The 52,990-nt window shown below is 63.7% G+C and carries 51 protein-coding genes and 1 pseudogene; 30 read left to right on the forward strand and 22 right to left on the reverse strand.

Features of this window, described 5'->3' with window-relative positions; genetic code table 11:
* From L288_RS37630 to L288_RS37650, 5 genes and pseudogenes are all read right to left on the reverse strand, one after another.
* A pseudogene (locus L288_RS37630) lies at nt 1–700 on the reverse strand (LuxR family transcriptional regulator); the annotation flags it as partial.
* An 85-nt stretch (nt 701–785) separates the two neighbouring features.
* Entirely contained in the window at nt 786–3,056 is a 2,271-nt protein-coding gene (locus L288_RS37635) for a TonB-dependent receptor (RefSeq protein WP_021239308.1), read from the reverse strand.
* 130 nt (nt 3,057–3,186) lie between these two features.
* The gene (locus L288_RS37640; RefSeq protein ID WP_021239309.1) at nt 3,187–3,717 is read right to left on the reverse strand and encodes a nuclear transport factor 2 family protein; all 531 of its coding nucleotides are present in this window, start codon (nt 3,715–3,717) and stop codon (nt 3,187–3,189) included.
* Nucleotides 3,718–3,819: 102 nt separating this feature from the next.
* Nucleotides 3,820–4,587 (reverse strand): SDR family NAD(P)-dependent oxidoreductase, encoded by a 768-nt coding sequence (locus L288_RS37645; RefSeq protein WP_021239310.1) that lies wholly within the window; start codon nt 4,585–4,587, stop codon nt 3,820–3,822.
* Between the two features lie 37 nt (nt 4,588–4,624).
* Nucleotides 4,625–5,368 carry a helix-turn-helix domain-containing protein gene (locus L288_RS37650; RefSeq protein ID WP_021239311.1) on the reverse strand — a complete coding sequence of 248 codons (744 nt, stop codon included), beginning with the start codon at nt 5,366–5,368 and terminating at the stop codon, nt 4,625–4,627.
* A 135-nt stretch (nt 5,369–5,503) separates the two neighbouring features.
* Here L288_RS37650 and L288_RS37655 point away from each other — a divergent pair, with 135 nt between their 5' ends.
* The 4 genes from L288_RS37655 to L288_RS37670 all read left to right on the forward strand — a co-directional run bounded on the left by L288_RS37655 (nt 5,504) and on the right by L288_RS37670 (nt 8,851).
* Nucleotides 5,504–6,577 carry a Rieske 2Fe-2S domain-containing protein gene (locus L288_RS37655; protein WP_021239312.1) on the forward strand — a complete coding sequence of 358 codons (1,074 nt, stop codon included), beginning with the start codon at nt 5,504–5,506 and terminating at the stop codon, nt 6,575–6,577.
* Between the two features lie 32 nt (nt 6,578–6,609).
* The gene (locus L288_RS37660; RefSeq protein ID WP_021239313.1) at nt 6,610–7,380 is read left to right on the forward strand and encodes an SDR family NAD(P)-dependent oxidoreductase; all 771 of its coding nucleotides are present in this window, start codon (nt 6,610–6,612) and stop codon (nt 7,378–7,380) included.
* Nucleotides 7,381–7,597: 217 nt separating this feature from the next.
* Nucleotides 7,598–8,284: a hypothetical protein gene (locus L288_RS37665; RefSeq protein WP_021239314.1), complete on the forward strand. Its 687-nt coding sequence runs from the start codon at nt 7,598–7,600 to the stop codon at nt 8,282–8,284.
* Between the two features lie 63 nt (nt 8,285–8,347).
* Nucleotides 8,348–8,851 (forward strand): nuclear transport factor 2 family protein, encoded by a 504-nt coding sequence (locus L288_RS37670; protein WP_021239315.1) that lies wholly within the window; start codon nt 8,348–8,350, stop codon nt 8,849–8,851.
* Nucleotides 8,852–9,043: 192 nt separating this feature from the next.
* Here L288_RS37670 and L288_RS37675 read toward each other — a convergent pair whose 3' ends face one another.
* Together L288_RS37675 and L288_RS42075 are read right to left on the reverse strand one after the other, a co-directional pair.
* The gene (locus L288_RS37675) at nt 9,044–9,889 is read right to left on the reverse strand and encodes a hypothetical protein (protein ID WP_030539865.1); all 846 of its coding nucleotides are present in this window, start codon (nt 9,887–9,889) and stop codon (nt 9,044–9,046) included.
* Between the two features lie 12 nt (nt 9,890–9,901).
* On the reverse strand, nt 9,902–10,765 hold the full coding sequence (locus L288_RS42075; protein WP_021239317.1) for a TauD/TfdA dioxygenase family protein: 864 nt from the start codon (nt 10,763–10,765) through the stop codon (nt 9,902–9,904).
* A 110-nt stretch (nt 10,766–10,875) separates the two neighbouring features.
* On the opposite strand from L288_RS42075, the gene L288_RS42080 reads away from it, so the two are divergent.
* Genes L288_RS42080 through L288_RS37700 form a run of 4 tightly spaced genes read left to right on the forward strand, consistent with a single transcriptional unit; the run spans nt 10,876 to nt 14,925 of the window.
* Nucleotides 10,876–12,159 carry a TetR/AcrR family transcriptional regulator gene (locus L288_RS42080; protein ID WP_021239318.1) on the forward strand — a complete coding sequence of 428 codons (1,284 nt, stop codon included), beginning with the start codon at nt 10,876–10,878 and terminating at the stop codon, nt 12,157–12,159.
* A gap of 51 nt (nt 12,160–12,210) precedes the next feature.
* The gene (locus L288_RS37690) at nt 12,211–12,861 is read left to right on the forward strand and encodes a TetR/AcrR family transcriptional regulator (protein ID WP_031304699.1); all 651 of its coding nucleotides are present in this window, start codon (nt 12,211–12,213) and stop codon (nt 12,859–12,861) included.
* Nucleotides 12,862–12,907: 46 nt separating this feature from the next.
* Nucleotides 12,908–14,026, forward strand: a complete 1,119-nt coding sequence (locus tag L288_RS37695) for a Gfo/Idh/MocA family protein (RefSeq protein ID WP_021239320.1) — start codon at nt 12,908–12,910, stop codon at nt 14,024–14,026.
* Nucleotides 14,023–14,925 (forward strand): hypothetical protein, encoded by a 903-nt coding sequence (locus L288_RS37700; RefSeq protein ID WP_021239321.1) that lies wholly within the window; start codon nt 14,023–14,025, stop codon nt 14,923–14,925. Before L288_RS37695 ends, L288_RS37700 begins: the two co-directional genes overlap by 4 nt.
* 46 nt (nt 14,926–14,971) lie before the next feature.
* Here L288_RS37700 and hsh3 read toward each other — a convergent pair whose 3' ends face one another.
* Nucleotides 14,972–15,691, reverse strand: a complete 720-nt coding sequence (hsh3, locus tag L288_RS37705; protein WP_021239322.1) for a 7-beta-hydroxysteroid dehydratase Hsh3 — start codon at nt 15,689–15,691, stop codon at nt 14,972–14,974.
* Between the two features lie 27 nt (nt 15,692–15,718).
* Complete coding sequence (locus L288_RS37710; protein ID WP_021239323.1) at nt 15,719–16,480, reverse strand: SDR family NAD(P)-dependent oxidoreductase; 762 nt, start codon at nt 16,478–16,480, stop codon at nt 15,719–15,721.
* Between the two features lie 178 nt (nt 16,481–16,658).
* On the opposite strand from L288_RS37710, the gene L288_RS37715 reads away from it, so the two are divergent.
* Nucleotides 16,659–18,347 (forward strand): FAD-binding protein, encoded by a 1,689-nt coding sequence (locus L288_RS37715; RefSeq protein ID WP_021239324.1) that lies wholly within the window; start codon nt 16,659–16,661, stop codon nt 18,345–18,347.
* A 371-nt stretch (nt 18,348–18,718) separates the two neighbouring features.
* Here the strand turns inward: L288_RS37715 and L288_RS37720 are convergent, their stop codons facing one another.
* Nucleotides 18,719–19,522, reverse strand: a complete 804-nt coding sequence (locus L288_RS37720) for an SDR family NAD(P)-dependent oxidoreductase (protein WP_021239325.1) — start codon at nt 19,520–19,522, stop codon at nt 18,719–18,721.
* A gap of 103 nt (nt 19,523–19,625) precedes the next feature.
* Here L288_RS37720 and L288_RS37725 point away from each other — a divergent pair, with 103 nt between their 5' ends.
* Nucleotides 19,626–20,330 carry an aspartate/glutamate racemase family protein gene (locus L288_RS37725; protein ID WP_031304701.1) on the forward strand — a complete coding sequence of 235 codons (705 nt, stop codon included), beginning with the start codon at nt 19,626–19,628 and terminating at the stop codon, nt 20,328–20,330.
* A gap of 73 nt (nt 20,331–20,403) precedes the next feature.
* On the opposite strand, the gene L288_RS37730 is transcribed toward L288_RS37725, so the two are convergent.
* A complete protein-coding gene (locus tag L288_RS37730; RefSeq protein ID WP_021239327.1) occupies nt 20,404–21,579 on the reverse strand; it encodes a sulfotransferase in 1,176 nt (391 codons plus the stop codon).
* 281 nt (nt 21,580–21,860) lie between these two features.
* Here L288_RS37730 and L288_RS37735 point away from each other — a divergent pair, with 281 nt between their 5' ends.
* The 6 genes from L288_RS37735 to L288_RS37760 are packed head-to-tail and all read left to right on the forward strand — an operon-like array spanning nt 21,861 to nt 26,489.
* Nucleotides 21,861–22,328 carry a nuclear transport factor 2 family protein gene (locus L288_RS37735; RefSeq protein ID WP_021239328.1) on the forward strand — a complete coding sequence of 156 codons (468 nt, stop codon included), beginning with the start codon at nt 21,861–21,863 and terminating at the stop codon, nt 22,326–22,328.
* Complete coding sequence (locus tag L288_RS42085) at nt 22,325–22,774, forward strand: VOC family protein (RefSeq protein ID WP_021239329.1); 450 nt, start codon at nt 22,325–22,327, stop codon at nt 22,772–22,774. The genes L288_RS37735 and L288_RS42085 overlap by 4 nt, the downstream gene beginning before the upstream one ends.
* A 35-nt stretch (nt 22,775–22,809) precedes the next feature.
* Nucleotides 22,810–24,069: an MFS transporter gene (locus L288_RS42090; RefSeq protein WP_021239330.1), complete on the forward strand. Its 1,260-nt coding sequence runs from the start codon at nt 22,810–22,812 to the stop codon at nt 24,067–24,069.
* Between the two features lie 19 nt (nt 24,070–24,088).
* Nucleotides 24,089–25,108, forward strand: a complete 1,020-nt coding sequence (locus L288_RS37750) for an alpha/beta hydrolase fold domain-containing protein (RefSeq protein WP_021239331.1) — start codon at nt 24,089–24,091, stop codon at nt 25,106–25,108.
* Complete coding sequence (locus L288_RS37755; protein ID WP_021239332.1) at nt 25,105–25,887, forward strand: SDR family NAD(P)-dependent oxidoreductase; 783 nt, start codon at nt 25,105–25,107, stop codon at nt 25,885–25,887. Before L288_RS37750 ends, L288_RS37755 begins: the two co-directional genes overlap by 4 nt.
* 41 nt (nt 25,888–25,928) lie before the next feature.
* On the forward strand, nt 25,929–26,489 hold the full coding sequence (locus L288_RS37760) for a carboxymuconolactone decarboxylase family protein (RefSeq protein WP_021239333.1): 561 nt from the start codon (nt 25,929–25,931) through the stop codon (nt 26,487–26,489).
* A gap of 11 nt (nt 26,490–26,500) precedes the next feature.
* Here L288_RS37760 and L288_RS37765 read toward each other — a convergent pair whose 3' ends face one another.
* From L288_RS37765 to L288_RS0122025, 4 genes are all read right to left on the reverse strand, one after another.
* On the reverse strand, nt 26,501–26,857 hold the full coding sequence (locus L288_RS37765) for an EthD domain-containing protein (RefSeq protein ID WP_021239334.1): 357 nt from the start codon (nt 26,855–26,857) through the stop codon (nt 26,501–26,503).
* A 66-nt stretch (nt 26,858–26,923) separates the two neighbouring features.
* Nucleotides 26,924–27,712: an SDR family oxidoreductase gene (locus L288_RS37770; protein WP_021239335.1), complete on the reverse strand. Its 789-nt coding sequence runs from the start codon at nt 27,710–27,712 to the stop codon at nt 26,924–26,926.
* A 164-nt stretch (nt 27,713–27,876) separates the two neighbouring features.
* Complete coding sequence (locus tag L288_RS42095) at nt 27,877–28,548, reverse strand: TetR/AcrR family transcriptional regulator (RefSeq protein ID WP_021239336.1); 672 nt, start codon at nt 28,546–28,548, stop codon at nt 27,877–27,879.
* A 121-nt stretch (nt 28,549–28,669) separates the two neighbouring features.
* The gene (locus L288_RS0122025) at nt 28,670–29,107 is read right to left on the reverse strand and encodes a nuclear transport factor 2 family protein (protein WP_223308011.1); all 438 of its coding nucleotides are present in this window, start codon (nt 29,105–29,107) and stop codon (nt 28,670–28,672) included.
* A gap of 162 nt (nt 29,108–29,269) precedes the next feature.
* Here L288_RS0122025 and L288_RS37780 point away from each other — a divergent pair, with 162 nt between their 5' ends.
* From L288_RS37780 to L288_RS37790, 3 genes are all read left to right on the forward strand, one after another.
* Nucleotides 29,270–30,349: a Rieske 2Fe-2S domain-containing protein gene (locus L288_RS37780; protein ID WP_021239338.1), complete on the forward strand. Its 1,080-nt coding sequence runs from the start codon at nt 29,270–29,272 to the stop codon at nt 30,347–30,349.
* Between the two features lie 16 nt (nt 30,350–30,365).
* Nucleotides 30,366–31,229: an SDR family NAD(P)-dependent oxidoreductase gene (locus L288_RS37785; protein ID WP_037470264.1), complete on the forward strand. Its 864-nt coding sequence runs from the start codon at nt 30,366–30,368 to the stop codon at nt 31,227–31,229.
* 177 nt (nt 31,230–31,406) lie between these two features.
* A complete protein-coding gene (locus tag L288_RS37790; RefSeq protein WP_021239340.1) occupies nt 31,407–32,180 on the forward strand; it encodes an SDR family oxidoreductase in 774 nt (257 codons plus the stop codon).
* Between the two features lie 51 nt (nt 32,181–32,231).
* On the opposite strand, the gene L288_RS37795 is transcribed toward L288_RS37790, so the two are convergent.
* Both L288_RS37795 and L288_RS37800 read right to left on the reverse strand, forming a co-directional pair.
* Nucleotides 32,232–33,572 (reverse strand): spinster family MFS transporter, encoded by a 1,341-nt coding sequence (locus L288_RS37795; protein ID WP_021239341.1) that lies wholly within the window; start codon nt 33,570–33,572, stop codon nt 32,232–32,234.
* 25 nt (nt 33,573–33,597) lie between these two features.
* Nucleotides 33,598–35,190 carry a GMC family oxidoreductase gene (locus L288_RS37800; RefSeq protein ID WP_021239342.1) on the reverse strand — a complete coding sequence of 531 codons (1,593 nt, stop codon included), beginning with the start codon at nt 35,188–35,190 and terminating at the stop codon, nt 33,598–33,600.
* 290 nt (nt 35,191–35,480) lie between these two features.
* On the opposite strand from L288_RS37800, the gene L288_RS37805 reads away from it, so the two are divergent.
* Complete coding sequence (locus tag L288_RS37805; RefSeq protein WP_021239343.1) at nt 35,481–35,999, forward strand: SRPBCC domain-containing protein; 519 nt, start codon at nt 35,481–35,483, stop codon at nt 35,997–35,999.
* A 21-nt stretch (nt 36,000–36,020) separates the two neighbouring features.
* On the opposite strand, the gene L288_RS42100 is transcribed toward L288_RS37805, so the two are convergent.
* Nucleotides 36,021–36,902: a helix-turn-helix domain-containing protein gene (locus L288_RS42100; RefSeq protein WP_021239344.1), complete on the reverse strand. Its 882-nt coding sequence runs from the start codon at nt 36,900–36,902 to the stop codon at nt 36,021–36,023.
* Nucleotides 36,903–37,024: 122 nt separating this feature from the next.
* Here L288_RS42100 and L288_RS42630 point away from each other — a divergent pair, with 122 nt between their 5' ends.
* A complete protein-coding gene (locus L288_RS42630; protein ID WP_081856602.1) occupies nt 37,025–37,231 on the forward strand; it encodes a ferredoxin in 207 nt (68 codons plus the stop codon).
* Nucleotides 37,228–38,445, forward strand: coding sequence for a cytochrome P450 (locus tag L288_RS37810; protein ID WP_021239346.1), 1,218 nt, complete (start codon nt 37,228–37,230; stop codon nt 38,443–38,445). Before L288_RS42630 ends, L288_RS37810 begins: the two co-directional genes overlap by 4 nt.
* A gap of 143 nt (nt 38,446–38,588) precedes the next feature.
* Here the strand turns inward: L288_RS37810 and L288_RS37815 are convergent, their stop codons facing one another.
* Nucleotides 38,589–40,175: a class I adenylate-forming enzyme family protein gene (locus L288_RS37815; protein WP_021239347.1), complete on the reverse strand. Its 1,587-nt coding sequence runs from the start codon at nt 40,173–40,175 to the stop codon at nt 38,589–38,591.
* Nucleotides 40,176–40,446: 271 nt separating this feature from the next.
* Between L288_RS37815 and L288_RS37820 the strand changes: the two genes are divergently transcribed.
* From L288_RS37820 to L288_RS37850, 7 genes are all read left to right on the forward strand, one after another.
* Complete coding sequence (locus tag L288_RS37820) at nt 40,447–41,424, forward strand: NAD(P)H-dependent flavin oxidoreductase (RefSeq protein WP_021239349.1); 978 nt, start codon at nt 40,447–40,449, stop codon at nt 41,422–41,424.
* Nucleotide 41,425: 1 nt separating this feature from the next.
* Nucleotides 41,426–42,310: a crotonase/enoyl-CoA hydratase family protein gene (locus L288_RS37825; protein WP_021239350.1), complete on the forward strand. Its 885-nt coding sequence runs from the start codon at nt 41,426–41,428 to the stop codon at nt 42,308–42,310.
* A gap of 19 nt (nt 42,311–42,329) precedes the next feature.
* Nucleotides 42,330–43,652, forward strand: coding sequence for a serine hydrolase domain-containing protein (locus L288_RS37830; protein ID WP_021239351.1), 1,323 nt, complete (start codon nt 42,330–42,332; stop codon nt 43,650–43,652).
* Between the two features lie 26 nt (nt 43,653–43,678).
* Nucleotides 43,679–44,458: an SDR family NAD(P)-dependent oxidoreductase gene (locus L288_RS37835; protein WP_021239352.1), complete on the forward strand. Its 780-nt coding sequence runs from the start codon at nt 43,679–43,681 to the stop codon at nt 44,456–44,458.
* A gap of 334 nt (nt 44,459–44,792) precedes the next feature.
* Nucleotides 44,793–47,198 (forward strand): TonB-dependent receptor, encoded by a 2,406-nt coding sequence (locus L288_RS37840; protein ID WP_030538810.1) that lies wholly within the window; start codon nt 44,793–44,795, stop codon nt 47,196–47,198.
* Nucleotides 47,199–47,454: 256 nt separating this feature from the next.
* The gene (locus tag L288_RS37845) at nt 47,455–47,862 is read left to right on the forward strand and encodes a VOC family protein (RefSeq protein ID WP_021239354.1); all 408 of its coding nucleotides are present in this window, start codon (nt 47,455–47,457) and stop codon (nt 47,860–47,862) included.
* 205 nt (nt 47,863–48,067) lie between these two features.
* Nucleotides 48,068–48,922: an SDR family NAD(P)-dependent oxidoreductase gene (locus L288_RS37850; RefSeq protein WP_021239355.1), complete on the forward strand. Its 855-nt coding sequence runs from the start codon at nt 48,068–48,070 to the stop codon at nt 48,920–48,922.
* Between the two features lie 295 nt (nt 48,923–49,217).
* Here L288_RS37850 and L288_RS37855 read toward each other — a convergent pair whose 3' ends face one another.
* The gene (locus tag L288_RS37855; RefSeq protein ID WP_021239356.1) at nt 49,218–50,654 is read right to left on the reverse strand and encodes an aldehyde dehydrogenase family protein; all 1,437 of its coding nucleotides are present in this window, start codon (nt 50,652–50,654) and stop codon (nt 49,218–49,220) included.
* Nucleotides 50,655–50,873: 219 nt separating this feature from the next.
* Complete coding sequence (locus tag L288_RS37860; RefSeq protein ID WP_236613053.1) at nt 50,874–51,953, reverse strand: hypothetical protein; 1,080 nt, start codon at nt 51,951–51,953, stop codon at nt 50,874–50,876.
* A gap of 145 nt (nt 51,954–52,098) precedes the next feature.
* On the opposite strand from L288_RS37860, the gene L288_RS42105 reads away from it, so the two are divergent.
* Nucleotides 52,099–52,704, forward strand: a complete 606-nt coding sequence (locus L288_RS42105) for a TetR/AcrR family transcriptional regulator (protein ID WP_081856604.1) — start codon at nt 52,099–52,101, stop codon at nt 52,702–52,704.
* A 21-nt stretch (nt 52,705–52,725) separates the two neighbouring features.
* Here L288_RS42105 and L288_RS0122040 read toward each other — a convergent pair.
* The coding region (locus L288_RS0122040; RefSeq protein WP_031304707.1) for a helix-turn-helix domain-containing protein at nt 52,726–52,990 on the reverse strand (265 nt) is incomplete at its 5' end.

Genomic DNA, 52,990 nt, shown 5'->3' on the forward strand with positions numbered 1-52,990 from the left:
GCCGGGCAAGGCTGGCGCTCGCCGCGCCCATGGTGGGGACCAGCCGCCCATGCTCCTCCCGGATGAAGCGGCCATCCTCCAGCAGGCGCTGCGCCACCGCATTGCGGCGCAGGATGCGGCCGTCCCGCGCCAGGATCAGCGTCGCGACCGCCAGCCCTTCCATCGCGCTGCTGAACACCTGCCGCTCCGCCTGGGTGGATGTCAGCCGTGCATGCAGGTCCAGCGCGATCCGCAGGTGCGGGATCAGGCTGGCGATCAGGCTGGTCTGCGCATCGTCAAAGTCGGGGCGGCTCTGGTCGCGCGTGACCCGCAACCGCACCGAAGCGCCCGATGGAGCTTGCAGGTCGACGCCCAGAATCTGCCCGCCGCCCGACTTGTCCAGCCATTCGCGGAAACGGGGCGGCACATGGCGGACGAAATCCTGGAAAGCGACCACCTGTCCTTCCGGCAGGCCGACGAAGGGATCGGCATCGGACAGGCGCTGATATTCCCCCGCCTTGTCGGGATGGACATCGGGGGTCACATGCGCCTCGATCCCCGCAGGGCCTGTCGCGACCAGCAGCGTGGCGAAGGTCGCCTCCGCCGCCTCCGCCAGCGCGCGCAGGAAGCCTTCCCACGGCGGCTCTTGCGTCAGCCCGCCATAGAGCGCCTCCAGCAGCGCGACGGGGGGCAGGGGAGCGGCCGGATCATGCATGTTCATGTCATAGAGGCTTTCAGCGGACGGCGGCAAAGGGATTTGCGTCCCTTCCGCCGATCCCGGCAGCCCGCTCCCCAGGCGTCCCGCGTCAGTGGCGATAGGCCAGCGTGATGCTGTACCGGCGCGGAGGATTATAATAGGCCTCGGTAAAGCCGAAGCTGGTCGAGGCGTCGTAACCCGCCGTGATGATCCGCTTGTCCGTCAGATTGTCCACCCCGGCCCGGATCGAAAAGCCGCTGCCCGTCAGACGGAACTCAGCGCTGGCATTGATGATCGCATGATCGGGCTGGCGCAGAAGCGGCGTGTTTTCGGTATCCACGAACACGGCGCTCTTATAGGCGGCGTCCACGCGGAAAATGCCTTCCAGCCTATCGATCAGCGGCGTCTGATAGATGGCGCTGGCATTGGCGGTGATGTCGGGCGCCTGCTTGAGCTTGCGGGAGCTGACATCGGTCGGCACGCCGTTGATGACCGACACATATTCCTTATACTTGGCGTCGAGCAGGCCCAGCGCGCCGGTGAAGGTGAATTGCGGCGATACCCGGAAGGTGCCTTCCAGTTCGATGCCCTGGATACGCGAGCGGCCCGCATTTTCGTTGCGGACCACGATCAGCCCGCTTGAAGGACTGAGCGTCGAAATCAGAATCTGCTGGTCGCGATATTCATTGCGGAATATGGCGAAGTTGATGGTGGCGATGCGGCCGAATCCCATCTTGAGCCCTGCTTCATAGGACGTCAGATGTTCAGGATCGTAGGAGCCGACTTCCTCCAGCGACGTCGGGCGGCCGTTGAACCCGCCCGACCGGAACCCGCGCGAATAGGAGGCATAGGCCAGGAAATCGGGCCTGAACTTGTAGGACAGCGACGCGCGGGGCGTGAAGGCGTCCCAGCTCTTTTCCTGGGAGTAGGACCGCGTGCCCGCCAGCAGCGGCTGGCGCGAATAGATGCGGATCGCCGCCTGGGAAAAGTTCTTGCGCTCCCATGTGTAGCGCGCGCCCAGTTCCACCGACAGCTTGTCGGTCAGCTCATAATTGCCGTTCGCGAACAAGGCGAGATTGCGGGTCTTCTGCCGGTTGCGGAAGTCGATGTTGAGGTCCAGCGCCACCGCCGGGATCGGATCGACGCCGGGAATGCCAAGGTCCAGCGGGTCCAGCCCGGCGGCGACCAGCGCATCATAGAGGCCGTCCGCCACAACCAGCCGCGTATTGTCGCGCGCGATCTCCTGATAGGCGAAGGCGCCCAGCAACAGCGATCCGCGACCGCCAAGGTCGAGCGCAAGCTGAAACTCCTGGCTGATCTGCTGCGCATTTTCGTCGTGAATGTCGCCCGCATAATTGACCTGCGACGACGCATCGCCATCGCGCCCGAACAGCGCATCGACATAGCGATAGGCGGTGATCGACTTGAGCGTCGCGCCGCCAAGGTCCGCCGTCAGCGTCAGCGCCGCGTTGATCGCGTCGGTATTGTCCTTGCTGAGCGAAGGGGTGGTGTCGGTGCGGTCGATGTCGCCCGGCACTGTGCAGCAAGGCCCGATCAGGGTCGATTGCAGGGTGGACAGCAGCGTCGGCGTAAAGGCGATCATGCTGTGCGGCGCGCTGTGCTGCCGCCGGTGCAGCCCGTCCACCATCAGCAATATGTCAAGCGGCCCCGATTTGTGCAGAGACAGCTTTCCCGCCACCACGTTGCGGTTGCCGAGATTCTCGCCAGAGGGCACCTTCTGCCAGCCTTCGCCGAACTCGCCCAGCGCCGCGACGCCCAGCGACCAGTCGCCCGACAAGGGCATTTCGGCATAGACGCGCCCGCGCACGGTGTTGAAGGAGCCGTATCGCAGGTCGGCTTCGATCCGCTGCTGCTGCCCCGGAATGGCCGACACGATGTTGATCGCGCCGCCCACCGTGTTCTTGCCGAACAGCGTCCCCTGCGGCCCGCGCAGCACTTCGATCCGGTCGATGCCCAGAAGCTCGGTGGTCGCGCCGAAGGTGCGGGCGACATAGACGCCGTCCATATAGACGCCCACGGCGGGGTCGGAGGTGATGATGAAGTCGTTCTCACCCACGCCGCGAATGAAGGGCGCGATGCCGCCGCTATTGCCGCCCTGGCCCGGCGTGAACTGGATATTGGGCGCGATCTGGCCGATCTGCGTCACATTGTCGAGGCCCCGGCTGTCGAGCGCGGCGGAGTCAACGGCCGTCACCGCGATCGGCACATCCTGCAACCGTTCCTCCCGGCGGCGGGCGGTGACGACGATGTCGCTGCCCATCTCTCCTTCGGAAAGGCCAGGATTGCTGACCTGGCCCAGGGCAGCGCCCGGCGCGGCGAGCGCGACGAGCGAAACGATGGAAAGCAGATGATGGCGCATGATCTTCCCCCAACGACATTATATTTCTGGCGGCCATTATAATGCGGGTGGCCTCCCGCTTCATCAGGGCGCAGCGAAAATGCTGCGCCCGTTGCATCCGTGCATCAGTGATGGCCCTGTGGCGGCGCGTTCATGCGGTCCATTGGATCAAATGGCTGATGTCGGCGCGCTCATGCGGCTTGCGGCCCGCTGTGGCGAGGTGATGCGAAGTGACGCGCGCCTCCGGGCTGAGCGGCCTGATCAGTTCGATGACGCGGTCATATTCCGTCCGCGCGATCAGCCATTGGCCGCCCTCACGGCGATAGACGTCGCGGTAAATGGCCGAACCGATCGTGTGAGAACTATGCTCCACGTCGATGAAGATGTCCTCCAGATACCAGATGCCCTCGGCCTCATCCTCGCCGGTCAGGGTGATTTCGGGCATATGGCCATGATGCATGGCGACCGCGCCCGAATGGAAGCTGTTGGCGAGAAACTCCAGCATGTTCTCACGTCCAGACAGGCTGACGCGATAGGTGCCGCCGCGATAATCGACGGTCACGTCATCGGTGAAAAGCGTGCCGAGAAGCGCCATGTCCGCCGTGTCGATGCCGCGAAAATAGCGGTGCTTGAGCGTGCGGATATCCTCGAAATCGGAAAGCTGCTGCAATGTATAGGCCATTGATCCTCATCCCTTGGTTGTACGCAAAACATTCTTATCTGCGGCATTGATAATCATGATGCGTAGAAAGTCACGCATGATTGTTGCCGGATTATGGCATCGTCAGACGCCGAACCCGCCCGAAACGGAAATGCGCTGGCCGGTGACATAGGCGGCTTCGTTCGACGCGAGGAAAAGGCAGGCATGGCCGATCTCCTCCGCCGTGCCCCAGCGTTTCAGGCAGAGCAGCCGGTGCGTGTTCTGGACCCAGCGCTTATCGATCTGGCCAAGACGCGTCAGTTCATGCAATTGCCCCGCGTCGATCACGCCGACCAGCACGGAATTGGCGCGGATGCCATAGCGCCCTTCTTCCTTGGCGATGCCCTTCACCAGTTGCTCGTTCGATGCCTTGACCGCGACGGACATGCCGTCGCGCTGCGGCCACCAGTCATGCCCGGCCGATCCCAGCGTGACGAAACTGCCGCCGCCCTGCTCGCGCATATGGGGGATGACGGCCTGCGCGGCGGCGAAGAAGCCGTGCACTTCGACATCGAAGGCGTGCCGCCACTCCTCCATCGGGGTGGAGGCGAGATAGCGCTGGTTGACCAGCGGCCCCGCCGCCCAGACCACCGTATGCACCCGGCCATGCGCGGCGACCGCGTCGGCCACCACCGCCTGCACCTGCCGCGCGTCGCTCACATCGGCGCGGTGGATGCTTGTCCTGCGCCCCAGGTCACGTCCGGCCTGCGCGACCTGCTCCGCGCGCGCCTGATTGCCGCGATAGACGATGGCGATGTCACTGCCGCCGCCCGCGAACACATTTGAAATGCCGCTGCCGATGCCGCCGCTGCCGCCGAACAGCAGGGCGCATCCTTCCGGGAAACTTGCCACAACCTCTCCTTTTCCAATCTTCTGCGCGGCGCGGGCGTCAGGCCCGCAACTCCGCCGTGGTTTCCTCCATGTCGAACGGGCGCACCATCATCAGCACGCCGCTCCATTCCCGATCGTCCAGCCGGGCCGCCTTTTCCTGCTCCGCGATCATATGGATGTCGTCCCGCAGCGCTTCGAACAGGGCGTGCACACGCGCCTGCCCGGCCTTGCTCATCACCACCATGTCGGAAACATAGAGGGCATCGGCGGACCCGAAGTCCATCGACATGAACAGCGGTTTCACCGTCCGTTCGAAGGCGGCGGACAGCGGCCCTCCGCGCCGCCAGCGCACGGACCGCTTCACCTTGGGCCGCACCCGTCCGCGCGGGGCTAGGTCGATCAGGCCCAGCCGCGCCAGCCGCTCGAAATGCGCGTGGAGGCGGCTGCGCGGCAGGCCCAGCTCCCGTTCGATCTCGGCAGGCTGCGCGCCGTGCAGGATCGCGAAGAAGACGAGCGCCAGACCCCGGTCGGCGGCGAGTATCCGTTCCTGCGCCAGCGTGAAACTCTCCTCCCCCTCTTCGCCGCTACGCGCGGCAAGATCGCGCAGGTCGACGCCCGCTATCGCGCACATCTCGTCCAGCCGGTCCAGCGTCAGCCCGTCGCCGCGCAGCCACCGCCACACCGTGGGTTCCGCCACCTTCAGCTCCTGTGCCAGTTGTCCGGCCCGCACGCCCCGCGCCTTCAATTCGCGCCTCAGTTCGGAAAGGATGGTAGCGGCCCCCGGCCGTCGCGTCGTCGCCATTTTGCACTCTCCTATCTTGGTGCGATAGTTATCTATCATCACAAGATAGCATCAATCACAATCCGGTTGCACGCGCCATGTCTCGCCGCCACCCTGCGCATATGGCGGCACGGCTGCCACGGCGGGAGAGGATATATGGCGACGACGGCTGACTACAGGCTCGGCGAATTCACCTTTCCGCGCGGCTGGTTCATGGTCGCGCGCAGCGGCGAGGTGACGGCTGCTCCAGCGGCATTGCGGATGCTGGGGCGCGAACTGGTGATCTATCGCGGGGCGTCGGGACGCATCGTCCTGCTCGACGCTTATTGCCCGCACATGCAGGCGCATCTGGCGGCGGAACAGACATCGGGCGCGGCGGCGCAGAGGGTGGAAGGGGATTCGATCCGCTGCCCCTATCATAGCTGGCGCTTCGGGCCTGACGGGCGCTGCGACCATATCCCCTATTTTGACGGCCCTATCCCGGCCGCCGCCCGGCTGCGTTCCTACCCGGTGCAGGAGGCGTTCGGTTGCGTCTTCGCCTGGCACGATCCCGAAGAGGGAGAGCCGGACTATGACCTGCCCGCTCTGCCCGAATGGTCGGACCCGCAATGGATAACCGGCGAATATGATGACCTTGGCACCTTGCCGGTCCATCCGCAGGAGATACTCGACAATCTCGTGGACACGCGCCACTTCGGCCCCATCCATGGGCAGAAGCTCGCCTATTTCGACTCCGTGTTCGAAGGGGTGGTGGGACGGCAATTGTCGGGCGGCGGCCATGAAACCATGACCAGCGAGGAAGGCGTGCTGGATGTCGACGCCTTCTATACGGGCCCCGGCATATTGATCGCGCGCTATTCGGGCGAGACGGACGCGGTGCAGATCATCTGCCACACGCCCAAGGAAGATGGCGTGACGCAGGTCTGGCACGGCATATTGACGCGGGCGCGGAACACGCCGCCATCGGCGGAGGATGTGGAACTGCGCAGCCAATATCATGCCGCCGGGTTGGGCGCTTTCTCGCAGGATTTCGCCATCTGGCGCACCAAGGGCCCGGCGATCAGCATATTGCGCCTGCCCACCGATGGCCCCTTTCACCGCAGCCGGGCCTGGTATCGCCAATTCTACAATCCGCGTGACAAGGCGCGGGAAATCCAGTCGCGCGTCGATGGCGTGCACCACACCAGCGGCATGGCGGGCGCGCCCGGCCTCGCCGACGCTGCCGAGTGACGCGCAGGAAATTCGAAGAGAGAAGGATGACTATGGACAGACAATTTCCAGAAGGCGCGGTCGCGGTTTTCGGCGGCAGCGGCGGGATCGGCAAGGGCGTGGCGCTGCAATTCGCCAGGGCGGGGACGGACGTCGCGATCTTCTACCGGTCCAAGGAGCATGTGGCGCAAGCGGCGGCGGAGGAAATCCGCGCCCTGGGCCGCAAGGCAAGCATCCACCAGGCCGATGCGCGCAGCTATGAGGAAATCGAAGCCGCGTTTGGCGGCGCGGTGGAAGCGCATGGCCGCGTGCACAGCATCGTGTGGGGCGCCGGCCCGATCGTGGCGCAGGTGAACATCGCCGACTGGACGCTGGAACAGTTCCGCGCCTCCATGGAGATCGAAGCATTTGGCTTCTATTATGCGGCGCGCATCGCCATTCCCCATTTCCGCGCGAAAGGGGGCGGCTCCTTCGTGCATCTGGGTTCGGCCGGGCATGACTGGTGGCCGCATCTCGACGGCCTGTCCGTCGCGCCCAAGGCGTGCAACGAATCGCTGGTGAAGGGCATTGCCAAAGAGGAAGGCGTCCATGAAATCCGCGCCAACTCCATCCTGGTCGGCGTGATCGACGCAGGCCAGTTCAAGGTCGGCCAGGAAGAAGGCTATTTCGACGAGAATTGGGAGCGCGAGGTCAAGAAGATGCTCCCGATCAAACGCTGGGGCAAGGCGGAGGATATCGGCAAGGCCGCCGTGTTCCTGGCATCGAACGACGCCAATTACGTGACCGGCCAGACTCTGTCGGTCGCGGGCGGCTTCGGCGTCTGACCCGCTGCGGGCGGGCGGCGCGGGCGTGATATTCTTTCTGCCTCCGCCCGCCCGTCATCTTTGCTTTGCGTGAAGCCTGTTGCTACAAGCTACGCGTAACGCTGCGATCAAGATCAAAATGCCAATGCATGGCGTTGGCAAAGGGAAGCAGCTATACGCGCGGTCCGGCCGCGGGCAGAGAACGCAGCATGCGGGAATGGCGAACAGGAGACGGTAAATGGCGACGGCATTGAAATCGGAAGCGCTGACGGGCGCAAGGTCGATGGGTCACATGGCCCTGCACTATAAGAAGCCGGAGGAAGGCCCGCTCGCCGCGCGCCTGCTTAGCATGCTGGGCTATATCCAGACGCAGGACCTGCCGCTGCCCGACGGCACGCACTTCTACCGCTTCGTCGTGGATCAGCAGCATCATCCGCGCGGCGACGGCATCGTCTATCTGTCGTGCGTGCCCGAGGCGCAGCGCGACCTGATGAACGCGATCCACGGCGCCCTCAACGTCGGCACCGATCAGGAACATCCCGCCGTGACCGCGATGCGCGAAAGGATGGACCATGATCCCGAATATGGATTCCACTATGGCACGCTGTTCGAAAGCCTAGAGGATCTGGAAAATGTCTTCATGGCGCTGGAGGAGGCGAACCGCAGCGACCCTGAAATGAAGGGGCGGTTGAAGCTGGTCTACAACCGCGCGCTGCCGGGCAACCCGGATGTGGATGCGCGGCTGGATGCGTCCCCCATCTACAAGGATGCGACCCGCTTCGCCTATGGCAAGAACGGCGTGCAGGCCTTTTTGGAAACCGACATCCTGTCGAGCGGCCTGCTGGGCGAAACCATGATCCTGGAATTCGATTATGTGTTCCCCGGCTATGCCAACCACGTCCTGTCCGTGGTCGAATGGGAATAGAATGAGGATTGCCGGGGCGGCTGCCGCAAGCCGCCCTGTATGACGAGAATTGAAGGAGAGGGCATGGCCCATAGCATCGAAGATCTGGCGGCCCGCTTGCAGGCGCTGGAGGACAAGGAAGAGATAAGGCTGCTGAAATCGCGCTATCTGCGCGCCTGCGACCTGAAACAGCCTGAGGCCGTGCGCGACTGTTTCCTGCCGCGCGGCGTGCGGATCGCCTATCAGGGCTTTCCCGTGTTCACCGGCCGCGACGCCTTTGTCGCGACCTATGAGAGCATGGCCTGCAATGGCGGCGTCTATGATATTCACCACGCCACCAACTGGGACATCAGCCTGACGGGGCCGGACGAAGCGCGGGGCCTGTGGTCGCTCAACTTCCGCACGATCCTGACCGGTCCGCGTCATGTCACGCGGCTGGGCGTCGAATATGACGATATCTATTGCCGCGAGGATGGCCGCTGGTGGATCGCCGAGAGCGTCAGCCGCGTCACATCCATCCTGACCGAGCAGATCAACGAGGACGGGTCGCTCACCGTCCTGGCGTCGGGCGAACCAACGGCTGCCTGAAGGAGGCGAGGGGGAGCTTGGCCGCCCCTTCGCTGTTCGCGCAGAGGCGCAGAGGACGCAGAAAAGAGATCAAGCATCCCGCTGAAGGCGCTTTTCTCCTTTCAAGCGGAAGGAAAGCGTCAATCGCGCCGCCTCCGCCGACAAGCATCCCTCTCCGCGCCCTCTGCGCCTCTGCGCGAACCCATCAACCCGTCACGCAGGCTCCAGAGCAGGCTCCAGCGGCGCACGCCCGGCCCAATAGGCCCCTTCGCGATCGGTATTGACGTCCACCGCGCCGCGCACGCCCAGCGCCGCCCGCGCTTCTTCCAGCGGCAGGTGGAAGGCCGGTTCCAGCTTCTTCATGAACAGGGCGTCGCTTTCCTGCCCCACCCGCATTCCGCGCTGGATCGCATTCACGCAGGTCGGCCACACATGCGGGTAATGCAGCATGGTCCGCACCGTGTAGCGCAGCGATCCGAATAGCTGGATCAGGTTCAGTTCCGCCGCCAGTTCAGGGTTCTTGATGAAGCGCGGCACATTGGTCAGCCGATACCAGTAGGGAACCAGCTCACCCATGAAGTTGAACCCGCCGCCGCACAATATATGTTCGAAATCATGGGTCTGGCCTGACCGCAGATTATAGAATTGCAATTGTGTCTGCGGCTGCGTCCACGGCGTGATCTGGATCTCGTAATTGCCGGACGTCATCTGCGCGTAGAATATGCCGCCCAGCGACCCCGGCGCATAATCCTTGAAATCCTCGATCTTGTAACTGGAAATGAAGCCTTCTTCGAACCATGCGTCCAGTTGCGGATTGACCTTGCGTTCCTGCGTGAACATCTCCTCCACCGCGTCGAAGTCGCGAAGCGAATCCAGTATCGGCAGGAATTCGTACATCTCCGCCTGGGGTGGTATGTCCGCGCCATTCTTGCGCAGGCAGATCATCGCCAGCCATTCGCGCAGGCGCGGATTGTTCAGATATTTGGATGACGACACCAGCACGCTGCTGTCGGTGCCCACCGGCATGACGCCGCGCATCAGATAGGGAAGCTCCGTCATCGCCATCCTCCGTCAGTTGAGTTCCAGCTTCTTGCCTGCCGATCCCCATGCGGCGATGCGCGGATCGTCCAGCTTGAATTGAGGCAGCAGTTCAAAGAAGCTCTTGTTGGCGACGCACACCCGCTGGAGCCGCCGCGGCGTCATGCCGGTCAGGTCGCAACGCGAATGCTGGAGCGCGATATTGTCCCAGATCAGCAAGTCGCCATTGTTCCAATGGTGGCGATAGATGCGGTCCCCGGCATAAAGCTCGTCGAACAATGCGGCCAGCAAGGCGTCGCTGTCCTTGCGCGGCAGGCCGTCGATCCGGGCGGTCTGCATGTCGCTGATGTAGAGCGTGGGTTCGCCGGTGCGCGGATGCGCGATCACCACCGGGCGCGTCTGCTGCGGCACGAAATCGGGCACGTCATATTCGACGGTGCGGTGCGACTGGATGAGCGCCAGCGCCGTCACGGCATCGCGTCCCTCGATCGCTTCGGCCAGGTCTTGCGGCAGGCGCTTCGCTGCCTCCACGCCGTTGGCGAAGGCGGTCCAGCTTTGCCCGTCATTCACCTCCACCGCATGCAGCGACAGAATCTTGAACGGGTCCTCCGTAAAGGCAAGGTCGCTGTGCCAGGTCAGCGGCCCCGACCCCAGATTGCCGTCGCTGGAAATCTGGCGATATTCGCCGGTCGATCCCAGCACCTTGCCGAACAGCGATAGGATGCGGACTTGCTGATCCTCGCCAAGCTGCTGGTCGCGGAACAGCAGCAGCTTATGTTCGTCGAACAGCGTCAGCATGCGCTGTTCAAAGCCATCGGGCAGCGGCGCGTCCAGGCGGATGCCGATCTCCATGCCGAACGGTTCGATCGGCCGTTCTTCCCACGCGTCTCCCGGCATAGCCTCTCCTCTGTCTTTCCCGAACGGTATCGAACCGTTCGGCAGGCGTCAAGGCTGGCATGAAAGGGGGAGGGGGGTGCAAGCCGCGCCCAAGCTGATATAGCGGTCCCATGGGGCAGCATCAGCGCGCGATTACCGAAGAGGCCGGGACGGAGGGAGAGCCCCCGTCCCAACGCGTGCGCCATCTGCTGGCTGTCGCGCGGGCCGAGTTCGTGGCGCGCGGCTTCGATGCGGTCAGCATCGATGCGATTGCGCGCGCGGGCGGGGTCAGCAAGGAAACCATCTACCGCCATTTCGCCGACAAGGAGGCGCTGTTCCGCGCCGCGCTGGAGGCGGCGGGCGCGGAATTCACCGCCCGCGCGCAAGCGGTGCATCAGGCGGCGGCCCACCCGCGCATAGAACTGGCGGGTCTTGCCCGCACCATCATCGACGCGACGGTCGATCAGGGCATGTTCAGCGTACTGTGGGTCGCCACCAGCGTGGCGCAGCGCATGCCGGACTTCGCTTCCCTGCTGCACGACCAGCAATGGACGCGGATGGAGCCGGTGCGGCTGGCGCTGGAGGAATATGCGCGGCAGCAGGGCTTGGGGCGGCATGTGCCGCTGGAGCTGGCGCTGGATTTCGGGTCGCTGGCGGTGGAAGGCCCGGCGATGCTGATGGGCTTCCCGCCACCGGCGGCGGCCGAGCGGGACAGGATGGCGGGACAGGCGGCGCTGCTCTTTTCCCAGGGGATCGGCCCGTGGATCGGCGAGGCTGGGTCTGGGGCTGAAGCTGGGGCTGCGGCAAACGAGGCCGCGCGTCCTGACAGCCTCTCCGGCCCGCCCGATCATATCCGCACCTTGCTGGACGTGGCGGCGCGCCATTTTCTGGAACAGGGCTTTGAAGGCGCGAATCTGGATGTGATCGGGGCCGAGGCGCGGGTGGGCCGGGGAACGCTCTACCGGCATTTCGGCAGCAAGGCCGGGCTGTTCGCGGCCGCCCTGCGCCAGCATGCGCGGCGGATGGCGGCGATCGCGGCGCCTCCTCCTCTGCCGGAAGGGCTGATGGACAGGGGCGCGCTGGAGGCATTTCTGGACAAGGCGATCGCCGCTCTTGCGTCCCTGCCCTCGATCCGGCTGCACAGGGCAGCGATCAGCCAGTCCCGCCGCGATCCCGAAACAGGCCGGGCGGTCTTCACCCTGTTGCGCGCGCCATGGGTGGATGCGCTGCTGCGCTGGCTTGCGCCGGTGAATGCGGGCGGGGACCGGGAATGGCTCGCGCGGCAATTGCTGGTGCTCGCCACGCGCGGCAATCGCCTGCTTGGCGCGGAACGGGTCGTATCGGCCACTGACCGGCGGCGCTATGCGGAACGCGCCGCCTCCATCTTCCTCGACGGCTTCACCAGCCTGCTCTGACCGCATTTTTCCGGGACCGTACGCCATATGCCGCAGCAGGGGAGTGACAGGATGATGCAGCCTCCCGCAGCGCTTGCGCCGGGCCGGGCCGCCTATCTGGAACGCAGGCGCATCGCGACCCGCGCCGCGATCCTGGTGGCGGCGCGGCGGATATTTGCCGACGCTTCCTATGCCGATGCGAAGATAGACGACATCATCCGGGCGGCGGGGGTCAGCCGCGCGACCTTCTACTCCTATTTCGCGTCGAAGCTGGAACTTGCCTGCGCCATCTATGATGAGATCGCGCCCGAAACCGCTGCCCTGTTCGCGCGCCTGCCCGGTCAGTTGCGGCAGGGGAAAGGCGCGGTCCGCCAATGGCTGACGGACTTTGTCGGCATGCATCTGGAACATCGCTACGTGACGCCGCTGATCGCGCAATTGCAACTGTTCGAAAGCGGGTTCCGCGCGCGCATCCTCAAGGACACCGAGGCGCTGATCGATCTGGTGGCCAAGTCCGGCGATCCCGCCTTCGCCCGCGCGGCCGGGGAGGGGGACGACGCGCGGCGGCAAAGGATGCGCGTCCGCCTGCTGTTCAACCAGGCCGCTGGCGTTTGCGCCGGGATTGCGCGGGGCGAAATGCAGGGTGCGGACGCGGACATCTGCCTGGATATCATCTCGTCCGACATGCTGGACCTCTGGAACGAAGGCCGCTCTGGACAGTAAACTAGACTCGCAGTATGGTCTGGGAAACAAGGCTGGAGAGGCAAATATGATCCGCGTGGGGATGGTCGGTGCGAACCCGGACTTTGGCTGGGGATCGGGCGTCCACCGCCGGGTGATCGATCATCTGCCCGGCTTCCGCCTGCATGGCGTGTGCACCACGCGGGAGGAAAGCGCCCGCCGCGCTTCGGAACAGTTTGGCGCGCCGCTCTGGACCATCGATCATGAAGAATTATGCGGACATCAGGACATTGATCTCGTCGCCATCTGTGTGAAGGTGCCGCACCATTATGCCATCGCGCGTGCGGCGCTTTCCGCGGGCAAGCATGTCTATTGCGAATGGCCGCTCGCCCTCACCGTGGATCAGGCGGAGGAGCTGGCGGCGCTGGCCGCCGCGCGCGGGGTGAAGGCGATGATCGGCCTGCACCTGCATGGCTCGCCCGCGTTGCGGCAGGCCGCGCGGCTGATCGCGGACGGCTATGTGGGGCAGCTTTACAGCCTGTCGCTGCATGCGCGCATGTTCGGCCCGGTCATGCGGGCGATGGCGACGCGGGACGGGGGAACGACGCTGCTGTCCATCTATGGCGGCCATCTGCTCGATGCGGTGGATCATTATGGCGGCGGGATCGCGGATGTCGCGATGCGCGGCGCGATCCATCTGCCGCCGGTGGACGAAACCGGCGCGCCGGTCGCCCGCGATGCGTTCGATCATCTGCAATTCCATGGCGCCCTGTCGAACGGGGCGCTGTTCAACCTTGATCTTGCGGGCGTGTCGATGACCGGCATGGGGTGCCTGTGGCGGATCGAGGGGAGCGAGGGCATGCTGACGCTCTCCACCCGCGACCCCGCTGTGCCCGGCATAGAAGCGCTGCTATTGCATGGCGCTAGCAGGGGCGGCCCGCTTGAACCCATCGCCATCGATCCCGCGCTCGACTGCGCCGCCATCCCTCCGGCCCCCGATCGCTATGTCGCCTATCCCGGCTCCTTCGCATCGCGCGAGGCATTGAGTTCAATCGCTAGTTTATACACCGGACTGGGCGAAGCGATCCGCACGGACGGCCCGGTCGCGCCGGATTTTGGCCGTGCCGTGCATATCCAGCGGATGCTCGCCCGCTTCGACGGCGCCACGCCCGCTTCATTCCAACCGGATACCGGAGTTGCAGCATGAAACCACAGCCCGAAAGCCTGGACACCGGCGCGGCGAACGAGGACGTCACCTCAGGCAGCCCCGTCTTCTACCTCAACGGCCGCCGCAAGGTGCGGACGGACAGCAGCGTGCTGGTGAGTTCGTCGCCCTGGCTCAACGATGCGCGGGTGAGGGAATGGGTCTCCACCGAAAGCCTGCGCCGCAACGGCCATGATTATCCGCTGCTCTATGGGCTGCCCACGCTGATGCAGGCGGTGGATGAGGTCAGCGACATCGATCATATCGAACGCTTGGCGGCGGAAGAACGCCGCCGCAACCCCGCCTTCGACCAGTGGCTCAGCGAAGCCTTCGTATCGACCTATGGCAAGGAGGACCTGCGCGGCTATCCCGCAGGATCTGTGGGACGGCAATTGTTCGAATATATGGACGAGTTCGACCTGTCGCCGGAACTTAACTCCCGGCTGCTGAGCGATCCTGACTGGAAGCCCGCCAACACGTTCGATTATTGGAACCTGCGCATGGGGCAGACCCATGACTGCTACCATATATTGGGCGAGATCGGCTTCGGATCAGTCGCCGAATATTTCATCACCGGCGTCGTGACCGGCAATGCCTTCCGTCATCTGGGCCCCGAACTGGCGGGAGCGCTGATGACGACCAATACGCTCATCATGTTTCCGTGGATGACGCGGACCATGCTTCATTATCCGGGAGCATGGCCTACGCTGTGGCGGAATCTGAGCTATGGATATGAAGTCGGCCAGCAGTCGGACATGCTGTTCGCCGCGAAATTCGAAACCATCCTGCACCTGCAACCGGCGGAGGCGCGCGAAGCGCTGGGTTGGCGCGGCTTCAAGGGGCCGATGGACAGCAAGGAAGCATCGCTGATCTTCGGCGAAGGGCGCGAGATCATTCCCTGACGCGACAGGCGGGCGGGGGGTCAGGTCCCCCGCCCGCTGCGGCCCTTCAGGCCTTGTCCAGATGGGCGAAGTCGAACTGGCTGGTCGGAATGATGTCGATCCGCGAGAAGTCGATGAACCCGGCGCAACTGTCGGCCATGTCCTTCGTGTTCTTCGCGAACTTCTCCTCATCCCCCACCGCGTCGAAAAAGGCAGGGGAATCGGTCATCGCCTCCAGCGGGAAGCATTCCTCGACGAAGGCCCCGTAAAGCGGCGCGCCGCTGGTCAGCGGGCGGACGACGATATTCTGGACATATTCGAAGTTGGCCTGGGTATCGATCGCCACGCGCGTGTGATGGCTGTGCCAGTGCGCCACCGCCGCTTCCCGGGTCATGTCGGGGCGGAAGGAAATGAAGCTCGCCTGCGACCAGCCCCAGGTGCGTTCCCCGGCATGGGGCGGATGCTCCTTATTGGGGATGATGGTGGATTCGGCGGTCAGCCATGCTTCGAACCGGCCGCTCACCGCGGCGAGCGCGGCGTCGATCCGTTCCCGGAAGATGGCGTTGGCCGACGGCAGCCAGAATTGCACCACTGCGTCCTGCTGCGGCTGCTGCCATTGCTGGACGAGCGGCGCGGCTGGCTCGACAGTAGCGTCGCGGATGTTAAGGCGGATGCCGCTCGCGCCCGCTGCCTTGAGGGCGTCCGGCAGTTCCGCCAGCAGGTGCGCGCCGAAGTCAGCCCGGCTCTCGCCTTGCGGCGCCCACAGGGCGCAGATCAGCTTTTCCATAAATATTCTCTCCAGCAGATCATCATGTCAGTCAAAATTGGCCTGGCCGCCGTCCAGCGGAATGGTTGCGCCCGTCAGATAGCCGAGGTCCGGCCCGCAAAGCGCGACGATCGCGCGGCCGATATCCTCTTCCAGACGGCCTACCCGCCCCAGCGGAATGGTTCGGAAAAAAGCTTCCGCTTCATCGGGATTATGTTCGATCCACGCCTTTAGCCCCGGCGATTCCGCATGGGGGGCGATGGTGAGGACACGGATATTGTCGCGGCCCCATTCAGCCGCCGCTCCCCGCGTCAATGCCCGCGTCGCCTGCTTGATCGCGCCATAACAGGCATAGTTGCTCATGTCCCAGCGGATGCCCGCCGACGAGGCGAAGTTGAAGATGGTGCCGCCGCCCCGTTTCGCCATGTGCGGATGCACCAGCTTCATCAGGCGGAAGGATGCGAGCGGGCCTGATTCGAAACCGGCGGTAAAGGCTTCGTCGGTGACCTGATCGATCGGCCCCAGCGGCACTTCCTGCGCATTGTTGACCAATATGTCGATGCCGCCAAATTCTGCCACGGCGCTGTCCACCGCCGCGGCAAGATCAGTGGAGGATTTGACATCACATGCGGCAGGAATGGCGCGCACGCCACGGCTGGCGGCAAGCCGTGCGGTCTCCTCCACCTTTTGCAGCGTGCGCCCGGCAAGCAGCAGGTCGACCCCTTCGCTCGCCAGCGCAAGGGCTATTCCCTGCCCGATACCCTGACCCGCGCCAGTGATAAGAGCGGCCTTTCCCCTTAAACCGGGCATATCCTCATTCCTTGAATGTCGTATCTGATAAAACAAATTCCTACGCGTATGTTGACTTTATGGCAAGATGAGGCGACGTCTGCGTGGATTTTGCGGGAGATATAGGGGTTATTCCGGCGTTTGGCCGTGGGCCTGCTCCCGTACTATATAAGAGCTTTTCTATGTGCGGGCGGGCAGCATGAGCGATTGGGACAAGGAAGTCGATATCCTGGTGATCGGGTCCGGGGCGGGGGGCTTGATGGCGGCGCTGGTGGGCGCGGACAATCGCGCCGACGTGCTGGTCGTGGAAAAGGCGGACAAGTGGGGCGGCACCTCGGCGACTTCGGGCGGCGGCATCTGGATACCTGGCAGCGATGTCGCCAAGCAGGCGGGTTTCGAGGACAATCTGGACGACGCCTTTACCTATCTGCGCAAATTGTCGGCGGATAATGTGCCGGACGACAATATCCGTGCTTATGTTGACAATGCCGCGCCCATGCTGCGCTGGCTGATGGCGAACACGCCGGTCCAATATATGGCCTTTCCCTATCCCGACTATCATGCGGAAAATCCGGGTGGATCGGCGAAGGGCTTCCGCACCCATCTTCCATCCCCTCTGGACGGAAAGGCTCTGGGCGCGGACATCCGCACGCTGCGGTTCGCATCGCCCGCCGCCAGCCTGTTCGGCTATCTGAATTGGCATTTCAGCGAAACCTATGAGCTGCTGTACCGGCAAAAGGGCTGGATGAAGAATCTGGTCAGGAACATGGCCAAATACTGGTTGGACCTGCCGTTCCGCCTGACATCGCGCAAGGATCGGCGCTTAACGCTGGGCAACGCCCTGGCTGGCGGTTTGCGGATGGCGCTCAATTGCAAGGGCGTGCCGCTATGGCTGGAAACGCCGCTCAAGGAACTGGTGCGCGAAGGCGACGCAGTAACGGGCGCTGTCGTCGAAAAGGGCGGCAAGCCCTACCGCATCCGGGCGCGCAAGGGCATTGTGCTGGCGGCGGGCGGTTTCGACAAGAACCAAGCCATGCGCGCGGACAACGCGCCGCTCTATCCGGCGGCGCGCTATTCGGGCGGCGTGACCAGCAACACCGGCGACAGCATCGTCGCGGGCGAAGCCATCGGCGCTGGCACGATGAACATGCAGTCGGCCTGGGCCGCGCCAGTCTTCTACGTGCCGGGCGAGGATCGCGGACGGCTATGCACCGTCGAACGCGCCTTGCCGGGCTGCATCATGGTGAACCAGAGCGGGGAGCGTTTCCTCAACGAAGCCGCGTCCTACCATGTCGTCGGCCAGCAAATGGCCCGCCGTCAGGCCGAACATGGCGACGCCGATCCGTGCTGGATGATCTTCGACCATGAATACCGGCACAAGTTCCCGATGGGTCCGCTTTATCCGCTGATGCCCACGGCGATGCATGGCAAGGGCGTGCGTTCCATCCTGAAGAAGGGCCGCTCGATCGAGGAACTGGCGGGCAGGATCGGCGTCGATCCGGCGCGGCTGTCGGCGGCGGTCAGCCGGTTCAACGCGGGGGCGGCCAAGGGCGAGGACCCGGAATTCCACCGGGGCGAGGCCGCTTATGACAAGATGTACGGCGACTTCCGGCACCAGCCCAACCCCTGCCTGCGTCCGCTGGACAAAGGCCCTTTCTACGCAATGCCGATCTATCCGGGGGACATCGGCACCAATGGCGGGCTGATGACCAACGCCAGGGGACAGGTGGTGGACGGCGAAGGAAAGGCGATCCCCGGCCTCTATGCGGTCGGCAACAATGCCGCGTCGGCTATGGGGGAAAGCTATCCGGGCGCGGGTGTCACGCTGGGACCAGCCCTGACCTTCGGCTATGTCGCCGCGCGGCACATGACCGGGGGGAATGCCTGACGAGGGCGGTGCTCTTTCCAGGCGAGGCGTTGGAGTTTGTTCGCGCAGAGACGCAGGGGACGCAGAAAGTTTTGAAGGGGGCTTTTCCGCCTTCTCTGCGCCCCTGCTGAACATCGGCAGATGTCGGCTAACGCTTTACTTCTCTCCGTTGGAAAAAACGGTTCTCGTTTAAGTGTCGATCTGTGAAGGTGTCCCGATGAGGTGACGTTCTCCTGCAAAGGCAGGAGCAGCCTGAAAGCCAGGGGCTCACCATTCCCTCGCCTCGTTTGGGTGGCTTCGCAGAACATGATTCAACTTGAGCAGGAAAGTTCCATCTTCTTCTGCCTCCTCTGCGCCTCTGCCCGAATTAAATGATCGCTTTCACCTGACCTTCACCCCGGAAACCCGGTGAATGCGGTAATGCCCCCATCCACAACCAGCTCCGTGCCGGTGATGTAGCGCGCTTCGTCGGAGGCAAGGAAAAGGGCGGCGTGGGCGACATCCCAGGCATCGCCCATCCGGCCCATCGGCACCTGCGCATTGCGCTTGGCGACCATCCCCTCATAATCGCCCTGATTGTACCGTTCCGCCAGCCGCTGGACGAGCGGCGTCAGCATCAGGCCGGGCACGACGCAGTTCAGTCGCACGCCCTTTTCCGCATAGGATACCGCCGTGACCTTGGTGAACTGGACCAGCCCGGCCTTTGCCGCCGCATAGCCCACCTGGTCCTTGCCCACCCAGCGCATGCCCGCGATGGACGAAACATTGACGATCGCGCCGCCGCCCTGCCGCACCATTATGGGCAGAATGGCCTTCGAGGTCAGGAAAGCGCTGGTGAGATTGAGGTCAAGCTGCGCCTTCCACACATCCTCATCCATCGTTTCCGGGTTGCCGGGCTCCGACCGGCCCACATTGTTGATGAGGATGTCCACCCGCCCGAAGCGCTGCTCGCAATCGGCCACCATCGCATTCACATCGGCGGCGCTGGTGACGTCGCATGCGGCCACATGGATGCTGTTGCCTTCTCCGGCGATGATGTCCCTGGTGGCTTCCGCCGCGTCCAGGCTCAGATCCACGCCATAGACGGTGGCGCCCTGCCGGGCGAGCAGGGCGGCGATGGCCTTGCCATTGCCCCAGCCGGGCGCGAACGAACCGCAGCCCGTCACGATCGCGATACGTCCGTCCAGTCTCAGCATAGGCCACTCCCGATGTTTTCGCATTTCCGCTTGCTGCGGGCTGATCGCACTGACAATGCGTAAAGACAAGCTATCATCGGCATCTATGGAAGAAGGGAAATGCATGGCTGACGCACCGCGTATCATGCTCATCAGCGCGCTGGCCCAATCTCCGGGACCCGCCATCGCCGCCATGCAGGACGAATGGCCCGAAGCGCGCGCCTATAATCTGATCGATGATTCCCTGGCCAGCGACTTTGCGGCAATCGGGGAGATCAGCCCGGCCATTTACGACCGTTTCCTGACGCTGGGCCGCTATGCCGCTTCCGCCAGCGATGGGCGGGTGGCCGCAAGCGGCATATTGTTCACCTGTTCCGCCTTCCGCCCGGCGATCGAGCGGGTGAAGGCGGACCTTTCCATCCCCGTCATCACCCCCAATGAGGGCGCGTTCGATGAAGCGCTGGCGCTGTGCCGGGGGAAGGATGACGGCGGCCGCATCGGTCTGTTGCTGACCTTCGAAGGATCGGTCGCGCCGCTGACTGGAGAAATCCGCGCCATGGCTGACGTGATCGGGCAGGCGCATCCCACGATCGTCCCGGCTGTCGCCACGGGAGCGCTGGAAGCGCTGCAAGCGGGCGATGCGGAGCGGCATGATCTGCTGAGCGCGCGCGCGGCCGAAAGCCTGCCGCCGGTCGATGTCGTGGTCATCGGCCAGTTCTCCATGGCGCGCGCGGCCCCGCTGGTGAGGGAATGCCGTGGCGAGCCAGTGCTGACCACGCCGCACATGGCCGCGCGGAAGATGCGGCGGCTGGTCGAACGGGCAGGGTAGGGAGCGCCGCCGCGACCCCGGCCTTCGGGCTCGCCCATCCAATATGCGGCCCGAAAGGCGGGAAACTTCTGACCTAAACGATGTAACGCTGGCGGTAGGCGGCGAATGCCTGCTTGATTTCCTCTTCGTCCAGGCCGAAGCGCTCCAGCGAATAGTCGTGCATCGGCCGCTGCTCGCGCTTGTTGCCTGCCAGGAATTCCGTGAGCGCTGCTTCCAGACGATCATCGACCGGGATGCCGATGCGTGACAGGACGCGCTGCGCCTGATTCATCGGGTCCTTGCCCACATCCTTGTAGCTTATATCGATGAAGCGATCCTCGCCGATCCGTTCGCGCGCGGCTTCGAACATGCGCATCCATTCGGCCAGGCGCGGAAACCAGAAGCCGCTGACATCCCTGTCGGAGACGGTCGCGCTCAGCTTGTAGAGCGCGGCCTGCATCGAAATGTAGGACGGCACGGTTTCCACGGGATCGCGATGCGTCATGATCAGCAGGGCGTTGGGAAAGGCCTTCGCCGCGACCTCCACATAGGGAAGGTTGGACGGGCTTTTCAAAATCCACTTCGCTCCCCGCCGTGACGGGTCCTGCCATTGAAGATATTGGAGGATGGTCTTCAAATCCTCATGCCCGCGCGATTGATCATAACCGTTCAGCCACCGCGCGAAGCTGGGAACGAAGTTCATCCCTTCGATCATGGTGCTGACGAACATCTGGCCCAGCACCAGTATCTCTTCGTCCGGTGCGTCGGGATCGAGCGGGTGGATGGAGGCGAGTTCGGGCGACAATTGCAGCCAGCCATCGATCATCGCCTGCGCATAGGCGCGCCGCTCGACGGGATTGCCGCGGTCTTCGCCGGGGAAGGGGGCGACATTCTGCGCCTCATACCAGCGAAGGCCGGTCATGCCCGGCGCGCTGGCCAGCAGGCGCTGGAAGATGGTGCTGCCGGTGCGCGGCAGGCCCAGGATGATGCCCGCGACCTCCACCTTCTCATCCAGTATTTCGGGATGGCGCTTGATGTCCTCCACCATGCGCAAGCGGCTGACCAGCCCCTTGACGACCACCTCCGTCATTGATGCGACCCCTGCGGGCGTCAGGCGGCCTTCCCGGTTGGACGCCTCGATATAGCGGTCCATCGGCTCGATGAACCAGAGGTCGCCGAAATCGGACAGCCCCGCACGCTCGCGCGCCTGCTGGAGGAGCTGTTCGCGGTCAAGGAGCGCGCTGTCTGCGATGGGTAGGGAAGAAGGCATTAGGGTCACTCTTGTTGATGATGGGCCGTGAAGGGAGCGCAGGCAGGCATGCGGGGGCACAAGCGCCGATGCTCCTTGTAGAATATCATATTTGCATCCTCATCCCGCAGGCTGCCCCGCCGCCTTTTTCACCGCTTCAGAATCTCTCTCCGTCACGCGTTGTCAATCAATACTTGCGTCGGTGCGCTACGCATATCAATAATGATAGGCGGAAAACCAATGCAAAGCGCGGAACGAATCACGCTATTCGTCCATGCGGTCGTAAAGGAGGAGGATTTTCAATGCTGTCCCTTCAGGAAATATCCGATCGCATGGAGATATCGGATCTTCTGTCCCGCTACAGCCATGCCATCGATTTCCAGGACTGGGACGCGCTGGACGAGGTGTTCACCCCCGACGCGATCATCGACTATAGCGAAACCGGCGGTGCAAAGGGCAGCTATGCCGAAATCAAGGCCTGGCTACCGGGTGCTCTAGGCCGCTTCCCGCGCTACCAGCACATGGTTGCCACCACAAAGCTTGACCTGGACGGCGACACCGCGCGCAGTCGCAGCATCCTGTTCAATCCGATGGTGTATCAGGGGGAAGGCAAGCCCGAACAGGTCTTCTTCATCGGCCTTTGGTATCGCGACCGGCTGGTGCGCACGGATAAGGGCTGGCGCATCGCGGAACGCTATGAGGAAATGGGCTATTCCTACAATACGCCCGACATGCCGCCGGTCGCTTCGCTGGACGGCGCCGCCGCATGATCCGGGCTTTTCCCCATTTCGGCATTCACGTCACCGATCTGGAACGGTCGACCCGCTTCTATGTCGAGGGGTTGGGGTTCGAGGCGCAGGAAGGCGGACGGACGGATACGCCGGGGCCGCTGCTGGAACTGCCGGGCGCGACGGTCTGCACGCAGTTCGTGCGCCATCCCGAAGGATTGCGCATGGAATTATGGTCCATCGAGGGTGGTGCGGCAGCATCGGCCGATCCCCGCCCCGCCAACCTGCCGGGGCGGCCGCATCTCTGCTTCATAGTCGATGATCTGGACGCGGTTGCCGCCCGCGTCGTGGAATATGGCGGGCAGCGGCTGGACCAGAGCCGCTGTGACCTTGGCTATGGCATACTCATGTTCTGCGCCGATCCTGACGGCACGCGGATCGAATTGGTGCAGATGACATCGCAGTGGCAGGGCTACGCGCAGGATTGATGGGCCGTGACCGGCGACGGGGAAGGATTTGGCAGATGCATGCAGGCCAGCAGGCGAATATGAGCGCGGCGGCGGTAGCCGGACAAGGCCGGGCGCGGTGGATGGTCTTCCGCGCCTTCCTGACCCAGAATGTCGCGGTGGGCTGCGCCTTTGGCGGCTATGGCGTCACCGTCCTGCCGTTGCAGGAGCAGTTCGGCGCGAGCAGGGGCACGGCGACGCTGGGCCTTGCGCTGTGCGTGCTGGTGATGGGGCTGGCTGGTCCTCTGATCGGCACGATGATCGCGCGTATCGGCTTGCGCTGGACGATGATGGCGGGCGCGATCCTGTCCGGGACGGGTTATGCACTGCTCGCCGCCGCGCCCGGCATGACCGCGGTGCTGCTGCTCTATGCGTTGCCGATCGGCTTCGGCATGGCGATGCTGGGCTCCTTCCCATCGAGCGTGCTGGCGAGCAACTGGTTTCCGCATAATCCCGGACCTGCGCTGGGCGTCACCAACATGCCGCTGTTCGTGGCGATATTGCCGATGGTGGGGCTGGTGCTGATCTCTGACCATGGGCTTCCGGCATTCTACCTGACGCTGGCGGCGATCCATGTGCTGCTGCTGCCCGTCATCCACGGCGTATCAGACGGCCCGGTGTTGCGCGGTGATCCCAAGCCGGACGCGCATGGGCATATCACGCATGAAATTCCATCGGCGCGCGCGGTGCTTGCCCACCCTGCTTTCTGGGCGATGTGCCTTGGCGCGGGCTATCTCAACGCGGCGGGAATCACCGGAGTATCGCATCTGGTCGCCTTCGCCATGGAAAGGGGCGTGCCGGGCGGTGCGGCCGCGCTGCTGCTGTCGATCATGGGCGGCGCGTCCATCCTGGGGTCGCTGCTGTCGGGCGTGTTGTGCGGGCGGATCGGCCCGGCGCTGACGCTGACGCTGATCGCGTGCGGCATTTGCGTGAGCTGGGTCATCCTTTTGTCGACGATCGCCTATCCGGCGATGATCCCGGCCGCGTTGCTGGTTGGCATGAGCGGGGCGGCCGTGTTCCCTGCGGTCAACATGCTGTCCAGCCGCCTGTTCGGCCAGCATTCGCTGCCACGCGTCATCGGGCTGTTCGGCCTTGCCACCCTGCCGCTGACCTTTTGCCTGCCGCCGCTCGCAGGCGTGCTGCACGATGCGGCGGGCGGCTATGGCCCCGTGGTCTGGGTCATCATCGCGGGTTCGGGCGCCGCCGCCTTCCTCTTCCTGATGATGAGGCGTGAGGCGCTTTCCAGCAGCCGCATTGAAAACACGGCGCGGGCCTGAACCGCAAAGGAGAGAATGGATGAGCTATCAGATCGACGAGGACGGGTCCGTTCTGCTGGGGAAGAACCGCGTTCCCGTGCCCGCAACCGTCAGCGTAGAAGCGCGCACGTTCCTCGCCACCGCTCCCTGGGCGGAGCCGCCGGACCCCGACGCCGAGCGCCTGCCGATGTGGATGCTGCGTAGCTTTGTCGATGAGCAGATGAAGACGCTGAGCGACGCCGCCTTGCAGCATTATCCGGTGGACGTGGAGGAAATCGAGATTGCCGGGGTACGATGCCATCTGGTGAAGCCTAAGGAGATCCCGCCCGAAAATCAGGGTCTGACCCTGATGAACCTGCATGGCGGCGGTTTCGTGCTGGGGTCGGGATCGCTGATTGAGGCGATTCCCGTCGCCTTCCATGCCAAGGTGCCGGTTGTGGCCGTAGATTACCGGCTCGCGCCCGAACATCCTTATCCGGCCGCTGTCGATGACGCCGCCGCCGTATACCGCACGATGCTGGAATATCACCGGCCGGACCAGATCGGCATCTATGGCGGTTCGGCGGGCGGCTTCATTACCGGACAGACGATCATGCGGCTGGAAAAGGAAGGCATGCCCTTGCCCGCCTGCTGCGGCATCTTCACGGCGGGCGGCGATCTGGGGGATTTGGGCGACACCGCCAGTATTTTCACGTTGATGGGCTTCTGGGGCGATTTGGTGCTGCCGGTGGATCATGAGATAAGCGAAATTCGCGCCTATCTGAACGGCGCGGATCCGCGCGATCCTTGCGTCTCGCCCATATATGGCGACCTTGGCCGCTTTCCTCCGGCCCTGCTGGTCAGCGGCACGCGTGACGCGCTGTTGAGCGCGACTGCCTCCTTCCACCGGGCATTGCGCCGTGCGGGCAGGTCCGCCGACCTCTTCGTCTTCGAAGCCATGCCGCATGCCCATTGGTACACCTTCCACCTGCCCGAAGCGCAGGAGGCGATCACGGTCATGACCGAATTTTTCCTGCGCCATCTGGGCGTGAAGACCATGAAGAAAGAAGGTGAATCGTGAACCGATTGCAGGGCAAGACGGCCATCATTACCGGCGGCGCGCGCGGCATGGGCGAGGCGACGAGCCGCCTGTTCGCAGCCGAGGGGGCAAAGGTCGCGATCGCCGACCTGCTGGACGATCAGGGCGCGCAATTGGCTGCCGAACTGGGCGGCGCGGCGCGCTTCTACCATCATGACGTCACGAGCGAGGCGGACTGGGCCAGCCTGACCGCAGCGGTGGAGGCTGACTTCGGTCCGGCCGACATATTGGTCAACAATGCGGGCATCCTGCTGTTCCGTACTTTGTTCCAGACCACGCTCGACGATTATCTGAAAGTGCTGAAGGTTAATCTGGCGGGGGCATTTCTGGGGATCAAGGCGGTCGGCCCCGGCATGGCCGCGCGCGGCAAAGGATCGATCGTCAACATCTCCTCGGTCGATGGGATGAAGGGAGCGAACGGCCTTGGCGCTTATGCCTCCAGCAAATGGGGCCTGCGCGGGCTGACCAAGGTCGCGGCGATGGAGCTTGGCCATAAGGGCGTCCGGGTCAATTCGGTCCATCCCGGCGGCGTGGACACGATGATGGGCAATCTGGACAGCCGCAGCCGCGACGAAGTGAACAAGGATTATGGCAATGTCCCGCTGCAACGGATCGGCGGCCCGGAGGAAATCGCCAAGGCCAGCCTGTTCCTGGCGAGCGACGACGCCTCCTACCTGACCGGGGCTGAGATCGTCGTCGACGGCGGCATGATCGTCGGCCATTATTATGAAGGTTTCCCAGGCGCGCCCGGCGTGGATTGACGCGGAGGCGCTGGCATCGCGCAATATCGAAGGAGGGTTCCATGATACGCATCGACATTCCGGCCGACAGCGCCGCTGATCCCTACAGCTACGCTGCGCGCACCCATGGGCGGGAGATCATGGCTGGCGCGGACGCCTTTTCAAAGGCCGTCTATCAGCACAGCATCCTGTCCCTGCGCGAATTTGAAGGTGCTCGCTCGCGGATCGCGCAGATCAATGGCTGCGTGATCTGCCAGCAGTTCCGCGCGGCGAAGGATGCGCCGTCCATGTTCGCTGCGACCGGGGTGCGGCCGGACCATCTGATTTCGGACAATGGCCCCGCGCCTGACGAGGCGTTTTACGACGCGGTGGAGCAATGGCGCACCTCCCCGCTGTTCAGCCCCCGTGAGCGGCTGGCGATCGAATTTGCCGAACGTTTCGCGCAGGAGCCGAAGGTGATCGCCGCCGACGAGGATTTCTGGGCACGCGCGCATGCGCTGTTCTCCGATGCGGAGATTGTCGATCTCGCGCACAGCGTCGCCGCCTGGGTGGGGCTTGGCCGCGTCGCTCATGTGCTGGGCTTCGACAGCGTCTGCCTGCCTTTCCAGCAGGCGGCGGAGTAGGCTGCGGCGGCTCAGGCCGCCGGAGCGCTCGCCCGTTCCTCCACCACGAACATGCGCGTCGCGGCGCGGTCGAGGAAATTCGCTTCATCTTCGGCAATCTGGCGCGCAATGTCCGGCTCGGCGGCCTTTGACAGGAACAGGTCATAGGCCGCCCGGTCAGCGAAACGGATTTCGGTGACGGAATCAAAATCTATCGGCGCTTGCGGTGAGGTGAACGCGCCCTCCCGCTCCACATAGTTGCGCCGGTAATCCAGGATGCCGGGCAGAAGGCGCAGGATCAGCCTGGCATGCTGTGTCTCATAATAATCGACAAAGGCCTCATGGCTGATGTCCGGCCGACGGCGCAGCAGGGCGATGCACTTGAACATGGCTGTCTTTCTCCCTTTTTTCCTAAGTGCTGGCCGGAGAAGCGCTGTCCCCTGCCAAGCCTGCGATCAGGGCGCCATCCAGTGACCGCCGTTGACGTCCAGCGTCGCGCCGGTGACGACGCGGGAAAAATCGGAAATCATCATCAGCACGGCGCGGGCGCAATCGTCTTCCGGCGGAATGATGCCGATCGGTATGTCGCGAGTGATGCCGGCGATTACATCCTCCCGCTTCAGCCCGGCATCGACCTGTGCCTGGATATGTCCTTCCACCGGCTCGCCGTGAATCCAGCCCATGCGGCAGGTGTTGACGCGAATGCCGAAGCGGCCAAGGTCGGTGGCCATATATTTGCCCAAAGTGTTGAGCGCGCCCTTTGCGACGGCATAGCCCATTTCCATTCCATGTTCGCCGCCGAAGGGACGGACCGTCGCCATGGTCGACACGTTCACCACCGCGCCGCCGTCGCGCAGATAGGGGATGCAGGCGCGCGTCAGGCGCAATGCGCCCAGGCAATTGACGTCGAACGCCTTCGCCATGTCCGCCGCATCGCTATTTTCGATGAAGCTCCAGTCGCCATGATAATAAGCGCTGTTGATCAGGCCGTGGACGCGCCCGCCAAATTCGGCCGCCGCCCGTTCGGCCAGAGCCTTGCACTGCGCTTCGTCGGACACGTCGCAGGGAATGGCGACGGCCTTTCCGCCCTTCGCCACGATGTCGCCGCGCACTTCCTCCAGAAAGGACTGGTTGCGGGCGGCGAGTATGACGGACGCCCCTTCGGCCGCCGCGATGCGCGCCAGCGCCTGGCCCATGCCGGGGCCCACGCCGCTGACGATGACGACCTTGTTTTGAAGCAGCATAGCCTATCTCCTCTCCATTCCATCGCGCCGCAGCCTGCGGGCCGCGCCCCGTTCCTTCGCCGCACGATTTTCATTGCTGGCGGACCCGCCTATCCACGAATCCTCGATATGCACGATAGGGCGCAGGGAAATATTACGCAATATCGAAGGAAAAGCGGATCATATCACGCCATTTGCGCAGACATGCTTTCCAGAAATTCCCTTATCCGCTCGTCCGAAATGCCGATGCCTCGCCCGCAGAAGGAAATGGCGTCGCGGAGCAGCCGGTCATGATCCTCGTCATAAGGGATAGCGCTTTGCTCATGGCAATGCGCCATCATGATCATGGTGCTCACATGCTCAAGGAAGGCCGATGCGTTGGTGACGGACATGGGTTCGCCGGTGATGCTTCCTTCCTCCCGTGCCGCGGCGAGGGCGCGCTCCAGGCCCGCGCGGGACAGGCGCATCGCCCGCCTGTAGACCAGCCGGGCGTAGCCCCCGTCACCCGCCAGGCTGCCGACGACCATGCGCATCCCGTCCGCATTGCCCGCCCCCTGGCCCCGCAGCGCATGTTCGAGCATGCGGCGGATGCTGTCGAGCAGCCCGAAGGTGCTCGGTTCCGGCAGGGGCGCGGTGCGGAATGCCGCATCCTGATCGGCAATGACTTCGCGCAGGACGGCGCGGTAAATTGCCGTCTTGTTACTGAAATGGCGGAATATCAGCGCTTCGGACACGCCAGCGGCTTGCGCGATCTGCTGCGTCCGCGCGCCCTCCAGCCCATAACGGGCGAAAACGGTGCGCGCGGCTGCGATAATGGAGGCTCGGCGGTCGGAACTTGATAGACGGGGGGTGGGCATTGACCGATCGACACTCCTGAAGCCAGCGATGGAAGGTCTTCAAGCCGCCTGCCAAGGTCCTGACCGGCAGAGCTTTACCCATAGCTGGGGGAGGAAACAAGCGGCCGCCCCGTCCGAAGCTTCACTCCGGCGCGGGCTGGATGTCGCCGGGGCCCCAATAGGCCTTGAGGCTGGTGATCCGCCCTTGCGCATCGAAGGTGCAGATATCGAGCGACCGGATGAGCAGGCGCGGCCCTTCCGGCGGCTGAAAGGTGACGTCGAAGACCAGCGCGGCCGCATTGGAATGCGACCCCCGGATCGGCGCGACGGGCGTGATCCGTGTCTGAAAGGCGATCGTGTCGCTGAACCAGGCGGCGATCTCCTCGCCCTGCTTGACGGGGCTTCCCACCGGATCTTCAATGATGGCGTCCGGCGCGAAGAGGCTGAGCAGCCCTTTCAGATCGCCGTCATTGATCCGTTGGACATAGGCCTCCAGCCCGGCGCGCATCACCGATTGCGGCGGGACGCCTTCGCCCTGCGGCTTGCCGCCGGGCAGCTCCCGATCTTGTTCGAATGGCAATTTCACCTCCCGCGCTTCGCCGCATTCGTGCAATCGGCTTGCATTATATACCCTTGTTTGCGTAGATGGGCGGGATTATTTCTGCTCGATCCTGTTGGTCGAGGGGGTGGCGTCTTGCCGCCCTTCATGCTAATTTGCCGCTGATTGCGAGAGGTTTTCTTTATGGCAAAATCGTCAGACTATCGTCTGGGAGAGTTCGATTTCCCCCGTGGCTGGTTCATGGTCGGCGAAAGCGCCGAGGCGACCACCACGCCCACCGCCATGCGGTATTTCGGGCAGGATCTGGTCATGTATCGCGGTGAAAGCGGGCAGGTCTACGTGACGGAGGCCTACTGCCCCCATATGGGCGCCCACCTGGCCAAGAACACGACATCCTACATCGTCCGCGACGGCGAGCAGGTACAGGGCGATTCGATCCGCTGCCCCTTCCATGGCTGGCAGTTCGGGCCGGACGGCAACTGCAAGAACATTCCCTATTCCGATTTCGTGCCCAAGGCCGCCAAGCTCAAGACCTTCCCGGTGATCGAGCGCGCGGGCACCATCTGGATGTGGCATGATCCCGAAGGGCTGGAGCCCAACTTCGACCTGCCCGACTTTGGCGGCCATTGGGATGCGCCGGGCTGGGTCCGCTGGAAGATCGACTTCATGGGCGACCTGGACATTCACCCGATTGAGGTGGTCGACAACATGGCCGACTATGGCCATTTCGTCCCTATCCATGGCGCGAAGGACTTCGTCTACTTCGCGAACGAGTTCAAGGATCACATCGTCCACCAATATTATGCCGCCGGGCACCGCACGCTGGTGCAGAACCCGGAAGACGTGCTGACGCTGGACACCTGGTATACCGGGCCGTCCATCCTCCAGTCGGAAATGGAAGGGACGTTCAACAGCTTCATCCTGATCACCCATACGCCCATCGAAGATGGCAAGATCCGCGTGTGGCACGGCCTGATGGTGCAGGTGAATGACGGATCGGCCCCGATCACTGACGAACTGCGCGCCGCCGCCCTTGAATATCAGGAGGGCAGCCGCCTCGCCTTCGCGCAGGATGTCGAGATCTGGCAGAACAAGAAGGCCTGCATCAACCCGTTGGTGATCCCGAATGACGGGCCCTATGGCAAGGTACGGACCTGGTACAAGCAGTTCTACAGTCCGCGCGACAAGACGCCCGATCTGCACAAGCGGACCAACGGCATGCATGTGACGCTCGACAAGCGTTCGTCCAGCGCTGCGGCCTGATCAACAGGGGATGACTATGGAGAGGAGTGAACGTCCGGTGGCGATCGTCACCGGCGCCAGCCGGGGCGCGGGCCGTGGGATCGCGGCTGCGCTGGGACAACAGGGCTATCGTGTCTATGTGACGGGCCGCACCGTGCGCGAAGGCGACGCGGCGCTGCCCGGCACGATCGGCGCGACCGCTGCCCAGATCGACGCGGCGGGTGGCGAAGGCCGCGCCGTTCAGGTGGATCATGCCGACAGTGGCGCGATCGCGGCCCTGTTCGAACGGGTGGCGGATGAAAGCGGGCGGCTGGACATTCTGGTCAACAACGTCGCCGCGCTGCACGATGATCTGGTGAAGCCGGGTCCATTCTGGGAAAAATCCACGGGTCTCGTCGATATTCTGGATGTGGGATTGCGGTCCCATTATCTCGCCAGCTGGCACGCCGCGCGCATGATGGTGCCAGCGGGCAGCGGGCTGATCGCCTTCACCTCGTCCTTCGGATCGGTCTGCTACATGCACGGAGCGGCCTATGGTGCGCAGAAGGCGGGCGTGGACAAATTCGCGGCGGACATGGGCGTCGATTTCCGGGGCACTGGCGTTACCGCCATATCGCTCTGGATGGGCCCGCTGTTGACCGAGCGTAGCACCCGCACGCTGGCCGAGCATCCCGAACAATATGAAAAGTTCATGGCGGAAGCGGAAACGCCCGAATTCAACGGGCGGGTCATCGCCGCTATCCATAACGATCCCAAGCGCGACGAACTGAACGGGCAGACGCTGATCACTGCCGAGATCGCGCAGCGCTATGGCATCACCGAAGCGGAAGGGCGCGTGCCGCCATCCTATCGCGCGATGCTGGGCGAACCGCGCATCCCGCACCCGGCGATCGTGGCATAAGGGATCAGGCCGCTTAGGGTCGCATGGCGATCCCTCGCGGCCGATTTACAATCGCGCAGGATGAAGCGCATCGGACTGCCTTCGATCCGTCAGGTTCCAGGGGCATGACTCCTGCCTTGCGCCGCGCAGCGGAAAGGGCGATGGCGCGGCGCATTACGGTCAAAGAAAGGACAGCAGGTGAGCGAGACAGGTCGGGGCAAGGTCGCCATAGTCACGGGCGGAACGCGGGGCATTGGCGCTGCGATCGTGCGCCGCTTGCTGGCGGAAGGCTATGCCGTGGCCACCTGCGGCCGGACGCCGCCCGAACAGCCGGTCGGCATTGATGGCAAGCAGGCTGAATTCGACGCCTGCGACATTCGCGATCCCGCCGCCGTCGCCGCCTGGATAGAAGCGCTGGCCGCGCGCCATGGGCGCATCGACCTTGTCGTCAACAATGCCGGCGGCTCTCCGCAGGCGGACGCGGCGACCGCCAGCCCGCGCTTTTCTGAACGCATCCTGCAACTGAACCTGCTCGCGCCGCTGCATGTGTCGCAGGCGGCCTATCCGCACCTGAAAGCGGCGGGCGGCTCCATCGTCAACATCGCCAGCGTGTCGGCGGTGCGCCCTTCGCCCGACACCGCCATTTACGGTGCTGCCAAGGCCGGGCTCGTCAGCCTGACCACCAGCCTGGCGCAGGAATGGGGGCCCGAGGTGCGCGTCAACGCGATCATCGTCGGCCTGATCGAAACCGAGACCGCCGAAATGACCTATGGCAGCGCCGCCGCGCAGGATCGTATCGCCGCATCGTTGCCGCTGGGCCGCATGGGGCGGGGCAGCGACATTGCGGAGGCGGTCAACTTCCTCGCCTCCCCAGCCGCCGCCTATATCAGCGGCGCTAAGCTGGAAGTGCATGGCGGCGGCGAACGCCCGCTGTTCCTGGAAATCGTGAAGCAGGAAAGCGCGAAGGGCTGAGCCTCAGGCGCCGCCACACGAGGCTGGAAAACCTCGTGCGGCGGCGCAAGTTCAAATCGTGTCGCGCGCTCCCAGGTCACGGGGATAGTGGACTGACGCGCGCCAGAACAGCAACCCTCCCGCGACCGTCAGCAGGCTCATGATGAGCAGGCTGACGCGCAGCGATTCCCCGCCGAGCCGGGCGGTGAGCAGGTCGCTGACGAACCCGCTGAGCGAAGGGCCGATCATGCTGCCGATGATGTTGATGATGACGACCAGCATCGCGGTCGCCTGCGCCCGTTGAGAAGGGGCCACCAGGCGGGCGGCAGCGCTGAAGGACGGACCTGCCCAGCAGGCCGCGAGGAACCCGCCCAGCACCGTCATCAAGGCTACGCCGGGGATATGGAGCCCGCCCAGCGCGATCCCCGCTCCCCCCGGCATGGTGAACATGAAGATGTTCTGCGGGAAGGAAAGCAGGAAGGCGATGGCGGGCAGGCGCAGCTGCCAATGTTCGCCGCGCCGCCGCAGCCGGTCGACCATGGCTCCACTCGCGATGCTTCCCGTGATGCCCCCGATCGCCGAGCCAACGCCCAGCCATGCGCCAGCCTCGACCACGCTCATGCCGTGGGAGCGCATGAAATAGGCGGGCATCCACACCGCGCCCGCATAGCCGAATATGTTGAAGGTGCCGACGCCAAGCGCAACCAGGCGCAGTGACTTGATGTTCCAGAACATGCGGACGGAAGTCCAGAATCCGGGGCCGTCGCGCCCAGTGCCCGGCCTCAATTCATGCGGCCTTCGGCGCGGGCCGGTGAACCAGATCAGCAGGGCGAGTGGGAATCCGGGCAGCGCCAATATCAGGAAGGCGGCGCGCCAGCCCCACTGCGCCGCGATCGCCGCGCCGCCCAGCAGGCCCAGGATCAACCCGAAATAGGTGCCCGAAGCCAGCACGCCCATGGCCGCCGACCTGCGATCCTCGCCATAGAGGCTGGCCAGCACGGACTGGGACGGCGGCAGCCCGCCCGCTTCGCCGATGCCGACCACGAAGCGCGCGAGCGCCAGTTGCACGGCATTGCCCGCCGCGCCGCACGCAGCCGTCGCCGCGCTCCACAAGGTTGCCGCCAGCGCCAGCACGCCGCGCCGCGACCAGCGGTCTGCCAGACAGGCGAAGGGCATGGAACAGAGGACATAGCTGACGATGAAGCCCGGCCCGCCGATCAGCCCCAGCAGCGAATCGCTGATCCCGAATTCCGCCTTGATCGCCGGGATCAGGATGGAAAACAGGTGCCGGTCGGCATAGCTCAATGAATTCAGCAGCAACAGCAGCAGCAGGACGTAGAGCCGGTATGGCGGCCGTTCCGCCGGTTTTGCACCCTGCGGCGCGGATGTTTCCGTCATCTCGCTGATACCCATGACTATCCCTCTCACGCGTGCGGGATCATGCCTGGAGGATCATGTCGGCGGCTTTTTCCGCGACCATCATCGTGGGCACGTTGGTATTGCCGCCCGGCACGCGCGGCATGACGGAGGCATCGACCACCCGCAACCCGGACAGGCCGCGCACCCGCAACTGGGGATCGACCACCGCCAGCGGATCATGCCCCATGCGGCACGTGCCCACGGCGTGGATGTCGGAAATGGCGGTGGCGCGCAGATAGGCGTCCAGCTCATCATCCGACCGGATGTTCGCTCCGGGAGCCAGTTCCTCGCCCCGGAACGGGTCGAACGGGCTTTGCGCGAAGATGTCGCGCACCGCTCGGATCGCCGCTCTGCCCATCGCCATGTCATTGGCGGTCGACAGGATGTTGGGATCGATGGACAGCGGCGCGCTGGCATCCGCCCCGGTCAGCTTCACCTCGCCAACGCTTTCCGGCCGCAGCAGGTCGATATGGGCGAAATAGCCATGCTCCATGATCAGCTTGCGGCCCATGGCTTCGTACAGCGCCATGGCGAAATGCACCTTCACATCCGGCGTTTCCGCGCCCGGCATGGTCTTCAGATAAGCACCGATCTCGGCAGGCGGCTGGGCCAGCGGCCCCCGGCGGAACAGCGCGAAATTGGCGACGGCCTTCGCCGCGACGAGCGGGTGGAAGACGTTGAACAGCGACACCGGCTGGGTGCAATATTGCTTCACCGTCACCGCGACATGATCGCGGTAATTCTGGCCGACGCCGGGCAGGTGATGGACGACCGGAACGCCCGTCTGGCGCAGATGGTCGCCGTCGCCGATGCCGGACAGCATCAATATCCAGGGCGAATGGATCGTTCCGGCGGAAATGATGACCTCCCGCGCGGCGCGCGCCTGTTCGGCCTGATCGCCGCGCCGCCACGCAACGCCTGTGGCGCGCCCGTCCTCCACGATCACCCGCTCGACATTCGCGCCGGTGACGATGCGCAGGTTCGGCCGCTTGAGAGCGGGCTTTAGATAGGCGCGGGCCGCGCTGAACCGCCGTCCCGCCGATGCGGTGACGTCGGCCGGGAACACGCCCTCGCGCACCGATCCGCTGGGGTCGTCATTATAGGGAACGCCCGCCGCGACGGCGGCGTCGCGGAACGCCTTGGCCAGCGGGTTGGCGATGCCGGGACGAGTGACCATCACCGGCCCCTCGCGGCCATGATAGCCTTCCTCGCCGCCCGGCTGGAAATTTTCCAGCTTCTTGAAATAGGGGAGCACATCCTCATAGCTCCACCCTTCATTGCCCAGCTGCCGCCAGCCGTCATAGTCGGCGGCCGCGCCACGGTCATAGACCATGCCGTTGATGGACGACGACCCGCCCAGCACCTTGCCGCGCGGCGTATACATCTGCCGCCCGTCGGCATGGGCCTGCGGCACGCTGACATGCATCCACTGGAACATGCCGCGATACATGATGGGCAGCAGGCCGCCGGGCGCGTGGATGAAGATGCTGCGGTCCCGCCCGCCTGCTTCGATCAGGAGGACGCGGTTGCGCGGATCGGCCGACAGCCGTCCGGCCAGCACGCAACCGGCCGATCCCGCGCCCACGATGATGAAGTCATATTGGTCAGCCATAATCTCTCCCGCCCCGCACTGGTTTCGCGGACGACGCACGTGCGCGGTCCATCGCCGGAAGTGCCAGCGCCGATCTTTGCGGAAGGAGTCGGGCAATCGGCTACGCAGGTCAAGCCTTCATATGCGGTCAGGCCGTGCCAAGGCGAAGATGAAAGCCGTTTTGATCATCTTCCCTTGTTGACCGCGGGCCATTCCGTGCTACCCTCCGCCCAACGACAATGAATGTCCGCCGCGGGCGTTTGACGGCTTTTGCCACTGCCGCGCGGGACAGAAGAAAGCAGGAGACGTCGATGCTAGCCGACAGCGTTGCCGAAGCGCGGTACGATCCCTTCGCCATTTATGACCCGGATATTCTGATCGCGTCCGACCCGGTCGAAATCGATGCGCCCGCGATGGTCGTGTGGAACATCCTGACTGACATGCCGCGCTACGGGGAATGGAACCCCTTCTGCGTATGGGCGCAATCGACGTTGGAGATGGGTGCGCCGGTCTATATGCGGCTGGTGAACTACGCCAATCCGGGGTCGCTGTCCCCCAATTGCGAGCATATCTGCGCGTTCGAGCCGGGGCGGCTGCTTTCCTGGGAATTGCTGGACAGCGAAGCCTGGCCCTATCCTGCGCGCCGCGACCAGATGATCGAGGAACTGGGCCCGGAAAAGTGCCGCTACCAGTCGACCGATGCCTTCACCGGGCCGAACGGCATCCATGTGATGCGCTTCTGCGGTCCCTGGGTGACGCGGGCGTTCAACGACTCGGCGCGGGCGCTCAAGGCCAGGGCCGAAGCGATGCACCGGGGCGAGATTACATAATCCCGCGCTGCTGATGCCTCATCAGGGGGAGAGGACATCCTCCTCTTCCTCCGTCACTACGCCGCCCAGCATGCTCTGCCGGTAACGCAGCGGAGTCATGCCGGTGACTCGCCTGAATGCGCGCGCGAAACTGTTGGGATGAGCGAATCCCAGCCGCGCGGCGATTATCTTGATCGGCAAGTCGGGCTGGGAAAGCAGCGTCTGCGCACGGTTCATGCGGAAATTTTCGACATAGTCCGCGACGTTGCTGCCGGTCAGCGCGTGGAACTGGCGATGCAGATGGCGGACACTGATGCCGCACAGTGCTGCCAGTTCGGATATGGAGGGCGACAGATCGCTTTCCATCAACCGCTCGCGGATGCGGCGATATTGCCATGACGCCAGCCTGCCGCCGGTGGAGGCATGGACCTGCCGGTCGAACAGCCGCCGCAACTCCACCGCCACCAGCATATGGAGCGCCTCCATCGCTTCGGGGGACCGCGCTTCGGACGTCGTCAGTTCGCGCGCGGCAAGCCGCATCATCGTACGCAGCGCATCGTTCCTGATGTCAAGCAGCCCTTGCAGCACCTGCACGGGCGGAACGCCGCCGCTGCCCAGGATCGATGCGGCAAGCTGGCCCGAAAAAATGGCGCGCAGCACGCGAATATGCCCGCCCTGGCCGCGTCCATGCACCATCACGCCGGGATAGCGGATGAACAGCGTCCCCATGAAGCAGCGATTGCCGCGATCGATGTCCGGGAATTCGGCTGACGCATCGGTGGCGAGCGGGGGCAGGGACATTTCCAGCATCAGGCTGGGCTCGCTGACCATGAAGTCGATCAGGTCGGGCCATTGCCATTCGACCAGTTCGAACCGCCCGCCGCGCAGGGGCGCCGAATGAATGATGGTGGGCGTGAAGTCCATGATCCTGTCCCGTCCGATAGTGGCCGAAGATGATTATTCTGTCCAGGCGGGTTCATCCGATCGGGTGGGCCGATGGCGGCCGCGCTGGTAAAGCGGTTGCAAGCGAGAGGAGAGAATGTCCGATGAGAGTAGTCGCCAATCTACAGGTCTGCCAAGGCCATGCGCGATGTGAGGACTTGTGTCCTGAAATATTCTCTACAGATGCGGTCGAAGGCAAGGTAGTCATAGAACATCCTGAATTCGGGCCGGAACTGGAAGAAAAGGTGCGCTTGGCCGTTCGCAACTGCCCGGAAGGGGCGTTGCGTATCGCGAAAGGCGGTGCAGCATGACTTTGCAATGGTCTCCCTCTCCGCCTGATCATGTTCCGGCCGAACTGATCGTCGATTTCGACTTCTTTCAGGCGCCCGAAGGGCTGAACGATCCCGTCCAGATCTGGCATGATCTGGTCCGCCGGGGCGTGCCGCCCATCTTCTACACGCCGCGCAATGGTGGCCATTGGGTGTTCCTGAAATATAGCGACATTGTCGAAGGCTATCGCAATCACGAGATATTTTCGACCTATCAGACGCCGATTCCGCCGATCGAACCCTTTCCGGTGATGCAGCCGCAGGGCGTCGATCCGCCGGAACATAATGTCTTCCGAAAGTTGCTGGCGCCGATGTTCACGCCGCTGGCCGTGCGCCGGATGACCGAAGGATTGCAGCACCGCGCCCAGACGATGATCTCGTCCTTCGCGGATAAGGGCGGCTGCGACTTCATCGCGGACTATGCTTCGCGTTTCCCCACCGGCACCTTCCTTGACCTGTTCGGCCTGCCCGAAGAAAGGCTGCCTGAATTTCTGGCGCTGTCGGAAGTCTTCTTCCGCAGCACCGACCCGGATGCGCGGGCGCAGAATCTCAACGACATCTATGCCGTGCTGGAAGAACTGTTCCGCGAAAAGGATCGCAATCCGGGCAGCGACATCGCGTCGGCCATCGTCACCGCGCGCGATGAGAATGGCCAGCAGCATCCCTGGCAGGACATCCTCAATTGCGGTTTCCTGCTGTTCGTCGCCGGGCTGGACACGGTCACCAACACCATGGCCTATGTGTGGCGCTATCTGGCGAGCACGCCGCAGGCGCGGGCGGAGTTTCGCGACCGCCTGGACGATCCAACCGCCTTCCAGCTCGCCATCGAGGAGTTGATGCGGATCAATGCTGTGTCGAACATCTACCGGCGCGTCACCCATGATTGCGAATATAAGGGCATACAGTTCCGCCGGAACGACCGCGTGATCCTGTCCAACACGCTGGCCAACCGGGACCCGTCGGTCTTTGAGGACCCGCAGACGATCAACCTTGACCGTCAGGTAAACAATCATGTGACCTTCGGCGTAGGCCCGCACCGCTGCATGGGGTCGCACCTCGCCAAGCGTGAGATCATGATCTCGCTTCAGGAATGGCTGCGGCAGATCCCCGATTTCGAACTCGCGGAGGATCAGGAGCAAGGCTCCATCTTCGGTGGCTCGGTGATGGGCTTCACCTCCCTGAAGCTGCGCTGGTAGGCGGGCCTCCTGAGCCTGTCGAAGGGCCTCTATTCCCTTAAGGGGAAAAAAGGGAGGCGTCGACAGGCTCAGCCCGAACGGCCGGATGATTTCGGTCGATGGCGAGCGGCTAACAGCGCTTCTGCCCCGCCAGTGCATCTTCATTACGCCAAAGGTGGCAGCCATTGGCGGACGGCGCTTTTCAGCAGCTTGCCGTTCGCATTGCGGGGCAGCGGCCCTTCCACGACATAGATGTGGTCGGGCACCTTATAGTCGGACAGCCGCGCCGCGCAGAAGCTGCGCAGATCCTCGCCCTGAACCTCGCAGCGCGCGACCACGAAGGCTTCCACACGCTCCCCCAGAACGGGGCAGGGCCGCCGGATCACCACTGCCTCGGCCACGTCCTCATGCGCCATCAGCGTATTTTCGATCTCGACCGAATAGATTTTGAAGCCGCCCCGGTTGATCATGTCCTTCTTGCGGTCGAGCAGGCGGATATAGCCCTGCTCGTCCATCGTCGCGATATCGCCTGATTTCCAATAGCCGCCGATCAGCGCCTTCACGCTTTCCTCCGGCTTGTTCCAGTAGCGCGGCACCGTCATCGCGCCGCCGATCCAGATTTCACCCTGTTCGCCGGGTGCGACCTGCCGCCCTTCATCGTCCATGATGACGATGTCGCAATAGGGCAGGGGGCGGCCGACCTTGTCCGGGTGCGCCGCGCATTCGCCCAGCGGCATCATCACCGCCGGAGAGGTCGTCTCGGTCGCGCCATAGATGTTGACGAGGGTCAGGCGCGGAAGCTGCTCCGCCAGCGCCGCGATCGTCGATTCCGCCATGGGCGCTCCGCCGAAAGCGCCGATCCGCCAGCTCGACAGGCCGGCATTGGCGAACCCCGGCTCCATCAGGCACAGCTTGTACATGGCCGGGACCATGATGGCGTAGCTCATCCGCTCCCTCTCGGCCAGGTCCAGGAAGGCGCATGCCTTGAACCCCCGCTGCATCACCAGCTTTCCCGCCACCCTGATGCTGAGCATCAGCAGCAGCAGGATGCCGGTGACATGCGAAGCCGGGACGGACAGGATCATCACTTCGCCATCGCGCAGCGTCAGGTGATCCTGCGACCCGATGCAGGACGTGATGACGCCCAGATGGGTGAGCACCGCGCCCTTGGGCTGGCCGGTGGTGCCGGACGTATAGAGGATGCAGAAGGGATCGTCTTCGCCCACGGCCGAACGGACGGAGGCAGGATCGGGCGCTGCACTGGCCTCCCACAAGGGGCGTTCGGCTTCATAGGTCAGCCAGTGACGCACATGGGCCAGCGCCTCCCGCTGCGGCAGTTCGTCGGTCAGCGATTCTTCGTAGATGATCGCCGCCGCCCCGCTGTCCTCCAGCGCGTAAGCGGTTTCCGGCGGGCGCTGGCGTATGTTCATGGGAACGCCGATGATGCCCAGCCGCGCCATCGCCAGCAGCAAGGTCATGTAATCGGCGCGATTGTCCATCAATATGGCCATCCGGTCGCCGCTGCGCAGCCCCAGCGCCGTCAGCCGCGCCGCGCAGCCGGTGACCCGCGCCGCAAGCTCCCTGTAGCTCCAGCGCTCCTCCCCATCGACCAGCGCAATCGCGTCCGGCGCGCGGGCCAGAGCCTGCGCGAACATATCGGCAATGTCCGCTGGCCTGTCAGTGTGGCAAGCGACGACCCGGCCATGATGCACCTCCCGGCGCAGCGTGCGCCCGGACATGGCTTTGTCCATCCATCCTCTCCCGTATATGCCCGCAAGGGGCCCGAAACCCGCGCATTCTCCATCTGGCGCGCTTTTGATTCAGCTTGCATTGTGGGTTCGGCCTTGGCAAGCGCCATGGCTGGAGGAGGAAGTCGGTGGCCCAAATCCATGACAATCGCTGCGGCGTGATGGCCCAGAGCCTCGCGCTATTCGTAGGAGAAGGCGTGCTTCCCTACGAAAATGGCGGCCGCTACAGCCCTCATGGTCCCCTCATGAACCTCATTCGCCAACAGGAGCATTGATGAAGACCCGGATCACGGACATTACCGGCACCCGCTACCCGATCGTTCAGGGGGGCATGCAGTGGGTCGGCCGCGCCGAACTCGCTTCGGCGGTGTCCAATGCTGGCGCCCTTGGCATTCTGACCGCGCTGACCCAGCCCACGCCCGAAGCGCTGATGGCGGAGATCGAGCGCTGCCGCACGATGACGGACAAGCCGTTCGGCGTGAACCTCACCATCCTGCCCACCACCCAGCCCGTGCCGTATGACGCCTATGTCGAGGTGATCGCCGAATCCGGCGTCAAGCTGGTGGAGACCGCTGGCCGCAGCCCGGCGGAGTTCATCGCCCGCTTCAAGCAGGCCGGGGTCAGGATCATCCACAAATGCACCGCCGTCCGCCACGCCCTTTCGGCGCAGCGCGCGGGGGTGGACGCCGTGTCGATCGACGGGTTCGAAGCGGCGGGCCATCCGGGCGAGGACGATATTCCGGGCATGGTGCTGATCCCGGCGGCCGCCCGTGCGCTCGACATACCTATATTGGCGGCGGGCGGCATGGCGACGGGCCGGTCGATGGCGGCGGCGCTTGCCCTGGGCGCGGAAGGCGTCACCATGGGCACCCGCTTCATGCTGACGCGCGAATCGCCGGTCCATGACGGGATCAAGCAGGCGCTGATCCAGGGAACGGAGCGTGACACGACGCTTATCTTCCGCGCCTTGCGCAACACCGCCCGCGTGTTCCGCAATTCCGTGTCGCAGGAGGTCAACAGCCGCGAAAGCCAGCCCGGCGCCACGTTCGAGGATATCCGCGAACTGGTTTCAGGGGCACGGGGCCGCGTTGCGATGGAAAGCGGGGATGTCGAAGCCGGTCTGGTGTGGGCAGGCATGGGCATCGGCCTGATGGACGACATTCCCACCTGCGCCCAACTGGTCGAACGCATCGTCGCGGAGTGCCGGGAGTCGCTGGCGCGTGCTTCGGCCCTGACGGCGGAGGGCGAATGACATGAGCTACAATACGATCCGCTATGAGGTGGAGGATGATGGTCTGCTGCTGCTGACGCTGGCGCGGCCCGACAAGCTGAACGCCTTCACCGTCGAAATGTGCGAGGAACTGGTCGACGCCTATGGGCGCGCCAGCCGCGACGATGCGGTGCGCGTCATCGTCGTCACGGGAGAGGGACGCGCCTTCTGCGCAGGCATGGACCTGTCGGTCGGCGGCAATGTGTTCGGGCTGGACGAAAGCCTGACTCCGACGATGGAGGATGTGCGCGACCGGGGCGATGATCCCGCGATCCTGAACGGCGTGCGCGACACGGGCGGCCGCGTCGCCATGGCGATGTATGATTGCCTGAAACCCATCGTCGGCGCGGTCAACGGCGCGGCGGTCGGCATCGGGTCCACCATGCTGCTGCCGATGGATTTCCGCTTCGCTTCGGAAAAGGCGCGCTTCGGCTTCGTCTTCGGGCGCCTGGGCATCACGATGGAGGCCTGTTCCTCCTTCTTCCTACCGCGCATCGTCGGCTTGGAACAGGCGCTGGAATGGGCCTATCGCGCCGACATATTCGACGCCGCCGAAGCACATGAGAAGGGGCTGGTCCGAGCAGTCTGCCCGCCCGAAACACTGCTGGACGAGGCAAAGGCGTTCGCGCGGTCGCTGGTGAAGGACCGTTCGCCCGTATCGATCGCCCTTATCCGCCAGATGCTGAACCGCAACAGCGCCGCGCCGACGCCCTTGGACGCGCATCTCACGGAATCCCTCGCCGTCTTCTACACCAGCCAGGCGGACGGGCGGGAAGGCGTGCGCGCGTTCAACGAGAAGCGGCCCGCGCAATTCACTGGCAAGGCGTCGGAGATGCCGCCTTTCTTCCCCTGGTGGGATCAGCGCTGACTTTCCGGGAGGGACGGGCATGAGGATCGACCGCCGCACGATGATCGCCGCGTCCGGCGCTGCCATAATCTTGCCAGCGCCGCTTTTCGCGCGGGCGGGGGGCGAGCGGGCGCGGGGCGGGGCGCAGGCTCTGCCCGAAACCGAAAGCGTGATGCGCGGCTTCGTGGAGCGGGGCACCGTCCCCGGCGCAATCATCGCGTGGCGCGACCGGGACGGCCCGATCCGCTACCGGTCCGCTGGCGCGCTGGGCTTCGCCAATCCTGCTCCCGTCGATGAACGATCGATCTTCCGCATCTTTTCCCAGACGAAGCCTGTCACCGGCATCGCGGCGATGATGCTGGTGGAGCAGGGAGTGATCAGCCTCGACCAGCCGCTCGCCGACATCCTGCCCGCCTTTGCGAATATGCGCGTGATGGAGGGGGGCGATCCTGCGAAAACGCGCCCCGCGGCCCGCCCCATCACCATACGCCATCTGCTGACGCACACGGCCGGGTTCGGCATGGCGGGCATGACGCTCAGTACGCTTTACGCCGAGCATGGCGTCACGCCCAGCCCCTTGCGGAGCGCGTCTGCGCCGGGGACTCCGCCAGCAGCCGCGACGCTTGTGGAAATGGCGGACCGGCTTGCCACCCTGCCGCTCGCAGCCGACCCCGGCACCAGGTTCGACTACAGTGTGGCGCTGGACCTGATGGGCCTCGTCATCCAGCAGGCATCGGGCATGCCGTTCGACACCTTTCTGGAACAGCGGCTGTTCAAGCCGCTCGGCATGGTGGATACCGGCTTTTCGATCGCGCCGGACAAGGTCAGGCGCTTCGCCGATCTGCCCGAGCGTAAGGACGGCAAATGGACGCTGGCCGACGATCCTGCCCGCAGCAGCTATGCCCGCCCCCTCTATCCATTGGGTGGCGGCGGCCTGCTGTCCACGGCGCATGATTATGCCCGCTTCGCCGCCATGCTGCTGAACGAAGGCGAACTGGATGGCGTGCGCCTGCTCAAGCCGGAAACGGTGCGCCTTGCCCGGTCGAACCTGCTGCCCCCGGCCGTGAAGATGGTGCAGCTGCCGCTTGGTCAGACCTTGTCCGGCGCAGGCTTTGGCGCTGGCATGTCCGTGTCCTTGACCGGCGGGCACCGGACGGGTGGCATGTTCGATTGGCCGGGGGAGGTTCCGGCGGGCGTGTTCGGCTGGCCGGGAGCGGCTGGCACCGCCTGCTGGATGGACCCTTCGCGCGGCTTCTTCCTTCTGTATCTCACCCAATATTGGCCGTCCTCGCTGAATGGCGAGATGCGGCCAGACATTATCGCAGCGGCCTATCGCGACCTGAAAAGGAGCGATCTGGGCTAGGAACTGAAAAGGGCAGAGGATCACATATGGCAGCGGATTTCACCCCCCGGCTGGGTTTGCCCGGCACTGGAGTCATCATCACCGGCGGCGCATCGGGCATCGGCCTTGCCACCGCGCATGCGCTTGCCGCTGTCGGGCGGCCGGTCGCGCTGTGGGACATCAATGCGGAAGGAGCCGCCGCCGCCGCGCGTGAAATCGCCGCACGCTATTCCGTCGCCGCGACCGGCCTTTCCGTCGATCTGCGCAATTCGCAGGCAGTTACGCCCGCCGCCATTGCTTCCCGTGAAGCACTCGGCAGCGTGGGCGGCATCGTGCACGGCGCCGGGACGAGCGAGATTACGGGGATTGACGGCGTGACCCCTGACAATTGGGATGCGGGCCTCGCGCTCCACGCCCGCGCGCTGGTGCTGATCACCCAGGCCTTTCGGGAGGACCTGCGCGCCAATCCCGGTAGCGCCATCGTAGCCATCGCTTCCATCAACGCCACCCTGGGCAACGCACTGATCCCGATCTACAGCGCGGCCAAGGGCGCGATCATCTCGCTGGTGCGGTCGATGGCGGACGAGCTTGCCAATGATGGCGTGCGGATCAACAGCATCAGCCCAGGCATGATCGACACCCCGATCATGGCTGAAACCAAGGCGGCGCTGCCCGGCCATTTCGAAAGGCACATCATGCTGGGCCGCTACGGCGCGCCGGAGGAACTGGGCCGCGTCATCCGCTTCCTGCTGTCGGAAGAGGCAAGCTACATTACCGGCGCCGACATATTGGTCGACGGCGGCAACATACATTCCCAAAGGCTGTAAGCGCGGCGCTTTGAAGCGCCACCTCCAGAATATACGTGTCATGCATTGCGCAGCAGGAACTGTCCTGATCTGCGCACTTTGCATTCCCCTACGGCAACGGCGCCTGCGACACGCAAGTAAGTTTATACCCACTTATTCGTAATCAATTCTGCATTTCCATACGCACATCGCGCATGATTCTGTTCAACACAGAACATATTCGGCCCTAAATAGCCGCATCGGCTGCAAAATGGGTTCAGACATGGCCTGAACGCATGTTTTTGCGTGAAGCGTCGGATCATGCGGCTAAAGGCCGGGCGATTGCCAGTTCAGAAGAGCAAGGATTCAAGGGAGGATGACTATGAAATCCATATTATTGGCCAGTGTCGCACCGATGCTGGTGCTGCCCCTCGCCGCCACGGCGCAGGCGCAGGAAACCCCTGCCGCCGGTCAGGTGCAGGATCAGGGAGCGCTTGGCGACATCGTCGTTACCGCGCGCCGCTCCGCCGAAACATTGCAGGACGTGCCGGTTGCCGTCACCGCGCTGAGCGGGGACTTTATCGAACGCCAGAATATCTCCGATCCTACCGACATTCCCCAGTTTGCGCCCAACCTGACGATCGAGCAGCAACCGGCAAGCCTGTCGGCCGCGACTGTCTTTATCCGCGGCATTGGCAATAACGAACCGTCGGCCGTATCCGAACAGGGCGTCGGCATCTATCTGGACGGCGTCTATCTGGCCCGCGCCGCCGGTGCGGTGTTCAACCTCATCGATCTGGAACGGATTGAAGTTCTGCGCGGACCGCAGGGCACGCTGTTCGGCCGCAACACGATCGGCGGCGCGCTTCAACTCGTTTCCAAGAAGCCCAGCGACGACATGGCCGTCACCGCCAAGGCGGGGTACGGCCGTTTCAACGATTGGTATGTAAAAGCGCGTGTCGACACCGGCTATATCATCGGCGACGTGATCAAGGCTTCCATTGCGGGACAGCATCGTGAAAATGACGGTTGGGTCGATAACACCCTGAACCCCAAGTCGCTCGATCCGGGTGCGGTAAAGTCGAATTCTTTCGCGCTCGGTCTTCAGGGCGACTTTGGCGACGTCACCGTCAACTATAATTTCGACTGGGATGAACGAAAGGGTCTTGCTCCCTTCTTCCAGCTTGTCGCCACGACACCGCAGGCACAGGCTTATTATTCCCAATCGCCCAGCTTCGGCGGCGCGCCCTTCCTGGTCAGCCGCGATCGGCTGGGCACTGTGCAGCAGGCTGGCTATACCGAGGCGAATGGCGAAACCCGCTATCGCAACACGACGCGGGTTCAGGGCCATGCGCTGACCATCAGCTATGAAGCCATTCCCGAACTGACGATCAAGTCGATCACCGGCTACCGGAAATTCTACCAGGATTCGATCGTCGATCTGAGCGGCAACGGGTTCCTGCGCGGTCTTGTGCTCGACTTCACCTCGCCCACGCTGGTCTCCAATCAGGTGACGCCGCTCTATAATGCCAACAACGCCCCGCAGAAACAGTGGCAGTTCAGCCAGGAACTGCAAGCTCTGGGTAAGGTCGGCGACATTAATTATCTGCTTGGCATGTATTATTTCTACGAAAAGTCGTCGGAAAATAATCGCCAGTCGATTAACATCCTTTCCACTGTCGGCGGCCTGCCCTTGCTCGATCCCCGTATTACGCAGTCGGTGGTCGACGGCATCCTTGCTCTCAACCCCGGCCTGACCGCCGACAGCACCATCGGCATCCCGGCCACTCCGGTCCAGGCCTTTGGCGGCACGTCGCAGTCGATGGCGATCTTCGGCCAGGCGAGCTGGAAACCGTCCTCGCTCGATGAGAAGCTGGAAATCACCCTGGGCGGCCGCTACACGGGCGATGACAAGAGCATCTATCTCGCTGGCGATGTCAGCCCGGTTCAGCGGGGTCGCAAGAGCTTCGACAATTTCTCGTGGCTGGCGTCCGCATCCTATGACGTGACGGACGATGTGATGGTCTACGCCCGCGTGTCCACCGGTTACCGTTCAGGCGGCCTCAACCCGCGCGCTGGCGTCATCAACAGCTTCGAACCGGAAAAGGCGACCGCCTACGAAGCTGGCATCAAGTCGCAATTCCTGAACAACCGGCTGCGCTTCAACCTGGCGGGCTATATCACCGACTATAAGGACCTTCAGGTGCAGCAGTTCGCCGCGGGCAGCGGTGGCGCGACGTCGCTGATCGTGAACGCGGGCAAGGTGCGGCTGTCCGGTTTCGAAGCGGAACTGACGGCCATGCCGTTCCGGGGCTTCCAGATCGACGGTTCGGTCGGCTATGTGAAGTCGAACTACAAGACGTTCGAGTTCCGCGATCCCACGAGCAACATACTCTTGGACGTGTCGGATGAAGCGAAGCCGGTCTACACGCCCAAATGGACGATCCATGCGGGTGCTGAATATGCCTGGTCTCTTGGTGACGCGACGGTACGCCTGCGCGGCGATTATTCTCGCCGGACCAAGATCTACTTCAACGCGCTCAACAACACCGCGCCGTTCAACGAAGATATCGTCTCGCCGCCGCAGGACAATGTGAAGGCGCGTTTGTCGGTGGAGGAAATCAATGTCGGCGGCGGCAAGCTGGACGTCGGGGTCTGGGGCGACAATCTGCTGAACCAGCAGCGCCTGACCTATGGCATCGACTTCGGCGCGCTCGGCTTTGCCGGGGCCGTCTTCAATCGCCCGATTTCCTACGGTATCGACGCGCGCATCTCCTTCTGATCGTGCGGCCGCCCTCCGGGGCGGCAGTACCGGAGCTTTGACAGGGAGGGCGGGACCGGGCAACCGCGTCCCGCCCTTCTTGAATCTGCGGCCTTATTAAGGCGGAGAGATTAATTTACAGGCGACGTGCCCGGATTTCTGTTCTATCCCCGCTATGCAGGCAAAGGCCCCGCGCCGCGTGCGCATCTGCGCGTGATGCATGGGCTTCCTTGCTTCCGGTTCTTACGCTTTGATCACAACCGATAGGAGAAATGCGATGACGGCCCCTTCCACTTTCACCAAGCTGATCTGCCGCGATGAAGAGGCGATGGCCGAATATTATGGCAATGTATATGGCCTGGGCATTGTGCAGCGGGTTCAGGGCGAAAGCGACGGGGAAGCCTTCCGCGAAATCATCCTGGCGCCCGGTGGAGACTGGACCAAGGGGACGCTGGTCATGTTCAACTATGTCGATCGCCCCGCTCCGCGCGACCAGCAGGTGATATTGGGCTTCACCGTGCCTGATCTCGACGCGCTGGTGGAAAAGATCACTGCCAATGGCGGCAAGCTGAAAGGGCCGATCCGCGAGGAGCGCGAACATGGCGTCCGCGTCGTGTTTTCGACCGATCCCGAAGGCGCGCTGTGCGAAAATGTCCAGATGCTGGCCGGGGCGCACGCTGCTTGACAGGCTGCTCGCCTGATCATAGGCCAAGTGGGTAAATACTGACAAAACCGGGCGTGCTGGCGCGCGTTCCGGGTGGATGAAATAAGGGGGTGGCGGGGCGTCGGCAAGCATGCTTCGCCCGGCCGCCTTCTTCTTTCATCAGGCAGGATCAGCCGGTTTGGTCACGGGTCAGGCCGGGTTTCGACATCATATTGGGAGATCATAGATGGCGCGGGATGCTGAAGTTTTTGGAGGCGGCGTAGCCGTCGTTACCGGCGCGGGTTCGGGCATCGGCGCGGGCATTGCCCGCCGCGCCGGACAGATTGGCATGACGGTGATCGTGGCCGACATCAATGAACAGGCGGCTGCTGGCACGGTGGATGAAATCACATCGGCAGGCGGCAAGGCGGAAGCGTGGAAGCTGGACGTGTCCCGCCCGGAAGAACTGGACCGTTTCGCCGAACAGGTCTTTGCCCGCCATGGTGAAGTGCGCCTGCTCATCAATAATGCTGGCATCGAAACCGTTGGCTATACTTGGGAAGTGCCGACGGCACGCTGGGAAGCGACGCTCAACATCAATGTGCATGGCGTCATCCATGGAGTGCGTGCCTTCGTCCCGCACATCATCGCCAGCGGCAAGGAAGCCTGGATCGGCAATCTGTCGTCGGTCGGCGCGTTCGGGCACATGCCCGCGCAGACGGCTTACACCGTGACCAAGCATGCGGTGCAGGCGTTCAGCGAATGCCTCTATCTGGAAATGGAGCTGAAAAACCTGCCCATCCATGTTTCGTCCATCGTGCCGGGCATGCTGCGCACCAACATCTTCAACGCCGAAGCCGGTGAGGGGGAGCCCGCCAATGCCCAGGCCCATCGCCGCGCCATGTTTGAGATGATGCGCGATTATGGCATGGATCTGGACGAAGGCTGCCGCCTATTCCTGGAGCAGATGGCGGAGAATAAATTCTGGGTTCACAGCCAGCCTGAAATGAGCGAGCAGATCATCGGCGGCCGCATCCGCTTCCTCCAGGATCAGATTCCCCCGATCATGCCCGACCTGGCCCGCCAGATCGCGGCTGACTGAAGCTTTTATTTGGCATGAAAGATGACGTGTTCCTGCCGGTGCAGGAACACGTCTGAGGCCAAGCAAGACAATCTCTAAAAGTGACTACGGTTTCCAACAGGCGCATTGCCCTGCTGGAGCCTCCCGTCACTGAAATTACAATAGGGCGAGCGGTTTCAGAGCATCGTTCCGCAATTCAAGAACACCAGACCAATTTCGGCCCAGCCTGACACGGCAACTCAACCAATCCCGCAAAGCAGCGGGGTCATACGCCTGCTCTCACAAGCGCATGACCCCGCCCGTTACTCAAACGCCGTTAAAGCGCGCCGTGATTGATGTAGCTGGTCTTCGTTTCGGTGAAGAATTCGGCCGTCGATGCACCGGTTTCGCGCGGGCCGTAGCCGGACGGCGAGCGTCCACCCAATGGCACATGATATTCTAGGCCAGCGGTCGGCGCGTTGACCATGACCATGCCTGCCTGCGATGCCTTACGGAAACGTTCGGCATTTTTAAGGCTCGTCGTCGCGATGCCCGACGACAGCTTATAGTCGCAATCATTGGCGGCGTGGATCGCTTCGTCCAGATCCTCGACCTTCACGACCGAAGCGATCGGGCCAAAGGATTCATGCTGATTGCAGCGCCATTCGGTCTTGGTGTTCACCAGCAGGGCAGGCGCCATGAACAGCCCGCGCGTCCTGCCTTCCAGAGCGACGCCGCCAGCGGCCAGCTCCGCGCCTTCGCCCTGCGCATCCTTCACGAATTGCAGATTTTCGTTGAACTGCTGGACGTTAGCGACCGGCCCGATCTGGGTATCGGCATCCAGCGCATGGCCGATCTTGTAGCTGCCCGCCACCTTCGCCATCCGCTCGACAAAGGCGTCATGGATGCCCTTGGTCACGATCAGCCGCTCGGTGCCGGTGCAGCGCTGACCCGTCTGAATCCATGCGCCGTTGCTGGCGATTTCCACCGCCAGGTCGAGATCGGCATCGTCCAGCACGACCAGCGCATTCTTGCCGCCCAGCTCAAGCTGGCACTTGGTCATGGTTTCCGCCGCGCGGTTGAGCACGACCCGCCCCGTCGCGGTGCCGCCGGTGAAGGTCAGCGCGTCGGCCTCATCGATCATGATGTTGCCTGCCGCGCGGCCTTCGCCCATCACCAGGTTGAAGACGCCTGCCGGAACCCCAACCTCTTCCAATATCTGCGCCAGCATCACGGCCGCGCCCGGCACGTAGGAGCTGGGCTTGAGCACAACGCTGTTGCCATAGGCCAATGCAGCGGCGACCTTCCACGAAGGCAGCGCGATGGGGAAGTTCCACGGCGTGATCGCCGCGACCACCCCAACCGGCTCGCGCGTCACCAGCACGTTGAAGCCGTCCCGCATGCTGTTGTACCATTCGCCCTGCGCGCGCACCACGTCGGCGGCGGAATAGTGGAAGCACTGGGCGGCGCGGATCGTTTCGCCGATCGCTTCGGGCAGGGTCTTGCCTTCTTCGCGGGCCAGCAGCGTGCCGATGTCGCGGCTGCGTTCGATCAGCAGGTCGCCAACCTTGCGCAGCATGTCGGCGCGCGCCTGCATGTTGAAAGCGGCCCAGCCCGGCTGCGCGCGGCGGGCGGCGGCCATCGCTTCGCGCACCTGCTCCTCGCCGACCTTGCTATAGGTGCCGACGACCTCATCAAGGTCCGATGGGTTCATCGTTTCGAACGATGCGGCGCCATCGACCCACCGGCCGTCGATATAATTCTGACCCTTCATTCAAGCTTCTCCATGATCCAATCCACCCAAGGCCGGGCTATCCGCCAAACGTCATAGTGAGTCGATGCTCAACATGCAAAATGCAATCGGCTATGCAGTTTCACTGGCCCTTTGCGTAGAAGAACATCCTGCACGCTGCGGCCTCGCATCATCAACGGCAAAGGGCCGTGCTCCTTCTGGAAGCACGGCCCTTCGTCATTATCATGCCGGTGCGTGGCGTCAGGCCGCCAGCAGCTGATCGACGGGCGCTTCCGCCGGATATTCGGCCGGACCGCCGAAATTATAGGCGGCATTGAGCGCGCGGATGAAGACCGGATCGTTCAGCGGGTCGGTCGGCGTTTCGATCTGGATGCCGCGCGAACGAACGTCCTTGATCAGCATGTCGATCGCCTGCTCGTGCGTCAGGTCGTCGGTGCCTTCCATATTCTTCTTCAGTTCCGCGAAGTCGCTGAACACTTCGGCCGACCAGTGGACCAGGAAACGCAGGTCGTCAGTATGATAGCGTTCGATGACCTGGTCGCCAGTCTTTACGACCCAGCCGTCAGAATCGCCCTGTTCGCCCGTGAACACGGAATCGAAGGCAAGGCCAGCGGGACGGCGGCGTTCGACGGGGCCGTTGGCTTCGCCGCGATGGACCAGCATCTCATTCTGGACGACGACGGCGCGATTGTAGATCGGCGCCTGGACCCGCGCGGGCTTGGCGAGAGGGCCGTTGGGCCAGTAAGTGAAGCCGCTGGCCGGGTCATGGCTGAACCAGGTGATGACCTGCGCCATCTTGATCAGATAATCCTTGAACAGGCCCGAACGGCCCATCACCGAACACAGCCAGGTCGGCGAGTTTTCATAGCGAACGCCACGGAAGCTGGGCGTATCCAGATGGCCGGGGTCCGTGTTCGCGCAGGGGCCGTTGATGTTGAACAGCATCATCTGCGGCTTGGCATATTCCGCGTTCCAGTAGGACTTGGCGTGATTGAGAAACGCCTCATTGTAAAAGACGTCGTGCAGTTCAGGATAAAGCACCGCCGAATAGTTGGCCAGGAAGCCGCGGAAGGTCGGCGTCAGGAACATATCCAGCGTCGGCTTGAAATCGTCGGGGAAACCACCGGCAAAGGTGGCCAGCAGCGATTCGGCATTGGGGAAATGCTGCGCCAGGATCAGCTTCCACGGACCCTTGTCATGCACCACGTCCAGCAGCAGCCGCTTCTGTTCCTCGGTGAAAGGCTTGTCGATCTCGCGCGGCGGAGAGGCCGGGCGCAGAATGTCCGACAGATATTGTTTACGCGCGTCGTCAAGCATCATGATCTCCTCGAAAATGCGTGAAAGGGCGCACCGGGCCACCCTTCACTTGATTCGAAAAGTTATAGGATGATAACTTTTTTCGCAAGTCCTTTTGCATGGCGGCAAGATCGTCCATGCTGGGCGGGAATTCGGGCAAGTCAGGGCAATGATGAACAAGGGGCAGCGCACGGCGCACCGCATATTGGATGCAGCGGAACTGCTGTTCGCTCAAAAGGGATATAGCGCTGCGTCCCTGCGCGAGATCGCGGCGATGACCGGCATTCAGCAGCCGGGCCTTTACAAGCATTTTTCCGGCAAGGAAGACCTGTACCGCCAGGTCTATGAACGCGCGCTGCGGCCGCTTACCGAATTGATGGACCAGATTGTCGCGGGGACCGCCGACATGCCGGTCTTCTACGATTTGACCGATCAATTGACCGATCTGCTGGCGATCCACCCGAACATCGCCAAATTGCTGATCCGCGCCGTCATCTCGCGCGATTTCGACCGGGATGAGATCGCGCTGGACTGGCTGAGCCGGCTGGTCGACTATGGGCGGCTGCTGAATGAAAAGCTGGGCGCGCCAAGCGATGACAACAGCGTCGCGTTGCAGACCGTGGCGATTTTCAACACGCTGTTCGGCTTTTTCTGGTCGTCGCCGCTCATCGAAACGCTGGCGGGCAAGCCATCCACCGATCCCGGATTGATGGACATGCAGAAACAGCTTCTGCGCCAGTTCGTCATCAGTTTCGGCGAGCAGATCAAGGCCTGACGGAGCCCATGCACGGGCTCATTAGCCGCTGATAGCCCGGCCCTTGCCCGCGCGCCAGCCACGGGGCGACTGGCCGGTGTGGCGGGCGAAGAAGCGGGAGAAATAGGCCGGGTCCTCAAAGCCGATGGCATAGCCCACCTCCGCGACCGAAAGATTGGAATAGAGCAGCAGGCGGCGCGCTTCGAGCAGGGCGCGCTCGTCCAGCATGGCGGCGGGGGAAAGGCCCGCGACACGGGCGCAGGCTTGGCGCAGCGCGGTTTCGCTGACGCCCAGCGCGCGGGCATGG

Origin of the sequence: Sphingobium quisquiliarum P25, assembly GCF_000445065.1 — a bacterium.
Classification (GTDB): Bacteria; Pseudomonadota; Alphaproteobacteria; order Sphingomonadales; family Sphingomonadaceae; genus Sphingobium; species Sphingobium quisquiliarum.

What these genes read in the sequence shown, in the direction of transcription:
- L288_RS37635 (WP_021239308.1), bottom strand. Translation starts at nt 3,056, where the DNA reads ATGCGCCATCATCTGCTTTCCATCGTTTCGCTCGTCGCGCTCGCCGCG.
- L288_RS37640 (WP_021239309.1), bottom strand. Translation starts at nt 3,717, where the DNA reads ATGGCCTATACATTGCAGCAGCTTTCCGATTTCGAGGATATCCGCACG.
- L288_RS37650 (WP_021239311.1), bottom strand. Translation starts at nt 5,368, where the DNA reads ATGGCGACGACGCGACGGCCGGGGGCCGCTACCATCCTTTCCGAACTG.
- L288_RS37655 (WP_021239312.1), top strand. Translation starts at nt 5,504, where the DNA reads ATGGCGACGACGGCTGACTACAGGCTCGGCGAATTCACCTTTCCGCGC.
- L288_RS37660 (WP_021239313.1), top strand. Translation starts at nt 6,610, where the DNA reads ATGGACAGACAATTTCCAGAAGGCGCGGTCGCGGTTTTCGGCGGCAGC.
- L288_RS37665 (WP_021239314.1), top strand. Translation starts at nt 7,598, where the DNA reads ATGGCGACGGCATTGAAATCGGAAGCGCTGACGGGCGCAAGGTCGATG.
- L288_RS37670 (WP_021239315.1), top strand. Translation starts at nt 8,348, where the DNA reads ATGGCCCATAGCATCGAAGATCTGGCGGCCCGCTTGCAGGCGCTGGAG.
- L288_RS37675 (WP_030539865.1), bottom strand. Translation starts at nt 9,889, where the DNA reads ATGACGGAGCTTCCCTATCTGATGCGCGGCGTCATGCCGGTGGGCACC.
- L288_RS42075 (WP_021239317.1), bottom strand. Translation starts at nt 10,765, where the DNA reads ATGCCGGGAGACGCGTGGGAAGAACGGCCGATCGAACCGTTCGGCATG.
- L288_RS42080 (WP_021239318.1), top strand. Translation starts at nt 10,876, where the DNA reads ATGGGGCAGCATCAGCGCGCGATTACCGAAGAGGCCGGGACGGAGGGA.
- L288_RS37690 (WP_031304699.1), top strand. Translation starts at nt 12,211, where the DNA reads ATGATGCAGCCTCCCGCAGCGCTTGCGCCGGGCCGGGCCGCCTATCTG.
- L288_RS37695 (WP_021239320.1), top strand. Translation starts at nt 12,908, where the DNA reads ATGATCCGCGTGGGGATGGTCGGTGCGAACCCGGACTTTGGCTGGGGA.
- L288_RS37700 (WP_021239321.1), top strand. Translation starts at nt 14,023, where the DNA reads ATGAAACCACAGCCCGAAAGCCTGGACACCGGCGCGGCGAACGAGGAC.
- hsh3 (WP_021239322.1), bottom strand. Translation starts at nt 15,691, where the DNA reads ATGGAAAAGCTGATCTGCGCCCTGTGGGCGCCGCAAGGCGAGAGCCGG.
- L288_RS37710 (WP_021239323.1), bottom strand. Translation starts at nt 16,480, where the DNA reads ATGCCCGGTTTAAGGGGAAAGGCCGCTCTTATCACTGGCGCGGGTCAG.
- L288_RS37715 (WP_021239324.1), top strand. Translation starts at nt 16,659, where the DNA reads ATGAGCGATTGGGACAAGGAAGTCGATATCCTGGTGATCGGGTCCGGG.
- L288_RS37720 (WP_021239325.1), bottom strand. Translation starts at nt 19,522, where the DNA reads ATGCTGAGACTGGACGGACGTATCGCGATCGTGACGGGCTGCGGTTCG.
- L288_RS37725 (WP_031304701.1), top strand. Translation starts at nt 19,626, where the DNA reads ATGGCTGACGCACCGCGTATCATGCTCATCAGCGCGCTGGCCCAATCT.
- L288_RS37730 (WP_021239327.1), bottom strand. Translation starts at nt 21,579, where the DNA reads ATGCCTTCTTCCCTACCCATCGCAGACAGCGCGCTCCTTGACCGCGAA.
- L288_RS37735 (WP_021239328.1), top strand. Translation starts at nt 21,861, where the DNA reads ATGCTGTCCCTTCAGGAAATATCCGATCGCATGGAGATATCGGATCTT.
- L288_RS42085 (WP_021239329.1), top strand. Translation starts at nt 22,325, where the DNA reads ATGATCCGGGCTTTTCCCCATTTCGGCATTCACGTCACCGATCTGGAA.
- L288_RS42090 (WP_021239330.1), top strand. Translation starts at nt 22,810, where the DNA reads ATGCATGCAGGCCAGCAGGCGAATATGAGCGCGGCGGCGGTAGCCGGA.
- L288_RS37750 (WP_021239331.1), top strand. Translation starts at nt 24,089, where the DNA reads ATGAGCTATCAGATCGACGAGGACGGGTCCGTTCTGCTGGGGAAGAAC.
- L288_RS37760 (WP_021239333.1), top strand. Translation starts at nt 25,929, where the DNA reads ATGATACGCATCGACATTCCGGCCGACAGCGCCGCTGATCCCTACAGC.
- L288_RS37765 (WP_021239334.1), bottom strand. Translation starts at nt 26,857, where the DNA reads ATGTTCAAGTGCATCGCCCTGCTGCGCCGTCGGCCGGACATCAGCCAT.
- L288_RS37770 (WP_021239335.1), bottom strand. Translation starts at nt 27,712, where the DNA reads ATGCTGCTTCAAAACAAGGTCGTCATCGTCAGCGGCGTGGGCCCCGGC.
- L288_RS42095 (WP_021239336.1), bottom strand. Translation starts at nt 28,548, where the DNA reads ATGCCCACCCCCCGTCTATCAAGTTCCGACCGCCGAGCCTCCATTATC.
- L288_RS37780 (WP_021239338.1), top strand. Translation starts at nt 29,270, where the DNA reads ATGGCAAAATCGTCAGACTATCGTCTGGGAGAGTTCGATTTCCCCCGT.
- L288_RS37785 (WP_037470264.1), top strand. Translation starts at nt 30,366, where the DNA reads ATGGAGAGGAGTGAACGTCCGGTGGCGATCGTCACCGGCGCCAGCCGG.
- L288_RS37795 (WP_021239341.1), bottom strand. Translation starts at nt 33,572, where the DNA reads ATGGGTATCAGCGAGATGACGGAAACATCCGCGCCGCAGGGTGCAAAA.
- L288_RS37800 (WP_021239342.1), bottom strand. Translation starts at nt 35,190, where the DNA reads ATGGCTGACCAATATGACTTCATCATCGTGGGCGCGGGATCGGCCGGT.
- L288_RS37805 (WP_021239343.1), top strand. Translation starts at nt 35,481, where the DNA reads ATGCTAGCCGACAGCGTTGCCGAAGCGCGGTACGATCCCTTCGCCATT.
- L288_RS42100 (WP_021239344.1), bottom strand. Translation starts at nt 36,902, where the DNA reads ATGGACTTCACGCCCACCATCATTCATTCGGCGCCCCTGCGCGGCGGG.
- L288_RS42630 (WP_081856602.1), top strand. Translation starts at nt 37,025, where the DNA reads ATGAGAGTAGTCGCCAATCTACAGGTCTGCCAAGGCCATGCGCGATGT.
- L288_RS37810 (WP_021239346.1), top strand. Translation starts at nt 37,228, where the DNA reads ATGACTTTGCAATGGTCTCCCTCTCCGCCTGATCATGTTCCGGCCGAA.
- L288_RS37815 (WP_021239347.1), bottom strand. Translation starts at nt 40,175, where the DNA reads ATGGACAAAGCCATGTCCGGGCGCACGCTGCGCCGGGAGGTGCATCAT.
- L288_RS37820 (WP_021239349.1), top strand. Translation starts at nt 40,447, where the DNA reads ATGAAGACCCGGATCACGGACATTACCGGCACCCGCTACCCGATCGTT.
- L288_RS37825 (WP_021239350.1), top strand. Translation starts at nt 41,426, where the DNA reads ATGAGCTACAATACGATCCGCTATGAGGTGGAGGATGATGGTCTGCTG.
- L288_RS37830 (WP_021239351.1), top strand. Translation starts at nt 42,330, where the DNA reads ATGAGGATCGACCGCCGCACGATGATCGCCGCGTCCGGCGCTGCCATA.
- L288_RS37835 (WP_021239352.1), top strand. Translation starts at nt 43,679, where the DNA reads ATGGCAGCGGATTTCACCCCCCGGCTGGGTTTGCCCGGCACTGGAGTC.
- L288_RS37840 (WP_030538810.1), top strand. Translation starts at nt 44,793, where the DNA reads ATGACTATGAAATCCATATTATTGGCCAGTGTCGCACCGATGCTGGTG.
- L288_RS37845 (WP_021239354.1), top strand. Translation starts at nt 47,455, where the DNA reads ATGACGGCCCCTTCCACTTTCACCAAGCTGATCTGCCGCGATGAAGAG.
- L288_RS37850 (WP_021239355.1), top strand. Translation starts at nt 48,068, where the DNA reads ATGGCGCGGGATGCTGAAGTTTTTGGAGGCGGCGTAGCCGTCGTTACC.
- L288_RS37855 (WP_021239356.1), bottom strand. Translation starts at nt 50,654, where the DNA reads ATGAAGGGTCAGAATTATATCGACGGCCGGTGGGTCGATGGCGCCGCA.
- L288_RS37860 (WP_236613053.1), bottom strand. Translation starts at nt 51,953, where the DNA reads ATGATGCTTGACGACGCGCGTAAACAATATCTGTCGGACATTCTGCGC.
- L288_RS42105 (WP_081856604.1), top strand. Translation starts at nt 52,099, where the DNA reads ATGATGAACAAGGGGCAGCGCACGGCGCACCGCATATTGGATGCAGCG.